Below are 54621 nucleotides of genomic sequence, written 5' to 3'. Positions count from 1 at the left end.
CTCATCGACACCGACGCGGATATTTACCCCGAACATGCCATCACGAATCGCCTGCGCGATTGCCAGCGTGTCAATACCCATTAGGGCTGTTCCGCCTTGCTGAAAGCGGGGCACGGCTTCACTGACCGCCAGATTACGACCAACACCGGGAAAGGCCCGGCCACCCCCGGCCACGTTGATAGCCGATAAAGTTGCGTAGTAACGCCGGGTTGATTCCGCGTTGATAATACTTTCCCCGTTGGATATGCGGGCGTTGATGGAATCTGACTTACCCGTTCCCGGCCCCTGTACATACGCTCCTTTTTTATCCGACACATACCCGCCACTGGCAAACTTTTGGTTGTCGATGACCACCTGAGAAGCGATACCCTTAGCGACCGCCAGCGCGGCTAATATAGCCCCCAGGATTGGCCCGGCCGTAGCAAAGGCCTTCGTTACCGATGCCGCCGTGTTGATGATGTTTTCCAGACTGGCAATCTTCCGGCGTTTCTCAGCCGCTTCCTTTTCAATCTTTTCCCGCTTCTTGGCAAAGTCGGCTTCAATCTTTGCCCGCTGGTCAGCCGTCAGGGCCGCGCTCGATAAGATAGATTCCTGCTGAGCATCCAAAGCCGCCGTTTGCCGGGCAACGCTGGCATCAACTAAGCTTGTTAATGCTCCCGTCAAATCCTGCGCTGCACCGATTGCTTTATTGGCTACTTCTTGTACATGGTTTTTTGATAAGTCACTCAGCGCCCGGAACCCCTCCTCCTGTATTTTCTGGAACTCCTCGGCCCCTACCCGTTCGTCTTTGAGCGCATCGGCAATCCGCTTTCGGATTTGCTCCATCTGCACCCGGTACTCTTCCTTACTCCCTGCTCTGGTGCGGGCCAGCCGGGCGGCCAGTAAGTCGTCAAGCGCTTTAATCTCAATATCCTTGATCTGTTGCAGGATGGCTTTTCTATCCCGCACCTTGTTGGCTTCGATTACTTTCAGGGCCGCAGCCAGCTCCTCCTCGTTCTTAATCAGGATCCGGGCCGTGGCCTCCTCCTGGAACGCCCGCTGTTTGATGGCTTCGTCTTGAATTTTCAGCCGTGCCACACTCCCTTCCTGTTCCTGTTCGATCCGCGCCTGAATATATTCGTTCTCCAGTCTGTTCTGTCGTTCGTTCTGGGCAATCACGTCGTTCAGAATGGCCGTGGCTAAATCCGCTTTCGCTTTCAGGCGCAGGGCTTTTTCAGTTTCAGACCCTTTGATGACACCGACTAAATCAAATTCGAGTTGCTTGGCGATTATCTGTTTTTCAATCTCTAAGGTCTGAAAGCCCCGTTCTTTGGTAATTCGAAGCCCCTCGTTAAGTACCGCCAATTGACCGCGTATCTGGTCCTGTTGGGCCTGTTTGCGCAGGTCATTGATCTTGTTATTGATTTCAGTCTGCTTGGCTACTGATTCCGCTTTAAGGTCACTCAGCTTCGCTTCTTCTTCGGCCAATTTATCATAGTCTTTGCCGACGTTTTCACTCAGCCCCTGCTCTTTTATCGTGTTGGCGATCCGGCGTTCCTGTAGCTTTAGCTGCCGCTGGAGCAAACTGTTTTCAATGGCGAACGCCGACCGGGCTGCTTTCTCGCGTTCGGCCAGCGACTTACTGACGTCTTCGGCAATGAACTTTTGCTTTTCAAATTCAGCCCGGCTTGCTGATCGTATCTTACCCAACTCGCGTTCGGCATCGGCAATAAGCTGAAACTCCCGCGCTACGGCTTCGCCATTGGCAGCAGCTTTCCTCATTTCCTCGGTCAAATTACCCACCTTGCCCACAACATCCTTTACACCGGTGCCTAACTGTAACAAGGCATTGAAAAAATCACTAACCGAACCTTTCCTAACTGCTTGCAAAATCAAGCCGAACGCAGCAAAGCGATTGCTCAGATTCTCCTGAATGGCTGTACCTAAATCTTTTACTGCCTGAACCGGGTCGGTAAACGCTTCGACGATGCCACGCCCAAAGTCGATTATCTTACCCACGAACAAATCCAGCACCGCTTTAACAGCCGCCGTTTTTCGCCCGAACAGTTCCATACCGTCCTTTGATTTGGTCAGAAAGCCGACAATAGCCGAAAGGACGAGCAGGATGGGCACGGCGGTCAGGGCCGTTAATGCCCCTTTGACCGAAAAGATACTTTTAACGAACGAGGCCGTTGATCCGGCCCCGCCCTTTAGTTTCTCCGAGAACTCCCCGACGCTAACGCCCCCGACTTTAACCTGTTTGACGAAATCCCCGACCGACTTGCTGCCCTTACCCAGCTCAGCCGTATTCTTTTGCTCAGCAGCAATCAACGTAGTCAGCTTATCCTCCGTGCCCGCCAACGCTTCGCCGTAGTTGCCCACGTTGCGCTGATTCGAGCCGTATGCTTTTTCCTGTTCCTTTAGCTTGTCGGTCAGCTCACCGGCAAGTGCCACCAGGTTCTGACCGGCTTCGGTACTTTCCCGCTCGGCCTTTGATAGTTTGGCGATCTGGGGAACGACTAAGGCTAGTTGCGCCCGCATCATTTCCAGGGAACCTTCGGCCGCGTCCTGACTTTTGCGGTAGTCCACCAGGGTCTTTTCGCCGGTCTTTATCTCCGCGCTGGTTTTGCTGATTTGGGTTTTAATTGCCTGTTGGGATAAGGCGTATTCTTTCGCGGTAATAACCCCCTCCTTATACTCTTTATTGGTAACGGCTATTTCCTTGTTGAGCCTTGCAAGAGCTTCCCGGTCAGCGAGTAGCTTCTTTTCAACATCTTCTTCGCTGATTCTCACCGAAATCAGGATTTCATCATTTGTTGTTGCCATAATTTTAGAAATAAGCGATGAGCGAAACCCGGCAAACGGTGCCGTAGCTGTAGTTGGGTATCTGGTTTAGGTAGTAAAAGCCGTCATTGAGCAGGAGCGAACCAGCCCGGACGTTACGCAGCCGGATAGGGCGGGTTAAATCCAATGTAGCAATATCTTCGGCACTAAGCAGCATCGAAACCGACAGCATCCGGGGACGGCGCAGGATTCGGAATAACCCTTTGAACCGGGCTTGTATCAACGTCGTTTCCCGTTGGGCCGCTGTGACCTTACCAAAGCCCAGGGTAAAATTATTACCGGGAAGTTTCAGGAGTTCCGGCCGTTCACCCCACCAGCACCCGGTCAGGTTTACGGCTTGCTTGCTGGTTACCCCCTCGGGACTGGTTATATTCGCCTGGGCGGGAACAATCGCGGTCGGCTCAATCAGAATCAACCGGGCATCGGTAGTCGCTTTGGTCAGCGTTGAGGTGCCCCCGCTTACGGATAACGTCCGGGTTTGAATCAGCACCGGGTTACCGTAGCCGGTCAGGGTCTTGTCCGACGGTCGGCAAGCGGCAAACGGCAACTCAAACAAATCGGTCACCACCGGCAAATTCTGCGCGTTGATGGTAATGATGCCATCCCCCCAGGGTTTAGTCTTATCGTTCTGTTTCCACTTCAGATGATTGGTCTGTCCGTAGGGTTCAAGCAAAGGAAACCATTCCGGATCTTCGCTTTCCTCCACGCGGGTACTCCAATCCACGGCCTCGTTTGTTTTGGCAATCACACTATCCAATGGAATCAGGGTCAGCGTTCGGCGGAATGAATCAACCTGATAGGTAGCCGACAGCATAAGGGCAATAGATTTGAGCAAATCAGCGCAACTCATATCGGGCAAATTCCGGGCTACCGGCCACAAATCGTTGACCTGAACCGATGGGTCAGGGGTAAAGCTGGCCCATGTCGTTTCCGGCTCAATCACTAAGAGCGTTGCCCATGTAGCTATCAGGGTCCGTTTTTTGAATACGAACCGAATCCGTATCTGGTCAGATGCCCGGCAGTTGATTGTTTCATCCAATTTTATGGTATCTACCTTTGTGCCCGTCGGGTTGTACGGCCCGGAAACCGAAAAGTAGGATTCAGCGACACCGACCCCGTTTTTCTCGACTATCAACCGGGCTTCAATGGCTCCCTGCCCGACGTAAACGGAAAACGTTTGCGCGGCCTGTACCCGTAGCCGCATCCCTACATCGCACTGATAGGCGTTCAGGGTGGGCTTGAAATTATTTACCTTACCGTCGAACCATTGCCCGTCGTTATCGACTGAGAAGGGAATTATAGCGTTGATGGCTTGGGGCACAACCACCGGGGCGGATACCGTTACCCTGGCGGTTCTATCATCCACCCATTGCTGATCCCGGCTTTGGGGTTCGTCATTAACAAAGGGCAGGGCCAGCCTTGACACCAGTTCGTCAGCCAGCCAGTCAACGCCCGGCGTGGATTCGCCCGCGCGGTAGCCGACCCGTTGCAGCATGGCCCGGATTAGGGTATGCACGTAGACGGCCGGGAACAGGGCATCACCCGCGAAGGTATCCGAATCAAAACTACCGTAGTCGATAACCGGATAGATTACGCCCGCGGTAGCCCCGGCGTAGACGTTCATGCTCTCCGGTTTCCAGAGGTGGTCGTACCGGCTTAAATCCAAGTCCCGGATGGATAGGGCCGCTAACTGGTCAAACAACCCCTTTGTCGTTTCAATCAGTGATACTTTCCAGCCCGCCGAAAAGCTAACCAGCCGGGCCAGCCCCTGAAAGACCACCGAACCATCCTGCACCAAAAGGCAGGAAAGGGCAGTATAGGGATAGACCCCGCCCGCGTCTAGCTGTTCCGCGCTTTGCAAAAGGGAGCGCAATAAGAGCGAGTCCGGCAGGGTAAAGGATAAGGAGTAGGACGCGTTCAGTACGTCCGGTTTGGTCAAATCATTGGCCTGGTAGGTCAGCACTGCGCTAACCTCGGCCACCCACGTTTTTTCCAGGTAGAGTCCGTCAGTCATGCGTAGTCTAGTTTAATGACCTTTCCAGCCAGCGTCCCGTAATTGTCGGGTTTATCATCCCCGCCGAATCCTTCAACTATCCATTTTGTATAGTCAATCTCTTGTCCGGTTTCATCGGTAAAGACTGTTTCTACCCGTTGCATCACCACTATCCACCCACCCCATGATGCCCAAATAACCGGACAGAGTAAGGCAGATTTTGTATTCCGCCACGTATCGCGCTCGGCCATGTTTGCCAATAGCCCTTGCAGGAAATTACGAAAGCTGTATCGGGGGTTGGGCAGCTTGATTGCCACGTTTCCGACTAAGAATACTACCCTTGTTAAGCCTGTTGTTATCAACCGCGGGCCGACCTCCGGGCGGGTAAACTTATCGTCAGTGTTAGGTCATGGACGTTCTCCCGACTACTATACAAGTCGAACGTACCCGGCTCAACGCTGACCGGTACGCGGTGAAAGACTCCCGCCGTATCGACCGCAAGCAGGAACACGCCAATGGAATCATACACCGTTGCCACGGCATCTACCTCGGCTTTTGACAGGCCGATTGTTCGCACGGTCAGTAATAGATTGCTTTCTTTCTGGGTGTAGCGCGTCGTGCCCGCCTGTTGGTAAGCCCCCGCCGTGCGTACCGCTTTCTGGGTGTTCATCGGCCCCTCGTAGAGCCAGTACATCCAGCCGACGGGTGATAACCAGGTCAGGTAAGCACCGGCCGACCGGCATTCGTAGGCGACCGACGGGCTACCGGTGCCGATAAGTACCCCGCCGAAGGTATCATCGAAGGTCAGGTCGAACGGCCCCGTTGTTGTTATCTCGATTGGCATAAGGCAAAGTTGACACCCGCAAGGCCCGAACTATCCAACCCCCGAAAAAGCTACTGTTTTCTTATCAGTCAGCCGGTTACTACGCGTAATAGCGGTTCTTACCTTTCGGCATCAATCAAAAAACGATGCCCAAGACGCTAACGCTTACCCTTCGCGGAATAATCATGCCCGAAGCCTGGAACTGGTTCGATGAGCCGTGTATTTCCCTGGCTGGCGTTCAGGCGCAGGTAGCCAACGGCGGCACCTACGAAGATATTCTACTCGATATTGATTCGGACGGGGGCATTATCGAAGAGGGCTGGCGGGTCTATGATTACCTGAAAGGCCTGGGCGTACCCATCAACGCCCGCTCCGGTGGCGTAGTCTGCTCAATGGCTACAATCCTGTTTGGATTAGGTTCTACCCGGCTACTTTCCCCCCATGCCAAGTTTATGGCCCATCAACCGGGCGGGGGCATGGAAGGCAACATCAATGATTTCCGTACTTACCTGGCCGAACTCGAAACCGAACAGGCCCGGATGCTTTCGGTCTACGCTACCATGACCGGCAAGAGTGAGGAAGATATTGCTTCTCTCTTGATTGATGGGCAGGACCACTACTTCACGGCCCAGGAAAGCATTACCTACGGATGGGCGACGGGGCTGTATGAGAATACGGCTGAACCGGCAACGGCCAACCGGACGCGTAAGCCCATCATGGCGCACCTATCCGACGGACGCAAGGGGCTAGGCCTGCCAACCGAAAAACCAACAACGCAAACAAACAATAAGCTAGATATGGCAACAATAATGGACCGGGCTAAAGACGGTTTTAAATACCTGCAAGCCTTTATGGAAGGTAAAAAAATGGTCGCGCTGATGGTCGATACGGCCGACGGCAAAAAGCTGGACATTACCACGGCCGACGGTGAGACTTACGCGATTAACAACCCGGTAAAGTTTGAAGACGGTTCGGATGTTCCCGATGGCGAATACACGCTATCGGACGGTATAATCCTAACAATAACAGGTGGAGTAATCACCGACATTCAGGACCCGGCGCAGGCAGTGGTAGAAGCACCCGCCGAGGAAGAGCCAACAGCGAGCGCAGTTGACGCGGACACGGTGACTATCAGCAAAACGGAGTTCGACCGACTGACGGCGTTGGAAACAGCGCACACAGCCATGTCGGCAACGGTAGAACAGCACACGGCCATGCTGGCCCGGATGCAACCGGTACTAACGGCGGCACAGGCGGCTTTGTCGCAGAAAGAAAGCGCGGACCCGAAAGTGGCCCGCTTGCCCGAAACGCCGATTGATAAGCGGACAGCCGCCCCGGAGGATGACGCAGTGACACGCAAAAAAGAGCGGTTAGCCGCCCGTAGCAAATAAATCAACAAACCATCGTTTAAACGACTAATCAAAAAATGGCAATAACTGCGAACCCCAGCTACACCTACCAGGGCAACGAAGCTGCTGACCTTACACTCCGTCCGGCGGTTGACCGTCCGGCCCTCGCCAAATACTTCGCCATCGAAGAAGGGTTAAAGGGTCAACTTTGGGTTAACTTCCTGGAGCGCGTCGGCCTGATTTCCAAAACCGATGCCGGTTGCGGAACGGGTGCCCAGACGATTAACACCAAAAAGTCGGGTAAGAAATTCACCCCCGTTGACATCAAAGCCTGGGAACAGGATTGTTGGGCCAACGTCCGGGGCACGGCCGAAGAATGGTTTCTAAAGGCCGGTAACGACAAGAAAGATTTGACCGATACGGTATACGGTGACTACATGGTTGATTTGATTGAGCAGGCGATTTACGAAGATTTGCTGCGGATGGCGCACTTTTCCTCGTCCGCCCGCGTATCGGCTGACCTCACGCCCTCGATTACGTTTGCCAACGGCGACACCAAAACCAGCACCCAGCTATTGCCGTACTTCAAAACGTTCGACGGGCTGTGGCGTAACGTGGAACTAGGCGTTGCCGCTACACTGACCCCTCTGGTCGCTATTTCGCAGAACGGGACGGGTGCCGTACAGACGTTCCCGAAGGAAGCCGCGTATCCGTTGTTTGCCGCTATGTTCGCGGCCGCTTCGCCCCGCCTGATGGGTCAGCCCCAGGCCAGCAAAATGCTGATGGTCACGCAGTCGATTTTCACCGCCTACACCGAATACCGGGAAAGCCAGAATCTGGACCTTGCCTATCAGATACAGGCCAACGGCGAATCAATGCCAACTTTCCGGGGCGTTCCCATTATGGTCGTGCCAGAGTGGGATGAGTTCATTGGTCAGTATTTCAAGCCCTCGGCTCAGTCATCTTTGGCGGGCAAGTTCGACCGTCCAAACCGCGCCCTCTTGACCGTGAAAGGAAACGTACAACTACGCTTTGACGCGACACCGGTCAATGATTCGCGCTCTACGGGCCTTGAGGTCTGGACCGACCCGATGTCCGAGACTTGGAACGCCCGTCAGACCTACGCGGCCGACATGAAGATTGCCGATGACACGCTGGTAGTAGCCGCTTACTAATTCATTCACTCCCTGCCGGGTCCGGGCCAATGCTCACCCGGCGGGGTAAACCATCTAATAATATGGCCTGCGGAACATCAGTAAGCGAACTAACGATCAATCTCCTGGATGACTGCCTACCCAACGGGCAGGGCTTGTACGAGAAACTATTTGCCATTCGGCTCGGTGAAATCGAATCGGTCACCAAAGACGGGACCGGCAAGATTGCCACGGCTATTATCCTGAAAGCGGGTAAGACGTTCAAGCGTTGGGAGGGCCGCAAGCTATCCCACAAACGCACCACCGGCTTTACCTCGTCGGATTCGGGAAACCTGTTACCCCAGGGTTTTGACTTCACGGTCAACACCAACTCGGCCGCTGCCGATAAGGAGGTGGACAGCATGTCGAAACTAACCGACCTGGTTATCATCAGCAAACAGACCGGGGCTAACGGCCGCTGGAAAATGTCGGGTTATCCTACGGGCATGGCCTGCACGAACGTAACGGAAGATTCCAACGACGCGGAAAACCCCGGACAGTACAAGCTTAGTTTCCTGGCCGCGTTGGCCCGCGAAACGGCCCTGACGTTCCGGCACGTAACCAGCTCGGTAGAAGATACCGAAGCGTATCTGGAGAACTTATCATTGGCGATTAGCTAATGAATGAACCAATGAGCGGGGGGGAGCTATACCGGATCGTTAGCCTTTGGGTTAACACCGGTATACTTTCATCGGAGGACGAAACGACCCTGAAAGCCGAATACCTCCGCCAGCTCGGTACAACAACCTGCACCAGTTGCCCGAACTGGAAACAGGATATGTTCATGCACTTTCGGGCCTATCTCAGAACTATAAATCACGGTATCATGTCCGCTAACCAATACACATTAGCCCCCGGCACCGGCTCCATTTACGTCGCCGGAATCGGTAACGTCGTCGCCCCGCACAACGCGGCCCCCGGCAACATCCCATTGACCGACGAAATAGCCGCTGATTTGCTCAAACGCGATAAAGGCTACGCTGAACACATCGTCAAAGACCCGGACTACAAAAAAAAAGAAGAGCCAGCCGCCAAGCCGGTCGCCGCTAAACCGGCAACGGTAGAAGCCGCCCCCGTAGTGACCCCGGTGTCAGAAGCTAAGTAAACCCCGTTCCCACATGGCCCGCGTTGCCAAACCAAAAGTTGCCCGGAAAGTGTCCGTCACCAAATCAAAGGTGGCGGGCTTTCTTAGTTTTGGCCCCAACAACGATTTCCCCCAGACGCTGTTAGATGTTATCGACGATTCCGACACGGCATCGGCCGCTATGTCGGTCCGGGCGGAGTTCATCGAGGGCAATGGCTTTTACGACCTCTCGCTTTCGGAAATGATTGTCAACCGGAAAGGGGAAACGCTGGACGACATACTGAACCAGACAGCGCGTAATCTGGCCGAGGGGGAGGTTATCGTTTTGCACTGGTCATATAACGGGCTGGGGCAAAAAGTCGGCTTACAGGTCATTCCCTGGGAACAAATCCGGTTTAAAATGCCGGATGATCTGGGCAACATTACCAAAGCGGGCATCTTTCCGTATATCGGCTCGACGCTCTACAACAAGCGCCAGAACGAAAACAAGGAAGTGTTTCTGTATAATCCTGACCCTGCCGTAGTACTCGCGCAAATCGAAGCCAGTGGCGGCATTGAGCAGTACTACGGGCAATTACAGTACGTACCCATCGGCGGTAAGAAAGGACAGATATACCATATTCCATCCTACGCGGGGGGTAGCTCAGAATTTGAAACCGAGGCCGAACTTAGCAAGTACCGGTATCGGCTGGTCACATCGGATTTAGTCACCCCCGGCTTCATCAAAGGGCTGGCACCGGGCAAGACAAAAATCGAAAACGAGCGCGATACCGATTCGCTGGCTAATCGGGTACAACAGCACCAGGGGGCCGAAAACGCGGGCAGCGTCTTTGTGATTGAAGCCGCCACGCAGGCTGAACTAGACTCTATCAAATTCGAGCCGATGGTTATGGGTGACCTTGCCACCCGCTACTCGGCCATGTCCGAAGAAGTAGAAGCGCACATTTCCCGGCGTACCCGCGTACCGAACGAATTGATGGGTATTCGTAAATCAAGTTCCGGTATCAGTTTTACGCAAATTCAAATCAAGTTGTTTTCGCAGCTCATGCAACAGACCGTCAACCGCTACCAACGCAGCGTCGAACGGGTCTTTTCGGCGGGCTTTGCCGATTGGCACGTACCGGTTCTAAACCGGGATTTCGGTATCGAAAACCTTAACTATTTCCCCAACGACGCAACCAATGGCGACTCTACCAGTGTGGCTCAGCCGGGCTAGTCTGATCGAATTTATCGGCACCCAGGAAATACCGGCCACCTTTAAGGAGGAGAAGCTAAACGCAACAGTGAATGAGGTAGTCGAAGGCTGGCTAACCGATTTATTGACCCCCGACACGTTCACCGCTTACGGTGGGTATTTATACGCCAACCAGGCACTATATGCGACGGTGTACGACCCAACGGATGACCAGTTGACGGAGATAGCCCAAAGCCGGATTATCTACAACAATTCGCGGCTAATCCGTCAGTTCGTCGCTTATGCCGTTTGGGCTATCTACATTAATAAGGCGAACGCAATTAATACCGATACCGGAATTGTCAGTAAGACCAACAACGATTCAATCCCAATTTCGCAAAGTCAACGCACGGAACTATCGAACTATTACCGGGGCCTGGCCGAACGGAAAGCCCGCGAGATTGCCGTTGCGTTGCGGCCGGAAAACGCCTGCGCCCCCTACGGCGGTTCGGGTCGTCCCCGAATCCAGAAAGCGCAGCCCCCCAGCCCGTCGCGGTTGGGTAATTAACCCCCTTTGCTTATGGGCTACACCCACGCCTGCTACGCGCCAGTCCTGAACATGCCCGACCAGGTGCGCTACATTGACATCTGGGGCGGCCGCGCCCGTGGCGGCTCTCACTTCGTTACTGATTACTTTCTTGACTCTTTGCTGATGCCCCAATACTTCCGGGGCTATTTCATGCGGGCGGTTTATTCCGATGTCAGGGATAGTTTATGGCGCGATTTTAAAGACCGCATCAAAGAACGGGTCGAGCGCGGGGAGCTGGACGAGTCACTGATTGCCCTACAGGATTCAACCATGACCGCTACCTGTATCAGTACCGGCAATGTGATCCTATCCAAAGGATTCAGAAAGTCATCGGGCGGGCAAACGGCTAAACTAAAGTCTTTGGCCGGTGCCACGGCGGTAGCCATTGAGGAATGTGAAGAAACCGAGGAGGACGAGTTCGACCAACTCGACGGCTCATTTCGTACCACAAAGGCAAAGATTCAAATATTCAGAATATTTAACCCGCCGAAGAAAAACCACTGGCTGATTAAGAACCACTACACGCTGATAGAATCCCAGAACCAGCCGGGTTACTACCTCGCACGGCCCAAGCCGCAGCCGGAACTACTCTCCATTTTTTCCCGCTATTACGACAACATTGCCAACGTTGACCAAACGACAATAGCGAAGTACGAATCGTACCGGCTCACAAAACCGGAATATTACTGGACGGTTATCCGGGGTTTGGTCAGTGAGGGGGCGAAGGGTAGGATTTATTCCGACTGGATACCGATTACGCCCGAAGATTTCAACACCTTACCCTATCCAAGTTCGTACGGTCTTGACTTTGGGTTTGGCGGTGACCCGTTGGCGCTTATTGAAGTCAAAACGCATAATGAGAGCCGTTGGAAACGGGGTCTTATCTACGAGCGAGGACTAACCGACCCGATGCTGGCGGCCCGGCTCACCGCCTTAAACGTTGGGTACGCCCCGATTTACGCTGATAGTGCCGAACCTAAATCCATTCAGGCACTAAAGGATTTAGGGTTCAATGTTGTCGGGGTTGCGAAAGGGGCGGACAGTATCCGGGCGGGTATTCAGGCGGTGAAATCGTATCAGAACTACTATGTAGATGACAATGAAAACCTTACCTTTGAGTATCAGGAATACAGATGGCAGTTAGATGCTGATAAGGAGCCAACAGATAGGCCACTAGGAAAGCACGACCATTTTCATGATGCGGACCGCTACGAATGCGTAGGCAATAAAGGGCACGTAACCGGTTCGGCACGGGTAATGAGTACACAGGTAAAACAGCGTCGGTTATGACCCGCACCGTAGCACGTTGGCAGATGGCTCAGATTGGCAAAACCAATGAGTACTTTTACCAGCATTCGATTATACGCGCCCGGCAGTACGGCACCATTTCCACCGTTACCCGGCAAATCATGTGTTTACTTAGTTTGAATTGATTATGATTACAGAAGGCGAATATTTAAAGGCACTTGAGATTGTACAGGCGTACAATAAACAGATAGCCGACGCGATATTGAACGCTAATTCACTTGTTACAGATAGTACGTTAACGCTAAGTGATTTAAAGTTATCAACGCGAGCCTATAATATTTTAGCTGTAGCCGTATCAACAAAAACGAATGGTGAGGTTTCAAGCCAACGCCAAGCCAAAACGCCAGTTCGTCGGCTTCTTGAGCTAAATCTAACCATTAAGGACATAATCAAGGTACGCAATTGCGGTAAGTCAATCCTAAATGAAATTGAGTTAGCATTGGCAAAACACAATATACAGCTTCCTTAATCATTGCCCACTAAATGCTAACCGTTCGCGCTGATAGACTGTCGTTTACCCTGCCCTCGTCACTCGATGAGCTAACGTTCGGGCAGTCACAGGCGCTCTCAACGGCGGAACCGGCCGACCTGCGCCAAATCCTGCTTATCTTATCCGCCCTGCCGGAAAGCGAGTTCCGAACCCAGACGGCTACCCTGCGCCGGATTGAGATTGCCGATTTAATCAACACCCATCTATCCTTTATATTCGATTTAGCCGACGCGGCTGACTATCCGCTACCGGAACGCGTAACGATTGGGGGCAAAGTTATTGCCATACCCCAAAAGCTCGGCACCTCGGCAACCGTCGCGCAGTGGTGGGACCTGGAAACGAAACTGGACGAACTGAAGCTACCCGAAACCGGCGCACCGCTTCACCAGATTGCGCCGTTGCTACTCAGTATCTTTCTTTGCCCCGCTATACAGAGCGAACCCTATGCCGATATTGAACAGGCTTACGCGGTGTTACCCCTCATTGATTCAATCCCCTGCACTCAGGCACTACCGATTGCCGCTTTTTTTTTGAGCAGTTACGAGCGTCCCGTCAGCTATGGGATAAGCTATTCAAAAGTGACGGCCAAGCCCCGGATGATGAATTGGCTCAATCGGCGGCTCAGTACGTTCGCGGCCTGGACTCGTTCGCCCATCATTACGCGCTCGTAAGCCTATCCAAAACGTTCGGCATCCCCTACCAGCAGGCCAAACAACTCCCTTACGATCAGGCTAGGTACGCGCTATTGGCGGACCAGAAAAAACAACTGTTTTCTTATCACGTTCAACGGCTGTCCAGCCCCCAAAACGGCAACCCATAGGCGTAATTTGCCGGTGTGCTGGACCTTATCGAACAACTGACCACCCGTATTAGCAACGAGAACGAAGAAGCCGGGCTATCGCCGGTCAGTTTTCGGTACGGCACCATGCCCGAACTTAACGTTTTGGCCGACCACCTGCCCGACGGGCTACACGTTTTCCACGAAGGGTACTTTAACACCACCCCCCGGATTGCCGGGAACGGTGCGTTACTGGAAACCCATCAGCTAGTCCTTTTTTTGTTCGCCCCGGCTTCCCTATCGGATTTGCCCGAACAAAAACGCGAGTGCCTGACCCTGCTCACGCCATTATACCGTCGCCTTTTTGTGCTACTCGATAAGGCGGGCACCGTTGCCGGGGCATCGGCCAACATGAATTTCAGTATCAATATAACCGACCGGAACCTGAGCGGCATCCGGCTCGCTCTCTCATTGACACCGGAGGGGTCCGTTGTATGCTGATACCGGTGGAACCCATCGAACAGATAGGAACAAGCCTGGTTGCCGGGGTCATTCAATCCCAGCGCCAAAAAGGACTGCGGGCTTCGGGCTATTCGGCCGACAACACCCGGTTTGAGGTCATGTTGCAGGGCCGCTCGGTCACACTTCAACTCTTAGGCCCGGCTTACTGGCGGCAGCAAGCCTACGGTATCCGGGGGCGGGGCGGTAATCGTCGGCCGTCCACGGCGTTTGTGGGTATTATTCGCAACTGGATACGCGTCAAAGGGTTATCCATCCCCCTATCGGCGGCTGGGGCTATCGCGTATAACATCGTAAACAACGGTATTCAGGTGCCTAACCCGCATAATCCGGGCGGGGTCTTGTCCGACGCGTTGCGTCCGGCTGATATAGTGGCCCGGATGAAGGCGACGTACATTCCCCTGATACGTCAGGAAATAAAAACCCAGCTACTCGCCTGACGCTATGCCACAAAGAGGATCGTTTCGCATCACTGTTACCCGCCAAAGCAACGACAGCCCGATTGCCGGGGCGTTCGTTCGCGTCCTGGAAGGGGCGGTCGATAGAACGGCTGAAATCCTGGGCAATAGCACGGTGCAGACCGACGCGCAGGGCGTTTTCACCTGGAACAACGTACCCTTTGAGTATGTGTTGGTGCAAAACCGGACGTTCACGGTGCAGGTGCAGGCCGTCGGCTTCGATACCTGGAGTGTAAACACCAACCGGGTTAACAGCACATTCGCAGCGAGTCTTACCCGGCTCCTGTCGGCCGGTTCGGCGTATACCCTGACCTTACCCGAATCGGGGTATGTGTCAAGCCTTTACCCGATTGATACCGCCATGCAAACCGGGGCCGCTGATCTGGATTGGGAGTTGATTGGATTTCACGTTACACCATCGACCGGCCCGTCTTCTATCCTGGAAGCTCCTGTCATTGACGGCACGGCTTCGGCTGACCTACGCACACGGCTTAAATTCCGTCCCGTCCCGCACCTGGTACCCGATGGCGAAACGGCTTTGGCTGACCCTGATTTTTCGGATCGACTCAGTGTCACTACCCACAGCGTTTCACTGGAAGGGGACCAAACCATCGACGGCGGTTTTCTGTTCAGTGCAGCCAACATGGTACCGTCCGGCCCGGAAAATGATTTATCCGTTTACGCTACCGGCGACAATACAAGCCGCATCCGATGGATTACCCTACTACCCGAACCGGTCGTTTTCCGGGGTTTTTATTCCGATGTGATGGTATGGCTCACTGATACCGAAGCTGACTATAATTTGACAACTACCTACTACAACGGGGAAAACGAGGTAGTAGGTAGTCCGGTTGTTGAATCCCTCACCCATAACGTGCGGGTGCAGCGTATCCGGCTGGGCAGCACCCCGCCCGACGGAGCCACCTACGCAACGCTATTAATCAGCGACGACACTGCGCCGGTCAGTCACCCTTTAACCGTTCGCTACCGTGGCTAAAAAAACACTTACGCAATTACAGGCTGCGGCCGAGTTAATAAAAAATGAAGTAACGACCGCGGCCAATACGGCCCTTCGCGTTGGCAGTTCAGATCGGGACATAATAGATTCAGCCCTGTTTGAGTTCGATCCCCTGGCGGTATATAAGCCGGGCCAGATCGTATATTACCAGAGTTACCTTACCCAGTGCAATGAGCAGACGATAGCAGGAGAAACGCCCGAAAACACGCCTGGCAAGTGGACTAGCAAGATTATTAGCGACCCATCAGGTATTGTATTGGGTAATACAAATCCCGTATCTGGCGATGCGCTGGCCCGGTTTGTTGTTGATTCGGGTTTTGGGGATAGTACCCCGATACCCGCGTCGGATACAGAAACGGCAGGCAAGGCCCGGCGGGCAAGCGTGGAAGAACAATTATCGGGCGTTATCCAGGATGCCTACAGTACGCCGGAGGGGGTGCATCTTGTCGTTAATAACGCAATAGCGCAATTAGACTTGGTGGGATCGGGTTCCCGCTTTGACCTGGACCTTGATTACGACGTTATCACCCACGCCCTAATTGTTTCGGTTACGACCGTTACCCAGCCCGAACTAAAGATAACCGGCACGGGAAGCAGTACCGTTGATTTTGTGTTGGCAGGCATCGTATCGGGCACATCCAATCGCTACAGCTATACATTTCCCGGCGTTCTCTCATCCGGCAGGCTCTACATACGGGCCGCGGGGGATAGTATGGCCGTGGGTACGTCTGTGCCCGTGGTGATACCCGAACTGGATTATTCGTCCCTATTGGAAACAACCAATTTCTAACCAATGGGAGCCGAGCGACAGCAGATACAGCAACTAGCCCTCAACTACGCAGCGTATGCGATAGGGGAAACGGTGCATCGTATTCTGTCGGATAGAGAAGCCGTATCGGCTTACGACCGCAATCGAACCGAGGTGCTATTGCAGGATGGCACGCCCTTTCAGTACCGCGCTACCTACCCAACACCCGCCAATGGGTACTGGATACTGGAAGCGGTTGGCAAAGGAGCGGGTGTATGGGTCGATACCAACTATGAGCAGTATGCCACGGCGGTTGATGGGGACGTACTGATAGTGAAAACGAACCCGCAAACGGGGTTTGTAGAAATTAAAAATCAGCCGCTCAAACAGGCCATTCTGGACGTGCTCCCATCTCTGGCCTACACCGACTTTATCGGGGCGCTGACCAATGAAGGCGGGGAGTTTACGTATGAGTTTGGGAGCGAGTTCCCTTAACAAAAGAAACGATGGATCAGTCTGAGATACTGGATTTATACGAAAACGGGACCAAAATCCTGTACACCAAAGACTCGTCCGGCGAACAGTTGGGTTATCCCTGGCCGCGCCTGAAGGCGACGGGTAAACACGTAACCCTGAAAGAAGCGCAGTCTATCTTTGAGCGAACGCCAAAGGATGTTCGTGACGGTAAGATTCTTCGGGAAGCGACCCTTCGGGAGCGTGGTCTGTTGCCTGCCGTATTGCAGTCGGACACCCTGCAAACGCTACTGGAGCAACCCTACGGCGATGTGCTGAAAGACATTGCCCTACGTGCCAATGGCGGTATTGGCATGGACATAGTGCCGGACTCCAGCCCCAGGACCTACAAAGGCGTTGCCGTATTGGACCGGGTTACAGTCGATCCGTTCGGTTTTGGTGAGGTAGCGATTGATTTAATCCGTTTCCTCTCGGATGAAGTCTACGTAAAAGAGCACGTTATTCCGCACCTGCCACCGCCACCGCCACCACCGGCAGGACCGCCGACGTTTAAAGATTCGTTCAATCTGCCTGCTCCCATTGCCGGGGCCAATTATGATTTTGTGTTCAGCCTGTACGATGTGGGTACGCCGGGAACGGGGGAAACGCTCACCAAACTAACCGCCGGGGCGGGTATGCCGCTTTGGGCCAGTGTGGTCCTGTTGAGTCTGGGGCAGTACGCCATCCGGGGGAACGTACCGGCTGGGCTCACAACGGTTAGTTTTCCCCTGAAACTCGAGCAATCGGATACCAAGACTGCGGAGAAAACCTACACCCTACCCGTCACCAGTAAGAACGCCTACCTGCTGGCAACGTTCATCCCGTCGGATAATCGAAGGCTGGTGTTTCGGTTTGGCGAGGAAGGCTCATTGCCTACGCACCTGACGCTATCGGGGCCGGAAGAATGGACCGATACGACGGAGAAAACGGCAATAATCTACAACACCGACCCGATTCTGGGTAAGGCGTACTACTACGTATATTTTGATTACATGGCCGTACCGTCGGGCACTTACGCGCTGACCTATCAGCAGTTCGGGCGTACCTACTACGCGTCGGTTATTGTCGGCGACGCTGAATTTACCCAGGAAATACCCGTATCGGCAACGCCCCCCACGAATGAGGCTAGTTTTGATGTGGCTGGCGTTGATTCAGTCTACGAAGGCACTTCAGAGCAGTACCAGCTAACGCAAACCGTTTCGGGCGTTACGACGGTGGTGGCCGGTGCCGTTGCCAGAGCCGAGGGACTATTGACCGGGGAAACGCTCACTACAGCGGGCCTTTTGACTTCTCAGGCGGATAATAACGTCGGGGATGGGTATTCGGCGACGGTTATTTTTTCCCTGTCGGGTGTGGATAAAGCCAGCCGCCGGGTAACGATCATCGACCGCTCCATCGGCCCGCAAAACCCGGCTATCGTGTCGGTGCTGCGCAAATACGACCCGGCTAAAAAGACGCTGTATTACCTTATCAAAAGCACCTTCACCGGCAACGATACGACCAAAGAGCCGGGCTACCGCTGGCGCATCAACGGGGGGGCGTGGCTCTCCCAGGGGGGTGATTTCCCGACAGCCCCGCCGAATACGGAGTTTCAGGCTGATTTTAATAACGGCTACCAATCACTGGTTTTTATTCAGAACTACCCGGTGGGGACGCTGATAACACTCCAGCTAAAGCCCTACGCAGCGGCTGGGGAGTCGGACTATATCCAGATTGATTATACCATTGGCACGGCCCAGGATTACGGAACGCAGGTTTACCCCAACGGGCCGCAAACGGATTTGACTGTTGTACCCACTTACTCCGGCCAGAAATCAGGCGGCTACGAATCAACCAATCCGGGCCTCTTGAACATGCAGTATCAGTTTATTAACAATCGACTACGCAACCTGATTAATTCGTCGGGGCCGACATTGGGGGCGAATGAGATTCACGCCTTCAAGCTCAACTCGCAGCTCTGGAAATACCAGAACGGGCAGTGGTACGGCATCAACCCGGCAACAGGCGCGATTGATGCAAGCCCCACTGACCTAAGTTTAAGCCCCGAAATTCCGCACCTGTGCCAGTACTTCAGGGTCAACACCACCCGTCCGTTCATGGGTAATTCCGGCCCCGATGGCGGGCCGTCCGTACCGGGCTGGTTCGATCAGCACGTTGACACAGCCGCTCAATATCTAAAAGTCCAGTAATCATGCCCGCAACCGTCAAACGAGTATATCCGCCAAAATTAGCAATGGGATACGTGCCTACGTATTTCGACCAGCGTTCGTTTTCCCTATCGGGCCTGAACCGGGGCTTTCATTTGACCCCGCGACTGGCTAAACCGCCAAAATCGTACTACATCGACAAGGGCGTAACGACCGTGAATATCAACGCGGGCTATGCCGCAGGGCCGGGCAGCACACCGGGCCGCTATACGCCTGTACCACCCCAGAACACCAGTGCGTTTTCGGGGCCGGAGTTCATTCAGGATTCAGGCGGGGGCGTATACTTTGTCGATATGAATCAGGACCAGATGGACGCGGCAGCGGCTTACGTCTACGACCGTACCGGGGGCTACGGTGTGCTGACCAGTGGCTCGCAGGAGGGCCGCTATGATAACGACCCGTTTGCGACGTATGCCGGGGGTGGGGGCCGTGATGCGGCATTCAAACGATTGGCTATTGCCAGGGGTAAGGTAATGACCGCCCATCCCGGTTTTCTGGATTTCGGTCACTACGACGGTATTCTGTATTTGGATATTGGCGACAGCACCGCCAACAAGCGGGCGGCCCTATCGAGCAACGCGGCTGCACTGGCTTATGTAAAAGCCCATGCCTACGGGCCTAATCCGTATTTCCGGGATGACATGGAAATCTGGCGGTACCACCCGCCTTTGTTGAATCTGTACTTTCGGGCGTTTACCAGTTTGGCTGATAAGTACCACGAGGTCAGAATGGCAATAAGGCTGGTGAAAATGGCCCTGGCTGCGGTCGGTGCCTCCTGGCCGGTGATGGTGTTCGTGTTCGAGAAAACCGAGTTTGTTTCCTACCGGGGGCAGGGATACTCCGAACGCTACAAGCGCACCCTGCGCGACGGGGGCAGCTACGAAGAATCGTATTTCCCCGATTTCGCGCCGGTCTTTCTCTGGCAGCAAGCGTTCTCCGCTTTAGCCCACGCTGAACACTATTACGGCTGGCAGGACACATTAATCTACGGCACGGACCCTGAAATTGTGGCGGTCGATTATACCCGGGATGACGGTTTCCCCATGCGTAAACGCTACGGCGGCAATGTGAATCAGGTCGTTCCGGTCGGCCCGACCCCCTACAATCCGGCCAGTACCTACCCCTATCCCGGAACGCCGGAAGGTCATGCCGATCTGGCCCCGATTGCCGCCGAGATGTACGCCTACGTTGCCCGGTTCGGAGGGCAGAACGTGCAAAACGCCCGCCACCGCAAACCGGGGCCTGCTAACTGGTGCAGCCTGGATTACGGCTATTTGGCAGACCGACACGCCAATCAGGAACCCGTCGTGAACCTTTCCCGTACCGGCAATCAGGGCTGGATTGAGGTAGCCGATTACGTTTCTCCCCTAACCGGCGTATATGATCTGGAGGTCGATGTGGGGTCTGCTACCGTCACTGTGCCGGTCGATCCGCACCAGATTAATTTGTTCACTTTTTCGCTCTAATCCAATGGCAACCTATAGACGATTTCACAAACCACTAGTTGACGAGGCCGGATTTTCAACCGTATCGCTGGTCAATCTGGCCCGTATTCAACTGGATGGCTCAACCCGCCCCCAGACCATAGAGGCTACGCAGTGGCACGCGGGGGATGAAGTACCGGAAAAACTAAACGAGCGGTTTCGGGCTATGCTCGAAGATGGGGACTATATCATCTGGGATTTCCCCGAACACCCGTCCGTCTGGAAAAAAGATGACTTTGAGGCCAATACCGAATTTATTGCTGACTAATTACAACCACCGATGAAAAAGAGTCTGATTCTCCCGCTGTTATTGTTTGCGCTGGCTGGCTTTTGCCAAACCCCGCCTAGCTCCACCACGTCACTGAAAACCCTGATCTATTCCCAGATCGTGCCGGGGCTAACGGGTTCGGTATCGGCCCTCAAACTCCGCACGGTGCTGAATGCCGTGTCGGAAGCCATTCCCGCCACGCCGACGCTATCGGGCATACTGTACGAAAAATACAACTGGGTTTCCCTGGCTGATTTTGTTGATTCGTCCTCATCGGCTACCGTCGTGGGCGGAGCTATACGGTTTAGCAATGGCAACGGCGGCTGGAAAAAAGCCCTCGGCATTGCCCAGCCCCGGATGCAGGACCATTGGATCATGGAAGCCGACGTAATACCGGGTCCAGTATCGGATACGTTGCAGGCTGTTGGCTTCGGCCCTAATTCCAGCTCGGATGTGTACGCTCGCAGCCTGGCCGTGTGGATTAATTTGTCCACTATCTATACGCCCGGCGGGCTATACCTGGCTTCCATCAGCAACGGCATTCCGACCGAGCTGGCGCAGTCCGCTTCGGGCCTTCCGGCTTTTGCTGAAGGGGACAGTTTGCACGTTACATTGCAACGCGACGGGGTTTCGCTCTTTGCGACGGTCGTCAACCGCTCGAATCCATCGCCCCCGGTAAGTGTTAGTTACACCTACTCACTCCAGTACGGCGCGGCTGAAATTGCCCCCAATACGGGTAGGTTTTCGGTGTTTAACGTGGCGGGAAGTCCCAAACTAATTGGACTCAAAATCACCTCTCAGGAGCCAAAGAACGCGGCCCTGATGGTGATTGGTGACTCTAAGACCGTTGTTTACGCCGGAACGCAGGAAAATAGGTACGGGGTATTGTTGGGTCAGAAGTTCCGACCGACTATCATTCACGGCGGGGCTTCGGATGACACCGGGCAGATTCTGCGCTCGATTCAGGATATTATTAGTCTGGCCCCCAAAGAGGCCACTATCAGCATTGGCACGAATGATTTCTACAAAGGCCGCTCAGTCAGTGCCACCTTTGCCAACTATGCCAATATTGTAGCCCAGCTTACGGCGGCTAATATCCGGGTGGTGCATCTCTTGCCGTTTTACGAAGAAAGCGCGTACACCGCGAACCTGCTGGCATTAAAAGCCCTGATACAATCTACCTACGCCGGGGCCGATATTATTGATTGCTGGACCCCGATGAGCCGCAACCCGCCTGTATATCTCTCCGGTGATGGGTTACACCCATCCCCCGCCGGGCACACCCTGATTTACGAAACGATTCTGAACTCCGGCAAAATCCGGGCTACCTACAATCCCGATCCAACACCAACGCCCGCACCCACATCGGGTAGCGGCAGTATGACCCAATACGCTTACCTGTTTGTGGCACCCGGAGCCTCCAACATGGGCGGCTTTACCCCGATTGAGCAGGCATCGGTCACCGAACTATCCGAACGAACGGGGGTGCAGATCATCAACGGTTCGTCGTCCTTATTCGCCCCTTCTCACGTTGGGGTAAACAACTACCCCGGTTTGCGCTATATGGACGCGACGCACTTCGGTATCGAGTTGCAACTAGCCAACCGGGTAGCGGCTGGCAGTTTCCGGGATGCGCCGGTCTTTCTGGTCAAGTGCGGGCAGGGCGGGGCTACGTTCCCCGAGTGGCAAAAAGGCGGCACGTTCTGGAACAACATGGTGGCGAAGGTAGACACCGCCAAAAAGCAGATCAGGGCGCAGGGCAAAGTGCCGGTGGTGGTGTTCGTGACCGATCTCGGTTTCAACGACGGTATTGCCGGGTATACCTCCACCCAATTAAAAGACAGCCTGACGAGCTTTAAGACCCGTTTGCGGGAACAATTCGGGTTTGTTCCGATTCTGTTCACCGAGTACGCGCGGGGCGGCACGGTCGATACGTTTAACCCGCCAATGCGTGAGGTGGTGGCAGGGGACAGCTATATGTTTCTGGTTTCCTCCCTGGGGCTGTCTGTTGATGCGGGCGGGGTGCATTTTACCTACGGCAGCATGAAAACACTCACCGACCGGATTATTGATACGACGCTACAAAAAGTGGGTGAACGTGAAGCCTACTTAATCAACGCGCTCCAGTCACTGGGAGCCAAACCTTAACTAACGCTATGCACTACACGCGATTACTCGTTACCTTCCTGCTCCTGCCTGCCCTTGCCAGTGGGCAGGTCGTACCCTACAACCTGGACATCAACGGCTACCGGGGCAACGCGGTCGAATCCGCCCCGATTGGGGTATCAATCACGGATACCCTGCAGGCTATCACCGTCACCGGCACGGCAACGGCTTCGGAATCCTCCCAGCTTGTTACCCCCCAGCCTACGGTGGTACGGTCTGGCACACTGGTAACGGTGAGGTACGCCACATCCGCAACCCTGCCGACGGTCAGCTATTACCGGCTAAAAATCGGCGGAGTCATCCGGTACGCGGGCCGGGTTAATGTGGGGCTGAACGCGGTTGTATTGCCGCCCATTACGGCGAGTATCTATTCGCAAATCTCCAGCCAGCTATCGACATTGCAAACGCTATACCAGAACCTGAGTGCGGACGTAGCGGGGGCCGGGTATCTGACCACAACCACCGGCCTGACCTCGACCAGCTTCACGGCCTACAAGGCATCAACGGCGGGCCTTATCCAGACCCAGACGGGCAGGATTGACCAGAACGTAATTGATATTAACAACCGGGTCACGACCGCCACGTATAACACGTTTCTGACCAACAACGCCCTGACAATAGCCGACATAAACACGCGGGTAAGCAGCAATAGCGCAGCGATAGGCACGAACGCCACGAGTTTATCCAGTCTATCGCTGGCGGTGGGGAACAACACCACCTCAATAACAAATAATACTACCTCAATTGCCAGCGTATCGGCAACGGGCACGACCAATAGCGCGGCCATTGCCAGCCTATCCAGCGCAACGGCTACGCTTACCAGTAGGGTAAACAGCAACAGCACGGCAATAGGAATAAACACAGCAGGAATAGTTTCGGTGTCTGCAACGGCAAACACGGCCCTGACAACGGCGAACAGTGCAACGGCTACGGGGGCCACGAATGCGAGTGCGATAGCGGCCCTATCCGTAACGGTAGGCAATAACGCCACCGCCATAACCGCCAAGACTTTCCCCACTGTACTATCCAACCTGACCACCACACCGCGATTGATGGCTGGCCTGATTGATTCGCACACCGATGGCGCGGGGGGGCTTTCCTACGTGGACTACATACGGCCAAAACTGCGGGGAGCGTATGGTGATGGTGGGCTGGGGTTCATGCCGATTGAGAACGGCCCGGCAGGTTCGGAGGATGTTTCATTCGGCAAGTCCAGCAATATGCAATACCTGTCCTCGTATGCCTTCAATACCGTACCAACGACCTACGCCCTGACCGGGCAGGGACTTTCCTGTTCTGCCTGTTCGGGCACAGACTCCTGGTCATGGGGGCCACGCGGCAGCCGGACCAGCCAGAAAATACGCCTGTACTACCTCAAACAACCGGGGGGCGGCTCATTCAAATTCGGCTTTGGCGCAACCTCGTCCTCAACCTATCCAACCTACCAGACCGATTCAACCAGCGCGGGTATTGCCTGGATTGAGCTAACACCGACAGTGGATTGGTCGGTAGCAGCCGCCAGTATTACAGGTAAGGTTACGTTTTTTGCCCTGCATTACTACAACAGTACGGGCGTAAGTTTCGGCAGGTGGGCAACGGGCGGGCGCAAAATGCAGGACATCAACAAGCTCAGTTCCACGTTCCGGCAAGCGTGGTATAATTTCCTGAAACCTGATGCTCTTCTCATCGACGCGCTTACCAATGACCGAATGACCGTTACTGCCGATACGGCAAAAACCTGGCTGACGACCTACACCAACGACGTAAAAGCGGGTAGTCCTAACACAAAAGTAGTGATGGTGCATGGGGTGGAACCATCCGATCATGCCACGACGTATTTTGATTCGTATGCGGCTATGAAGCAGACAATCCCGAAAACCGAATACCTGAATTTGGTCGATAGGATGGGCGGGTACACGGCACTTACGGCGGGGGGGTATATGCTGGATGGTGTACACCTGTCAGCAACGGCAGTATCAGGCGTTTCACAATCGGGCGACGAACTACGGGCACAGGCAACACTACGCTATCTGGGCGTGTCTACCGCTACGCCCTCGCTTGCGGCCAGTATTGCCGGGGGCGGGGCGGCAACAACGCTCAGAACCGGGACGCTAACCGACGTTGCCAGTACGACAACCGCCAGTTCAGGCGTGGGCATTCCGGTTCTGGAGTTAGGGATTCTGAACGGTTCCCACTCACCAATCTTCGACCTCAACGTGTATCTGAAAACCCAGAGTTCAAGCAATTCAACCCGCTACCGGGTTCAGTTCGTAGTCAACGCGCAGTCATCGCCAGCCGGTACAGCCGGGTCAGTCAATTCGATTACCGTAACCCCGGCATATTCGACCACCGGGGGCGCAGCACCGACCGCGACGTTTTCGCTTTCCATCAACGGTAGTGCTCACGCCGTACTGACCATGACCCCCGGCGCAACACTCTCGAACTGGTATCTGTCTGGCTCGTATGTTGACCCGGTGGGCTGGCTATCGACCCAGACAGAGGTGTATCAGTATTCATTTTCTGAATGGCTGATGCTCGTGCTTCTTAATCTGATGGCGGGTGGTATAGCTACCCGAAACCGCAGGCTATTGCGTTACTTTCTTTAATAGCCCCTCCCCACTTTTTCACCCTCACGAGCCGAACCAAATGGAAACAATACCGAAACTGCTAATCGTGCCCCGTAGCTGGCTGGCTCATTTGGGCGGGCTAAAAACGGCGGTCGTTACGGCCACTACGATTACCATTTTCACCGAACGGCCCTATATAGCCGCCTTGCTGGTGCTGACTCGTGAGCTATTGAGCTACTACGAACGCATCAGCGTAGCCCGTAACCCGATCAATATTAAGGCGAGCCAGACAATTTCACAGCCGACACCAATCGAGGATAAATCCAGTGTGCCACTACCAGAAGAATCTTGATTGTGGCACACTGTTTACACTAAATCCAATGATAACTGATTCGCTTTGCAATTTTCCTGACCGCCGTTGGCGCAATTTTTACTTGTCTGCTTATTTGAGCGACTGTCTCTCCCATCAGGTAGGAATTTCTGATATGAAGAATCGTCTCGCGTGGTGTATGGTTGCGCTGAACTTTAACCCTTTTAGGATCCTTAAGTCCAGTCACAATAGCATGTCTGTTGTTTTCAAGTACTGTGCAGTACTCCAAGTTTTCAATGTGGTTGTTGGTCTTCTGTCCATCAATGTGATTAATGACATAGCCAGTCGGGCGCTCCCCAACAAAGGCAAGCATTACCAAACTATGAACAGACCAGGTTTTAGCTTTTTTATGCTTATAAAGTCCAACATACCGATAGAGTCCACCCCTTATGTGTGGGGAAAGGATGCGGTCACCTTTGACTTTACGCCTGCTGGCATATTTATCGTGACAAGAGGTTATTCGACCAAAATTAGAAACGGTATAAAGTCCTTCATAACCTGGAATGTCTCTCCATACTTCACCCGTTTGTTCTACATTTGTAGTACCCATTTCAATATCTGGTTATTGTTTTGGCTAGGCCCGACTATTGCGCTTCTAACGCATGGTCGGGCTGTCTATTTTAGACTATACAAGATACTAAAAATCAGTGAGTTAACCAAAATAAAATACATGAAATCATGATTTACGAAGATGACAATCAGCCGCAGCCAACTCCACTAACGGACCCGGTAAAGCCCGCCGAACCGTTGCCACACGACGCAGAACAGCCCTAAAGCTATGAAAGCTCTACTGACCAGAATAGCCGGTTTTATTGCCCCAAATATGCTTTGGCTTATCTGGGTATTCCGGGTTGTGGCAGTAGGTGCATTAATCTACGGCCTGTACTGGCTGTGGGTTAATCCTGATAGTTGGAACGGAACGGCATCTAGCTACCTCAACCGGGCCGAAAGAAGCGAACAGCACGAACGGCTGTTACTGATTGATTCGACGACAACAGCCCACCGCTACCACGCGGACACTACCCGTTTGCGGGAAATAGCGCAGGGGTTCCGGCAGCAGCAGCAGGACGCGGTAACGGCGGGGTTGCAGTGGAAGGGTTTGTATCAGCAGCAGGTAATGGAGAAAGACGAAACCGCCGACCGATTGACCGACTCACAAGCGCGGGTGCAATTCCTGAATCAGTTGGTGAAAAATGGCACACTGGCAAAGGGTGTAACCGATACGGCCAGCGTCAACCGGGCGGGGCTTAAAACAGCCGTCAGAGAAGCGTTGGGGGTACGAGTGATTGATACCCTCAGTCTTGCCCTTTCGCTCGCTGTCGTGGCAAATAAGCGGCTTAGTGCGGGGCTTAAAACAGCCGGGGCGGGTATGCGTACCCTGTCGGCTCAAACCAGGGCAATGAAAAGGGGCGGGATATGGCCGTTGAACGTGAAACGGAGAAACCAGCTCGAACGGTCAGCCGTAGGCATGGATTCCGTTGTGGAAAAAGTGGAGGTGTTGAGTGAACTGGAACAGGCGTTAAACCCGGTACGACAATGAAAACAAAGGCGCAGATAAACCTACGGATTGCCCAGCTACGGCACCAAGCCGAAGACTTGCGGTTGCAATGGCAGGAGTTACTACTGGAGAATAAGCCAAAGAACAAAGCCCGGCGTGAGGCATTATTAGACAGCTGGAATATTACGTTGTTTCAGGTTGAATCCCTGATGTGGGTGGTAGAGCAGGAACCGAAAAAGAAGGGAAAATAAAAAAGCCCCCTTGCCATCCATAGCAAAGGGGCGGCAAAAGACCCGCACTGGTACGCCGTAGCGTTGCGGGTACATGTTTGTCCCATGTTAGATACCCAAATATACCAGACCCAACCGGCAAAAGCAAGGTGCGGGGCGGGGAAAGGAGCCGGATACGCCGGTTCAAAAGTTCATTGATCTGCTAATTGTATAGAACCAAAAACAAGCTGTTCAAGAAATTGAGCCTGATTAGGTTGCGCTCTGATGATTGCCACCGCAGCCGGGTCCATTGACCAGCTTACTTTGATTTTCTTTACGCCGGGGGGCTTCTTTTTGCGTCCGGCATTGACGGGCCGTTTTTTAGGCGACCCGTCTGAGTTGATTCCTTTAGGCATGGGAACTTTGGTTATGGGAGTTTATAACCTCAACCATTGACAAGGCAATAGAAAAGTCAGTTTTCAGGTCGTAAGTGATTTTGGGATAGTAAACATCACTTGAAAGCAACTGTAATTTTATGTTTCCGGCCTTTGCTGGATTGTAGGCATAAGCAGGAATTAAACAATGCTCGTAATCATCCCGAAAGTAATCGTTTGCCTTTGAAACATCCAGCCCTAAACGCTTACACTCATGCTCAAAGCGTTGCAAATCTGCGTTCGTGCCGTTGATTTTGAACGGCGGTAAGTTGTCGGCTCCTTTGTATGTTTCCATAGTTTTTGAATTTATAGGCTGGACTCTCTCCCATTTATCCCCAATCCTGATACGCCCGAAATCCGGGCGTGAGGGGCACCAGGTTACTAAAATGCGTTTGGCCATTTGATGCTTACGTACTGCTCGAAACTATCCCAATCGTGCGACTGTAAATGTTGGGGTACTGTCATGCCTACCTGATTGGCATTATTAATCATACCAGCTAAATCTTCTCGCATTTTTGGTGCGAAGATACGCTGCCAGTTAGCGGATTTGGCTGCAATCAGTTTGCTGATGTATTCCATTTCTACGATGTTGGCGGCTGCTAGTGGATTCATCTGGGTAGTCATTTCCTTGTCCGTTTAAGTATGTACAAATATACAAACCTTTCTTATTAATGCAAGCAATTTTAAGAAACAATCACCATGAATTGATTAAACGCGGGGCCGCCCGTGCGGTACTATTCTATACAATCAGCACCCACAACCTGAAAACTATGTCACTAGACACCAACCAGGAACACGCCCAACTAACCCGCATCCAGCGCATTGCCCGCGTGGTAGCCGCCCTACACGCCTTGCCGGAAGCGGAACGCCAGATAGCGATTGAACAGGCCCGACGTTGCGGCTCGTGCGTCGGCTGTGACAAACTATCCACTGAACAAGAGGAACGATCAACGCTAGAAAACAATGAGTAATGAAAGGATTCGACGTTACCGCCCTTACCCGGTGCCTTGCCAAGAATATTCTCTATATAGCCGTGTTTCTGTTCGTGCTATTCGGCCTGATATTCTCGGCTGCTATGAGTATGGCGCAGGAATTACGCAAACCGTCTGGCCGGGTGAAACTACCGCTATTTCTGAGCCTGACCATACACGCCAGTTCCTACGTGCTGATGTGCAGTCTGGCCGCTTTTTTCGTGGACATTCTAAAAATCAATCCCTTGCTGATGTGCTTTATAGCGGGCTTCATGGGTATCGGTTCGCTGTTCCTCTCGCAATGGCTGTTCAATCTGTGGAGCGAAGCCGAAGGGTTACAGGAGTTCATTGATAAAGTGTCGCTCATTGGCAGAACACTCATAACGACGTTTAACACGCTAAAGAATAGAAAAGACGATGACACAAGCGCAGATTAATCTAACAACATTCGGGGCCGTTATCTGGTGTATCGCCATGTTAGCGGGCATCCTGTTTGCCACCCTCAAAAACGGCAATACCTACCGGCTGGGTATCGGGGGCGGCATGATTGGCGTGGGTATCGGGGGGATAATGATTTTCCGGCCTGAACTACTGCCCTATGCTGGTATGACCCGCATGATAGCCGTGTCGCTGATGCTGACGTTTGTTCTGCTTTCCTATCTACTGGGTAAAGAGCTACGGGAGGACCGACAGGCGCGAAAAGTGATAATCTGGTCGGTTGTCGGTGTGGTCCTGATTGGGGTTATAGCCGCGCCGTTCGTTCGGTTAATCGAAGCGATTGATATGGGACAAGCGCGGGCGCAGGTGACAAGCCGGGCGGCACGAAGGGCAGAAACGGAGGTAGGTAGATTGCAACAGCAATACGCGGCCCAACACCGGGCTGATAGTGTGCAGCACGTTTCGGACTCGTTACAGATTCAGCGGCTACAGGTAAAGCTAACCGAGCAGACGGCTATTCTGAAAACGACGCAGAACCTGATCGAGAAATTGGAAGTGCTGTATAAGCAACTACTATTGGAGGTGCAAAGGAACCGCTATGAGATGCGCCGGTTTGGGGAGAACAGCCGGGAAACAATGGAGCCGTTAGCCGGGAAAAGCTACCTCACTAGCGAGACTATCGACCGCATCTTTTCCGGCCCCGTCGGTAGGTTTGAGCCGGATTCCATGCCGGTCAGCTACAAGCGGGGGCGGAGGTGAGGGTTAAATGCTGAAAATCCTGAAACTGTCGTCCGTACCTTCTGCGTAGGCTTGGGCGGCAATTTCCATGATTTGAGCGGCTATCTTATCTATTTCGCGTTGGTCGTCGTACTTATCCCAATTAGCCCCGCCAGAGCCGGGAAAGTGCATGCTACGGTAAATGGATTCCGCCAATTTCTGACACTTTTCATGTATTGGTATTTTAACATTCTCCATACCACTAATATACACATAACCCCCTAAAAAACAATACTTTAACTTGTTTTGCTCAGAAAAAAAGCGTAAAATAGTAGCGTCATTTAACCCTGAAATTAGATGGTAAGACCGTTCCAGCCTAATTGGGCGTCGAAGCCCGGTAACACTATTGTTGACTGGATGAAGGAGAACAATAGGACTGTTGAATCAATGGCTTTTGAGATGGGTATAACTACCGAGAAACTCAACGAAGTAATTGATGGACGCGCTCCGATTAATTGGGCAATCGCTTCGGGCTTATCCTACGTAACAGGGGCATCGCCTGGATTTTGGTTGTTACGCCAAAAACAGTACAGTGAGTCAGTAATAAGGCTAGGTATATGACCAACACCCCCACACCCCTACACGCCCACCTGAGCAAGCTACTGGCACAAACGCCGGGGCTGCTTTGGCTATCCGATGGGGAATGCCCGGTTGAGGTGGTACGGGTTGACCCTTGCGAGCTTGGCATATTTACCCGCTCGTTCAACGCTGATCTGTTGCTGGGGGCGCAGGTCCAGATGAACCGCGATTTTTTGCCCCTTGTCTGTGGTTTTGACGGGCACGATTTACAGGCGTTCACCCTGCCCAACGGTAAACCCTCAGAATCGGAATTACTGATTCTATGCCGGGATGGGGATGGGTTTACAGGTTTAAAAATGGGGTCTGTGGCGCAAACGTAGAAAACAGGAAAGGAAAGATGGACGCTGATAAAATGACCGACTTGCTACTGACAAATGGCTGGCAACAGGATAGCCAATACCCGACCTGTTTTTACAACAAAGGGGCGGCACTCTACACGTATCCCGGAATAGGCAAGGTAAAGTATTGGCCCGATGTGCGGGTTCATTCCGTATTCTATGAGCAACAATTACCTATAACGGATAGTGACCTTTTGGACTTGATTGCAAAACGATGACCCGCACCACCCCCACCGACACGCTAATCAACGCCCTCCTGCTGGGTACGGTGTCGGTGTGGTTGCTGGTAAAGAAACGTGTCTGATAGCTTGGCGAGAAGCTAGGCAGACAGTGATTGGAGCATTCGCCATGTTCACGAATCGCGGGTTGGGTTATCCGGTTTTCGGCTATGTCCCTCACAGCCCCTACCCAAACCGGAGTCCGGGATAAAGGGGGCTATTTTAAAACCTTTCTGAACTGACATGAACAAAGGGGAACGCGCTCAGATAGCAGACCGCAAATGGAAACGGCGGCTATCGCTCTACAACGTGAAGCCCGAACAGGGCATTAGCCTGAAAACCACGAGTAGGCCGTGTAATTGCTGGGCGTGTAAGAAAGAGCGTTACCGGCGCGAATTAATCAAACGCGAACCAATCGACTAACACCATGACCCCAACCGTAAAAACCCTCCCAACGCTGCAACAGGTAGCCGGCCGCCTTACAGCTTTAGGCTGGGCCGTCAATCCCGCCGTTCCAAACTACGCCCTACGTGACACGCTGAAACGCTTTCAATCGGCTTGCGGCATCGTACCGGACGGAGAGTTCGGGCCGGTAACAAACGGGTATCTGTTCCTCAATCAACGGCCCAACGGAACGGCTACGGAGATACTGTTACGGGTTGCGGCTAGTCAAATCGGAATATCTGAGGTTCCACCCGGCTCGAACAGAGGGCCGCAAATTGACTTGGTGCTGAAAGGGGTAGGATTAACGCCCGGTTATGCGTGGTGTTCAGCTTTTTCGTACTGGGTTTTTGCCCAAATGAGCCGGATGACACAGACGCATAACCCGCACCCTAAAACGGCGGGCGTACTGAACCTTTGGGATTTGGCCGGATTTGATGAGGTGGATTTGAAACGAATAACGGCGGCTGAGGTAGCCAAAAAACCCGAACTGGTAAAGCCGGGTATGCAGTTTCTAATGAAGTTCAGTTCAACGGCGGGGCATACGGGTATAGTGGAAAAGGTAGAGGTGAGGGGCGGCAGGCGTATGCTGGTAACGGTGGAGGGCAACTCTAACCGGGCAGGCGAAAGGGAGGGGGTTGCGGTCCTAAAACAGACCAAACGGCCACTATCCAGCATCAACTTAGGCTTTATCGACTACTTTGGATAAGTGTAGTCATAGGCAAGGGGTTAGGTTAAATTAGGAATAGCAATACGAATAGCAATCAGCCGGACGCTTTTGGTGCCCGGCTGATTTTTGTTGGTGAAGTGTTAGTATTAATTAGGCGGGGTATCCTTTTAATTCGTCCAATTCTTCCTTTAGTTGACTGATATAATTGTAGTCCTCCTGACATTCAGGGTCGGCTAAATCATGCTCTATTTCGGCAATAAGTGTTAAGAGTTGATTTCCTGAAACCAATTCAGGAACCCACCTTCCTTTATTGCTCACTGCCATTGCTACGCTCCAACGGGATACAGTTTCAAAGCGGTCAGGGACCACTACAAACTTACCGTACAAATCCTCATACATTGGGAAGTTATTCGCCTTTTCCATCTCTCTCTCTTTTCTAGTCCACCCGGCACCGTTACCGGGGGTTATCCAAACAACGCCAGCATAGTCAGGAAATCCCGGAACAGCCGGGTTAGTCGTCGTTTCATGGGCTTAACCTTCGCAAAGTATTTCCCCGCACTTTAAGCACCGTTCAAAGTCCATTTTACGGTGAACAGCCCAATATGGATGTACGCACTCTGTAGCCCGTTCAACCATTACCAGGGCCGTGCACTGTTCGACAATCTTTTCCACGTTTTTGTCGTGAACCTCCTCACCCATCAGGGCGTGAGTAACGATACTTAGTACCTCAATTTCTATTTCCCTCTGCGTTTTCATCGCTTCTTATCTCGTTTTACCTCCCTATTCCTCTCCCTGCTTCACGTTCTCCCCAAAACCGGGGCTGTACACCTTTCGACCCTACAACCCCGTAGCGGGGCTTAAAATGGCTTGTACTGCTTTTGTGCGTCGGATGCTGACCATAAACAATGTATCATCGTTCATTTCTACCATTGCCGGAAGTCCGTATTTAAGCAGGGCATGGTAGACAGCCTTTACAAACACCGGGTTAACCAACACACCTTTACGAATACGGACGAAGCCGGGGAACAGGGGCAGCAAATGGCCGATGTTGTGACTACTCAGATACGGCGGCTCATGCTCGGAAATAACCCACGTACAACCGTCATCCGTTTTCAGATACATTGTTTTGGCCGGGTCGTATTCTTTCAGGGCTGGCATAACACTTGACTTACCGTCCTGACAATCTTCCTCGATACCACCAGCTCCGTCCCATCCTGCATCACGACAACGCCGTGCCGGTTCGTGCCCTTCCTGCCCACCCGGTACGCCTGCACGTAGGCGGGGTTGACCAGATGCCGACGGTGGACCCGCACAAAGCCGGGAAACCGGGTTGATAGCTTACCAATCTTGTAGGTGCTCAGGTAGGCCGGGCCACTCGCTGAATGCACCCACGTATAGTTACCGAACGGGGTAGCCGTCAGGTACGGCGTACTAGCCGGATCGAATGTTTTGGCGGGTTTGGTTATCATGCTGTTGCCAGTTTAGCCCACTCATGCCAAAGTTGCTCTGTGCTTTTACCGTTATTGGGGTTCGTCTGGCTTTCGTATCTGCCTACCCAGCACCCGCGTAAGCGAATGTAATTTGCGTTACACCACTCAGAGAAAGTGAAGGCATTTGCTTCTGTCTGTGGCGCGGCTTCCGAAATAGCAATCTGCCGTACTAAGGACGTTTTGAAATTGCCCATTTGCTCACGGCTAGGCCACCTATTAAATGACAACCATGCTTCGGCCTGCTTTAAAAACTCTAAATTTGTCATCGCTCTAATCAATTAAGGTCCTGTTTATCGCTCGTTTCTCTTTATTCTCTTGCGCCGTTGCCCTGTTGAACACCTGACCGCCAATCGTGGGTCTGTCCCCTGCCAGATGCCGGACCATATTGGGGCTTAGTACGCCCAATTCCTCACACGCATCTTTTTGATGCCGGGTAGTATTTGCCCGTTGTAAGTGATACAATCCCCTTCGATTGGCGGGGTATTGGCTTGGGTTTGTCGGGGTCCGGTTCAACCTGTATTGCCAGTTTCGGTATCTCCTTTCTGCCCTGCTTTTTTACCGGCTTCTCTTTCCGGGCGGTATCGGCAAACGTGGGCACGGTAGCCAGTGAGGGGGCGGCTGGTTGCAGGGGTTTGGCTTCTCCCTGTAGTTTGAAACTGTACCCTTCGCCCTCCCATTTACGCTGACAGGCTCCCAACCGGGAATCTTTGACCGAGGGCAGCATAAAACCCCGTTCGGTGGGATGGCTTACTATAACCGCGTAGAATTTGGGCGACTTGGGTTTTGGTTGTACGGTGTTCATGCTGCTGGAGTGGTTTGCTGTTTTTTGGTTGAGTGCAACGGTATTGTAGCAACTGGGGTGTTCTCCTCATTGGTCATTGTCGGCATTAACAACACCTCAGCATCGCCAACAGCGAAAAGACTAAGGGTAAACTTGCCCACTTGACTGACAAGGGTAATGGTAGAGCAATTCAGCAACTCAGCGCAGCGCAGCAGTTTGCTCATATTGCCAACGGCCATTGTGCTGAGTCCAATTTTAATGACAGCTAACGGACTAACCTCCTTTTTGCCATTGGGAATAATACTGGTTTTTGTTGTCTGCCCTTCACCCTCACAGGCAGGGCAGCAGCCCATTATTGTGCGGTCGAACTCCCATTCCGAAAAACTATACTCAACCTCTCCTTCCCCATCGCAAACATCACATTTGCGGGTTATTTCATCGAAACAATCAATCAGGGGAGCTTTTGAAATTGCTTCCCGTAGTTGCTCTATTGAGAATTGTTTTTGGCAGGTATGGGCGATTGGGTAAACCATTGCCGCCTGCTCTTCTTTGGGTACAAACTGATTCGGGAAGTCTGGCAACACCACAAGGCTGTGCCCATTGGTTGCCATAACCTTACCCGCGCCACGAAAAGGCAAAGTCATCCAGCCACTATAGTCTGGTTCTTGCGCGATAAATACTGTCAGTACGGATTCAAATAATTTGTTCATAGTAGTAAGTAGATTATATACCCCACCGCGCCAACGGCCAGTATCCAGCGAAGGACGCGACGGTTCATATCGGCGGGCGTGGGGTGGTTCATTGAAAGAGTTGTAGTTGCTGTTTGTGGGTGTTGAATCGCTTGACGCTTTGGGCGTGGTAATCGGGGTCCAGTTCCGATACGACTGCAGCCCTACCCTCATCATAAGCTGATATTGCCGTAGTGCCTGACCCGCCGTACCCATCAAAAACCAGTTCGCCGGGATTGGAATAAGTACGAATTAAATACCTCCAGAGTGATAGGGGTTTTTGCGTCGGATGGTCACTTTCGTTTTGCCGGTCGCCGTTTGTGAAGTCAATTACGCTTTGGGGGTGTCTCTTACCTTCATTATCGAAATATTCCGCGACACTCTGTGTAGCAAAAGAACCGTAGTTAGTCCCGGTTCTATCATGTTTACGTACCCCCTTTTTTCTATTGCCATTCCCCATTTGCGGGTTGTAGGTTGGCAGGGAGCGGTAAAAAACTAGGATATGCTCATGGTTTCGCATCGGCATACGATTAGCGTTCAAAAAACCGGAGCCTAACGCCTTGTACCAAATCAGGTCGTATCTGAATAGCTTCCGGTTGCTCATTATCAAATCAGTGGCAAAGGGTTGTTGAGCGGTGAACACAAAGGCGGCATTCGGTTTGGCAATCCGCAACCATTCCGGCCAAAGCGTCTGCAGGTCTATCGGCTTATCCCATTCATTCTGAGTGACAAAATAGGGCGGGTCTTGCAGGAGTAGGTCAACCGAACCACTAGGAATTGACTTCATTATATCCATGCAATCCCCCTGTATCAACCGTATCTCCCTCATACCATCCACCAGATTACGCACAACCCTACCACCAGCCACCACTTATACTCACTCAGGCAATCCATCGCAAAATCCCGAAACCGGGGGCGGGGGATGTGAACAGCCCAACCCGGCGCGGTGATGCTAACCCGGCTGTACTCGTTAATCGTTTCGGGGTCATCCAAAGGCTCCCCTTCCTTGTCGCATTCAACCAGCGTAAACGTGCCCATGTAGTTGTTTACCTGCTCGACTGACCAGTAGGAGCCTAAGCCTGAAAGAACGTCGTACAATCGAAAGGAAACGGGCTGGGGCAACGGATTTGCGGCCCGGTGTTGCAAGTGCTTTGCGGCTATCTCGTTGGCGCGGGCAATAATGGCCGGGCGCGGGTCTTGTGGGTAGCTCATGGTATTGCGCGGATAAGTAGGTAGATTTCAAAAGCAACAATTCCAGCAATCCCGGCCCAGGTCAGGACGCATACGGGGTCAAGGCGGAGGGGTTGTTTTGTTTTCATGGCTTAGTAGTGAATTATATATGGATTGACAACAACAGCCCAGGCGATAAGCCCGGCAACACAGGCGCACAGTATGCCGATAATGAGCGTGATGGGGTCGGACAGCAAAGTTTTCTTTACCCGGCCCACCTTGTAGGCAAGGGCGGGCAGTTTGGCGTAGCGCAGGTAGGATAAGGCGTTTTTCATACTGATTCGATGGTTATTGTCCGTTTGGCCGACATGAACACTTTGCACAAATGCACCTCTGTAGCCCCATCCTTACCGCTCATTAGTGCGTTGATTATCGCCGTTAGTTCACTCTCCGTGTAGGTGTCAGCATCGTGTAGACTAGCCTTAGTAATGGCATCCCCATACTTACAAAAGGCAACCATCCGGTACGTTTTTTCGGCAGGCGGTTCAGGCGTTGGCTCCATAAAGTCGGAAGGTTCTACGGGCTGAACCTTTGCTTTCTGACCGGCCTTGTTTGAGATTTGGTAGTCGTTATTAAAGGCCAGTAGTTCGGCGGCAGTAACTAAGGGCAGTTTGTCGGTTGCCTGATACAGATAGCGGGTTCCCGGCACGTTCTTTTGTTTGATACGCTTTAGGGCACCCATTCCCACCAGATGAATGACAAGGGAACGGGAAACGTTATGAATGGCCGTTAACTCCGAACCAAGCAGGGGAACAAACCGATTATAGGGAACGGTCTGTTTTAGTTCGGCTAGAAACGCCTTATAGCGGTCTAGTGCTGATTTGCGCTTGATTGTCGGCCTGCGCGTTGCTGACTCAGTAGGGATGTGAATTGCTGTTTGCATGGCTGGGAGAGAGTTAGCAGAATACGCCTATGTTTTTGAGCAGGTCAACGCGGGTCAACTTGCCCGAATCCATTTGTTGCTGTTCACGTAGGCTCACCGACAATCGGTAGTAACCGCCCTTCACTGTTTCGTACTCGCGCCGGTCCCTTTTGAGTGCCTTTCTAGCCCTTGCCGTTTTGGCTACCAGTAGGAAATGTGGCCCTTGTGTGGTTCTTGTTTTCATGCGGCTAAATGGGATTACTGACTCTGTCATTGTAGATAGTGCCCGTTCAGGGCGGTTAAGAGTGTTATTGAATAGTTGCCTGAATAGATTCGCGGCCCTGTTTAACAGGAGGAAAAGCCAGATACATGATGCCCGTATCGGGGTGAGCAATGACCATCCCGCCGTGTGGCAAAGCCTTTAGCAAGTTCTCGTGCTGGGCTAGTTTCTCCTGAGCGGCATCGGCAACGGCTAACAGCTCATTCCATACCTCATCTTTCGTGTAGTCGTTGGTTACGCCCACTTCCCGAATCAGTAGTTTCACGCCTTCTTTTGCCACGCCATCTTTGCCGTATAGGGCCAAATCAGCAATGCCCCGACTTTTGGCGGCTTCCTTTACCTCCTTTGCGAAGTGTTCCAGTTTGGCAGCAAGGGCCAATAGAGAGAGCGTGTCACCCCCGTTATCGGCTACGTCCCCGACGTTCTTACGGGCGATATTGGACAGGTCCTTTTTGGACCATTTCCCAATGTTTTCCAGCGTTACCAGGCTGGTTAGTGCTGTTTCTTGTGTTTCGGTGCTCATGGCTGGTGCTAGTGATTAGGGTGCTTCTCTCTACGGGCTATTGGTTTCGCTTCGTCAGCGTCCTGGCGGGGGTAAGGAACTGCCGGGAGCCTTGTATTACCCCCGGCGTTCGCTGTACTATCCACACCATTTTTAATCAACCTTACTATCTATATCAATTCCAGTTATACTCAGGAACTTGCCTTTGTCGAAGTTGGGGAGGGCGGGGTATAACTCCCGTTGGCGGTTGTCCAAATTGGCCCACCATGTAGCGTGTGCCTGTTTGTATTCGTAGCGTTTCAGGTATCCTTCCGACGTTTCGGCGCGGGGATACTGTAGCTTTTCCTCATCACTCATGGAGGCCCACGAAACCCATTCAGTCAACCGAACCTCACGCATCAGACAATATGCTTCCGTGTCTCTCCATGCTGAAAGGGTCATTTTTGACGGTTTATCGAAAAAACTAACCGTAACCTGTTGGGTACATAAGACTCCCGTAAGGGAGTCGCCGCTGTTCCAGTCGCCGCTGTTCCGGTTGCCGCTGTTCAGGTCGCCGCTGTTCCGGTTGCCGCTGTTCAGGTCGCCGCTGTTCCAGTCGCCGCTGTTCCGGTTGCCGCTGTTCAGGTCGCCGCTGTTCCGGTTGCCGCTGTTCCGGTTGCCGCTGTTCAGGTCGCCGCTGTTAGCCCTGCCTGAATTAGCCTGTCCGGTATTAATAAGTGTCAATACTTCGTGCCATGAAAGGCGTTTTCCAATTCGGATGTGATTGGTGCAACATTTGTCGCCATCCTCTTTTGTGTCGATTTCGCCCAACGATTCGACTTCACAGACGATATTTTCCGGCTTAAAATCATAATAGTTGAAGCAGTCGTTAGGCTTTAGGCAGAAATGAAATCCGTTTTCGCACAGTACAGGTTTGCCCGAAACCTGGTGATCACTATTCTCTGAAAATTGGTGTTCCCGGCAGGTGAAATCAGGGCGGAATACTTTATATCCACGCATGGTAAGGGGTTTATTTTAGTTGTGTATTACTCTTATCTTTTCTAAAGGGCTAGGCAATGGCCGGGACACGTCGCCCCGGCTGTGCGCTGTCAACCTAACCCCTATGAGTGCTTAAAATGGGAGGTCGTTTGATTCGTCCTGAGTCGGCTGAAATACAGGCTCCTGCTTCTGTGCTGACTGTTGACGCGGTGCTGACCCGCCCGAACTGGCTCCTGTAGTGGCTGAACTAATCTTGTAGGCTTTCACGGCGGTATAGTACCGGCCATTATATTCCCTGCTTTCGAGGTCATACGAAACGCTGATTTCTTCGCCCTCCACGAAACCGTCTACCAAATCGCCTTTATCGTTGAAGGCCTCAATACAAACCTCTTTCGGGTATTGACCGCCTGTATTAATGACGAACTCGCGCTTTATCCAGGGTCCATTTTTGCCCTGTCCTGTCTTTTGCTCTAACTGTTTGACAAATGCTCCTTTGATGTCCATAATTTATGCAGGGGTTGGTTCGGCGTGATAAAAAACTTTGTCTGTCTCGTTGTAGTCTATGCCCTTATTCCAAGCCATGCCCCGGAACTTATCGAACAACTCCTTTATTTCGGCGGGCTTAATGCCGGTAAGCCTTGCTAGTGCAGCACGGTGTTCAGTATAGGCCTGTGGGTCATTCGGTAGTGTATCAATGTCGGTCTGCCATTTAGCCATTTTAGCCAATTCTTCTTTTGTGGCTGGCTTCGGAGTTGGTGGAGCGGGTGCTGGTTGGGGAGAAGGTGCCGGTTTTGCCTGAGACTGCGCCGGTTGACCATTAGCCCCGTTTGCATCGTCGTCGTCCGTTACAATGCAAAGGATAGACGCGAGTGAGTAACGACGGGCGTAAGTGATAGCGGAACCCATTGCCTGAGCATCATTCTGAACTTTGCAGAATACCGGGCAATGGCAGGATTCTATGATAGTACCGTCTTTGTAACGGATGATCGTTTCTACCTGAATGCCGGACTCCGTTACCCGTATGGGTTGGGTGACCATTAGCCCGTTTTCTGACAGACCCGCTTTTACAGCCTCCCAAATGGAGGAAAGGTCTGCGTACTTGGATTTGAAAAACGGGTTAGCGGCATCCTTTATGGCAGATCGGAATTGGCTCTGCGCTTTTGAAAAGGCTTCAAACCCTGCGTTTACGTCGCTCATATCAGTATGCGTTGTTAAGTTGGTGAATATTAAAATTGTCGGTGAGGAGTCCGCAGAAGAACTCAACGCGCCCGCCAATGCAGGTGCCGACGTTGGTTTGCGTTGGGTCGATAAGGGCCGAAAAGTTGCCGCCCGGCTCCACTTGGAAGCGGATAATGGCCGCGTCAGAAATGCCGGACTTGGCAACATACTCGGCCCGGTAGGGTAGCAACTCCGGCGCTGTTGCCCGGCGTAGCTGCGTAGCGGGTGAATCGGCTAGGGTGTACCGGACAGGCTCAACTACCGTAATGGTAGGCTCCGTTTGGAAAACCAGGCAGCGGAACGGCTCGGCTCCTGTTTTGTGAAATGCTAGGAAGTTGGTCATGGGGTAAAAGGGGGTTGATTGGTGCCCTGTTGGTAGGGTGGTATAAAAGTATAAAATAATATAATACGATGCAAGAGAAAGATAGAATTAAATATAAAATAATAGAAAGTCAGGGCAAATTTTTTTGGTACTGCTGAATCAGTGCTTGAAATTCTATCAGGGATCGAATAACAACATACCGGAAACCTTCGGATTCGACCATGGCTTGCCACCTTCGCTGTTCTGGTGATTGTTGGCCGGTACTGGTTTTTAGCTCAATAAAAACGGTCGTCCCGGCTTTGTTGTATTCCATGTCGGCAACTCCCTTTACGACCCCTACCGCTTTATTGAGATTGCCGGTAATCATGTTACTACTGTTGTTATTGTTGGCGTGAAGCAACCCCCGTTCATGGGGGTGCTTGTTCCAGTGCCATTGAAACATTTCGGCTTGCATTGCCAGCTCTGATTTATCCATGGTTGTTTTTAGATTACGGGTAAGCGATCTTCTAAAAGAATAGCAATTTTCTCCAGAGCCGGTATGGTGGGTTCCGCTTCAGTAATCACATAGGCCCGCCTGAAATCCTGATACAGATTATGTAACGTTTCGTTCCTGGCTTCTTCCTGAATGAGCCGTATAGCCTCATACTCACTTAGCGTCTTAAACTCCTTCATGAGTTTTGAGGCAGCACTTTTGTAATACTCAATGTCGGTCTTTTTCATCTGTCACCACTTGTTTTAAGGTTTGTCACTACTGATTTTTTGGCTTTGGTGACAGCTAAAAGGTTGTCCTTTAGGCTTTTAAGTCCTGTCACCAGTGTCACCACTATTTTTGTCTAATCTTTCTTATACGTAAGTGTAATATACACACATACCCGTACTTCTATATCTATACCCTCTCTCACTCTCCCGTACTTTATATATATTTCTACTGGTGACAATGGTTACAGTAAGAGTAAAAGGGTGAGGTTCAGGTTTTTAGCTGTCACCAGTGCCCCTATTTTCTACTGGTGACAGACTGGTGACAGCTATAATCTACTGGTGACAATTACGTCATACCCCCATAGCTGCTTACCAAATTCGCCCCTTTTTTGTCTGCGCTTAAAACCCGCTGATTGTAATTCATGACCAATTTTACGGTTGTCGAGTTTGCGGTTGTTGGCCCAAACTTCCATTTTAGTCTGAATTTCGTGTGAGCTGATCCACTGAACAGGTTCGCCCCCAACACCAGAAGGGAGGGCAAAGTATTCATCAATAATTTGCCGTTCAATCGACGCATCATCAAAACTACTGGTACTCTCATTAAAGCGTTTGATTTCATCTTTAGTCAGGTGGTGTCGCTCTCCACCCATGTAAGCGTGATAAGCCTCCATAAACAAGTCTATCTTGTCAATGGCGTTATAGGCTTCGTAATTAATGGAAAGTACATTGATGGGGATAACCTTTCTATTGTTGTTAGAGTCGGCAATAATTCGGGTAGGGTTTGAAGTGCCGCACATTACAGCAAGCCTACGCCGTTTGACAAAAGACTTACCGTATGGTTCCCTGAGCGTGAAGCGGTCCACGCTGGCGTAACCTTTCAGCGTTTCGGGGTCTTTTACGGTTTTTCCTTTCCATTCATCATTGAACGTTATCAGGTTTTCACACATCAGCATGTCCGTATCTTTTGTAATAGGCCAAGTTGTTTCGGCAAAATAAACACCTAATTCGGGGGGCAATAAACGCCTAAACCATTCCGTCTTTCCTGTGCCGGGTTCGCCTGTCAGGGTTAATATTAATTCACAGTGTTCACCAAATACCGCCGAAACAATTCCGATCAACCACTTACGAACAAACACCTCCGCATAGTTTGGGAAAAATTCACCCGGCCCCACCCCCGTATCTGTCTCGATTGTTTCAGCCAAAGACATAATCAAACCAGTAGGTTTTCTATACGTATAATCCCGAAAAAAATCTTTGATTGGGTTATAGGTTGGCGTAAAGCTGGAGTGAATTAGTTTGTTCACCATTTTATCCGAAACGCGATCCCCTAAAACTTTGACTGAATGAACCCAAATAGTATTAAAATCATCATCAATCAAACTACGTCCTTTTTCATCTTCAATGTAGCGTGATATTTCGTTTCGGCGCATCGGGTAATTTTGCCGCAGAAATAATTCCAGTTGGTCAAAAAGTGTATCATCGGTCTGTATTTCTTCAGCACTTTCGTAGACCTGCTTAACAATTTGTTCCGCATCATCCCGGCCCACCCCCCCCACCTTTACCAGTGAATCAATGACATCCTCAGCCTTTATTTTTTGCCGCTTCTGCATGGTAGCCGTTCTGGCTATGTCGCGGGTCTTAGGTGTCATTATATCACACCCGTTCTCTTTTGCTATCCAGTAAAAAGTAGAGATGGTTACCTTTCCCAGCTTGTTACGGCAAAGGTATCGGTACATTTTTTCGGTCTCAACCGGATCATAGTCATGCCGAAACTGGCTAACTCGCTGGAAATAATCCAGCCCTCCAGTGTCATACTCACTGGCGAAGGCTAGTCCAGCACGAACCCAATCTCTTGTTGAATCGTGCAACTCGATACCGCGCTGTTCAAATTGCTGAATGACGTATTCAATATCCCCTTTGGTATGTATGACAGTACCAGCCGGTTTAGGGGCTTTTCGCTCTTTTTTGAGGTAGAGTTTAAATAAATTCGCCCGTTCATTTACGTAGGTTTCTTTATCAAAACTAATGAACCGTCGCCGGGAAATATTGCCTGTTGACTTGTCAACTACCCGGCAATATTTCTGCATGTAATAGGCTTTAATACCCTCCCAAGATTCATCCCACCGTTCAGGATGAATCTTGATAATTACGCACAAACCTTTGCCACGTATAGACGCAAAACTAGCGTAGGTGTAAGGGTCGTTATTTACCTGTAGTCGAACTGTTTCTAATTCACCATCTAATTCATCAATATCAACGGCCATGTAACCCGAAGGGTCCTGTAAATTAGCGTTGTTATTGGTGCTAAATGTCCCGCCAATGGTAACGTTTAATTGCTGAATTTTCAGAGCCTTTTGCTTGGCTTCATCATTCCACAACGCACGAACGGCATTTACTTCATTCTCCCATTTTCCGGTAACAATTCCATCAAGAAACTCCTGTAATGAAATCTCTGTTCCGGTCGTGTCTCTAACCCCATTATACAGGGAGAGCATTGGGTTTTTTGTTTCCGTGGTCATCATGCTAATTCAGGTTGAGGCTTTGCAAAATCGACGTACTTTTCCCATCCACGCTTGTAGCCGCGTAGGTGAGCTAATTCTTTTAGCTGTTCCCGGAAATCGGTCTCTGATATTGCCCGGTCCCTGATTACATGGATGGGCCACCCCTTTGAACGGTTCTTAGCCTCTCTTACCCGTTCCAAATCACTGACACTCATAATAGGCCAGTTCGTTGCCTTATCCATGGCAAGCAATTCACGGGTATCAGCGACAACCGTAAACTCGACCTCCTTGGATGGCCCCTTTTCTTTGATTGGGAAAACATGCCCACATTCGGAACATTCGCGGGCCGACATTGGCACAATTGCCCCGCATTGGGCGCAATCTTTAACCGGCGAAACACCGGCCTTTTCTGACTTCTTTCGCTTTTTATTCCACAGTTCCTCCCATGGCCGGGCTTGCTCCCATAGCCCCAACTCCTGCCAGTTATCACCCATATCCAGAATGGTAAACCGACCTTTACCCGGCGAAGGACGGGACCCCCGCCCGCAGCACTGAAGCCATAAACTGACGCTGGTAGTTGCCCGGTTCATTACAATCACCTCAACCCCTGGCTCATCAAAACCAGCATTCAGAATACCGACGTTACAAATAACCGGAAAGGCTCCAGACTTAAACCCGGCAATAATGGAAGCCCTTACCCATGGGTCCGTTTCTCCGTCCAAATGCCGAGCAGGAATGCCAGCCGCTTCAAATTCAGCACAAACCGCCTTGGAATGGGCAATGTTGACGTTAAAAATGATGGTCTTTTTTGCCCGGCCTTCATCGGTGCAAAACTGGAGGTACTTGCTGATTAATCCGGCGTAGACTTCTCGCTTGGCAAACGTGTCCATTTGGGAGGAATCGGAATATTCCCCCATGGAATCCAGTTTTAAACTACTCCTATCTATTCTGGCGGCATACGTAACAGCCGGAACCAAATAGCCGTTATCAATCAAGTCGGCAATTTGAACCGGGTTGACAATGGCATTGTAATAGTTGCTTAAGGGGTCGTCTTTACTGGCACTTAATGGTGTGGCAGTTGCACCTATTACATATACATCACTACCCCACTGAGCAAACAATTTTTTGAAATTTCCGTAATGAGCCTCGTCAATAATAACCAAGTTCATTTTTAGCAGTTCGGGGTGTTTTTTGGCTCGTTTGTAGTAGGTTTCAACCATCCCGACAAAGCAGCGAGCGCGTAGGTTAATTTGCTTATTCGTTGCGGTAATGGCTTCGTAGCGAATACCCATCCGCTCTAAAGTCCCGCCCGCTTGCGTCAACAATTCGGCCCGGTTCGTGAGTATCAGGGCTTTTGCAAATAAATCCTTACTCAATGTCCTGGTTACCAAATCAGCAAACGTTACGGTTTTGCCTGATCCGGTAGGCATACAAAGCAGTACTTTTCGATTATTTAGGACAAAATGTCCACGGATGCCATTTCTAGCATCCTCCTGGTAAGGACGAAGATGGATCATGGCGTTAGGCTTCTGCGAGGGATTCTAGTTCTTTAGCAAACTTTTTTGAAACTGCCTTCACTGCCTTTGCAATGTGGATATTGCCGGGAGTGATCCGTATATTATTGTTTACCAGCGAGTAAACATGACCGCGTTTAACCTGATGCCCGCCGTTCTCTGGTTTAGCCAAATACTCGACAACCATGTTGCCGTAATCTATCCGGCATTTTTTGGAACTAGGATCAACAAAAGGCTCTATGAACCGTTTAAGCCCATTATCTACCTTTGTTGCATCTTTTTTTGTGTTTTCCATATCTTTCTATATGTTTGTTACAACTTTGTTAAATAGGTTCTTAGCAAAGATATAAAAAAATATAAAGTAACACCACGAAAGTATAAAACTTTTCTATTATTATGGAAACAACTGTAGAGTCGTTTGCGCAGAGGTATGAAGCAATACTAATCGCATACGGGCTATCCCCATCGGACTTAGCAAAAAGGCTGAATGAGACAGTAGCCAAATTTTACCAGTATCGGGATGGCGTGAAGCCCCGCAGCGCTGTACTGGAAAAGATGCTGGCAAATTTGCCAGACCTATCGCCTGAATACCTTTACCGGGGCATTGGGCCGATCAAGCTAACAGACCGAAAGCTGACCCCGATTAGTGGAGGCTCAGAACTGGACCGGCTACGAAAAGAAAACGAAGCCTTAAGAATGCAAAATGGGAAATTAGAAAACCGGGTTGAAAAACAGGAAGGACAGATTGAAAAGCTAAATGAACAGGTTGTTAGACTCTCAGAGTTAAATTTCGAGGTGTCTGATAGCCGTACCACCACTTTAAACCAACCGCAGTACGATCATAACCAGGAGCGTTTAGTTATTGCTGGTTTCGTGCAGGAATTACCACAACCCGAACCGATAAAAATATCTTCGCCGGTTCAGGTGTATAGTTCATTGAATATCCTCAAAACGCTGGGATGCGTGGAGGATCACAACGGAACGTGGGTAGTGCCTGCCAGTCAACTCGTACTCGTTCGGTCCTAAAGCGGGCTATCTGTCAGGCCGGGTCACGAACCGGGCCGCGTGGAATGAAAGAATAGAAGCTGGTTGTCATGTTGGATGCAGAGAGAAAAAAGAACCTGTAACTACCTGGCACACAACAAAAAAGCCGTCCCGAGTATCGGGGCGGCTTCTTTTTGTAAGAAACTAAAGGATTAGATGGTGGCTGGCTCCATAGCGGCCTGTAGTTTTTGCTCCAGTACGTTTTTGGGGACGGCTCCTATTACTTTATCGACTAACTGTCCGTTTTTGAAGACCATTAAGGTCGGAATGCTGCGGATACCGAATTGGGCTGGAATCTGGGCGTTTTGATCAACGTCCATTTTAGCCACAACGGCACGTCCTTCGTATTCACCGGCGAGTTGTTCAACAACTGGCCCGATCATCTTACAGGGACCGCACCACTCAGCCCAGAAATCTACTAAAACGGGTTTATCGGAATTTATGAGTTCGTTGAAGTTCGCGTCGGTCGCTTCTACGGCATGTGATCCTGCTGCCATGAGTGAAATGTGTTTATTTGTTTAACTTGTTTTCAGCTACATAAACCCTTTTGGGGCTGATTAGTTCAAAATACTCCCTATCAGGCGCGCTGCCTGTACATAGCTGAAATAGCTAAAAAAATAGCCTTAATGTACAATTTGGTGGTCCATTTTCCAGTCTGGGCTCACCATTTTCTCCGAAGAACTTACGCCTGTCAATTCCACTCACACAGAAAACACGCTTGCCTCTTCTATACGACAAAAAAGTTAACACTTCTACATCACAGCTAAAAATGACTGATTTTTAGAATTTTATTCGCACAATGAAGGGATATATAAAATAAAATGCTTATTTGAGTTCCTCTCACAATTGGCTCAATTAAGCTCATTTTTACTTCATCGTAACGCATGAAAACAGTTACATTCCTGTGCCTGATCACGGGCTTTATATTCAGTAAAATCAGCTTATTGCTAGCGCAGCCAGTCACACTGGAAGCCATCAAAAGCTACCCCTTCCCGAATGAATTAACAAGTGCCGCCACGGGCTCCCGGATTGCCTGGGCACTCAACGAACAGGGAAAACGGAACGTGTACGTAGCCGAAGGGCCAGACTTTAGCCCCCGAAAACTCACTCAATACAATGTTGACGACGGCCAGGAAATTACCAGCCTATCCATTTCTGACGATGGTAAATGGGTAGTATACGTCCGCGGGGGCGATCATGGGTCCAACTGGGATGACGACGTTTCGGTCAATACACTTTCCGAACCAGTGCCCCCAAAAGTGCAGCTATGGAGCGTGCCGTTTGCCGGTGGCGAACCGAAAGCTATAGCCGAAGGTGACGCACCCGTTATCTCACCCGAAAGTAATCGGGTAGCGTTCATTAAAGGCGGCCAGGTTTGGATTGCGCCGACGGATGCCTCGACAGCCGCAAAAATGATGTTTACCGCACGGGGTACCAATGGAGAACTGAACTGGTCGCCGGATGGGTCGAAACTAGCCTTTGTCTGCGACCGAAAAGACCATGCGTTCATTGGCATTTTCACCAATGAAACCACACCCATTACCTGGATTGCCCCCTCCTTCTCGAAAGACGAATCGCCCCGCTGGTCGCCGGACGGCAAACAGATGGTATTCGTTCGCACGGCTGGAAGCGGTGGGGTCCCCGATTCAATTCTCGTCCGTAAGCACCGGCCCTGGTCTATCTGGACCGCCGATGTAGCCTCGGGAACCGCAACGCAACGCTGGCAGGCCCCCAAAACGCTGGCCGGTTCAGTACCCGGCACACACGGCGGAGTCAACCTTCACTGGGCTGCCAATAACCGCATTGTTTTCCTGTCGTATCAGGATGGGTGGCCGCACCTCTATTCGATGGCTTCTTCCGGCGGGTCACCCCTGCTACTTACGGACGGTGCATTCATGGCCGAACATATTACGTTGAGTCACGATAAAAAGTGGCTGGTATTTAGCGGCAACACCGGTCCCGACAAACTGGACATCGACCGTCGTCATGTAGTCAGGGTATCCGTTGACAAAGCAGATATGGAGGTATTGACACCCGGTGACGGTCTTGAATGGACGCCGGTTATTACGGGTGATGGGGCCACCGTTGCCATGATTAGCGCAACAGCCCAGCGCCCTCCATTGCCGACCGTGATGGCGTTTACGAAGGGAACACAGAAGGTGCTGGGCCAAGACCTGATTCCTGGCACTTTCCCACTCAATCAGTTAATTACGCCCAAACAGGTTGTTATCAAAGCACCGGATGGAATGCTCGTACACTGCCAGCTTTTTGAAACACCCGGTACTAAAAAACCAACCGAACGCAGCTCGGCTGAACGCAGCCCGGCAATTATTTACGTGCATGGTGGGCCACCGCGCCAGATGCTGCTGGGCTGGAATTATTCTGACTACTATGCGAATGCCTACGCCATGAATCAATATCTGGCCAGCCAGGGCTTTGTGGTAATATCCGTCAATTACCGGTTGGGTATTGGGTACGGCTACGATTTCCATCAACCGGCCAGCGGGGGCGCCACGGGTGCTTCCGAGTACCAGGACGTACGGGCGGCAGCCGTGTGGCTTTCCGGCCAGCCACAGATAGACCCGGCCCGCATTGGTATTTACGGCGGCTCATACGGTGGCTACATCACCGCACTGGCTCTCGCCAGAGATTCAAAACTGTTCGCGGCTGGTGTGGATATTCACGGTGTTCACGACTGGAGCCAGCAACGATCCGCGCTCACCCCGACTGGCCGTTTCGAAAAAGTACCCGATCTGGAAGCTGCCGCAAAAGTCAATTGGGAATCATCTCCCATATCCTCGGTCAGTGGCTGGACATCGCCGGTTCTGCTTATTCATGGTGACGACGACCGGAACGTAGCCTTTAGTCAAAGTACGGATTTGGTCCGGCGGCTCGACAAACAGGGCGTACCAGTGGAAATGCTGGTTATTGTAAACGACACCCACCACTGGATGAAGCACACCAACGCGCTGAAAATGGGGAACGCCACAGGCGACTTCTTCCGACGGAAGCTAATGAAACCAAAGCAGTAACGCACCGGCATCAATATTTGGGCAGGCCGGGCTTTGTTTACCGAATGCCGGGTTGTTTGCCTGGTTATCGGTAGCGATTATACTCCTATCCACTCACCAGGCAAACGCTTCAGCATTTAGTGATGAACTTCCCAGTTTCGCCAGACTACACGGAGGCCCATTCTGTATCATTGGCCAACCAACGCTAGTTTTTTACCTCCCGGGTCAATGGCCAGCCGGGTTAGCTGCTTGATACCCGCCGAACTAAAGTCGGCCAGTTGCGTCCAGCGAAGGTCAATTTTTGGGTTGAATACGTACAAACTACTTCCCTGCGCCATTAGTAACAGGCCATCAGGCGTCCAGACGAAATCTTCACTACCTGATAGCGTGGGCGCAATGACGGTGATCCGATTTGTTTGCAGATCAAGCTGTTTAATCTCCCAATCGATGGGGGTGCGTTTATGCACGAAACTAAGTGCCTGTTTGCCCGGAATCTTATGCAGCGAACGGCCAACACTCCCCTGCATCCGGGCGGTGTCGCCCGTACTGACACGGGCCAGTTGCAGTGAATTTGGGCTCCCTAGGATGAACAGCGCCAGTGAGTCGGGGGTGAGCCAGCAGTGATACCCTACCGGTTTTACGTTTTCCAGTACCAGCGCAGGCGCACCAACCCCCGACATCGGGAATTTCCACAGACGCTGCGTTTTGTCGCTCTCTACCCGGATTACCGAGAAATAAGCTGTATCGGGTGTAACCGTGGGCGAATATTCACCTTCGGGCGTTTGAGTAAGCTGCGTCGTTACTGTGGATTGAAGGTCGAAGCGGTAAATGTCAGTTTGTCCGTCCTCACGCATGGACGTGTACAGGATGCTTTTACCATCGGGGGTGAAGGAGGGTTGATTGTCGTAGCCCTTTCGCTGAGTAATGTTGACTGGTTTGCCGGCTTGAATAATTTGGTTTTTGAAAATCAGGTCAACGAGAAAAATATCGGAATCGGGTGGTGTCTGACCAAATGTTTTGCCAGTACCCGACAGTAGAAGTGACAGAGCAAACCAGGAGAAAGTAACCAGTAGGCTTACTGCCCTGTTATGAACGTGCGTAAGACGTGACATGATTCTATTTCGACTTGATGGAGCAACGACCGTTTCCAGCTAGAAACGGTCGTTGTTGCGGTAAGCTCGTCAATTACTGGCACAGGACGAAATACGGGCAGAACAAGTTCAGTAACAGCATCACCCATTGGGACTTATGCGTGACCGGGCGACTCATCCTGTTCGCGCCATTCGCGCACTTTCCGCTCGGCTTCGCGGGTTTTTTCTTCCGACATCGTCTTATCTTTCCCCATGTAAAGCGTTTGAGAAGGAAAGGCAAAACCGGTTCCACTGCCGTCTACTATATCAATCATTTGCAGCATCAGGTCTTCCTGTATGCCTAAGAATTCGTTGAAATCGCTCGTGTTGATGTACGCAAAAACGGCCAGATCCAGAGAGTTTTCGCCCAACGCTACGAATCGAACCCGCGCCGGGTCTGGATTTACCTTCGGGTGATTACGCAGCAGCGACCGGAGTTCAGCCAGCAAATACCGAATCTGGTCGGGTGTCGTTTCGTACCGTAGCTGAAGCGTGGGGTTGAACAGCAGGCGGTCACGGAAGGCGAAGTTTTCGATTTTCTGAGCCGCCAACTGCCCGTTGGGTACAACCACAATTGTTCGGTTGGCGGTGCGGAGACGGGTCGATCGCATCCCAATCTGCTCCACCGTGCCAATAATATCGTCCACCTTACACAGGTCACCCACCCGCAGGGGCTGGTCGGCAATGATAGTGATGCTACCCACAAAGTTTTCTATCGTTTTTTGCGCACCCAGTGCCAGCGCGATACCACCAATTCCCATAGCGGCCAGCCCGGTTGTTACGTCCCAGCCCAGCACATTAAGCACCGAAATGATACCAAACGCAATAAGAACGAGTTTAATACCCCGCCTGACAAAAAGCACGGCCGAGAGTCGGCCCGGCTGCCCCGTTTCGAGCAGCCACCGTCTGGCATACTGCGAAACCACATCGATAAGTTGCCATAATAGTAACAGAAAAGCCACTAAGCCTACTACCACTATAGCATCGCTGAATTTCTGACGGATGATGATGGATACACCAATATTCTGGCTGGCAAACACAAAGAGCCACACGGCCAGATAAATTCGGATGGGTAGCACAAAGGCCTGAACAACCTCCGCTACCTGTGGCTCCTTCGCTTTTTTCCAGGAAACCCGTAACAGGCCGACCAACAGCGTAGCAATGACCCCTGCCAATAGATAAGCAAATACAACCAGCACAAACATGGCCAGCCAATGGCCTATGGGTACACCGCTCCACTTATTGTCGATCAGAAAGTCAGGGAGCATCTTTTCAATAGTGAAGCCGTCAAGTTTTTCACTCAGGGCAGGCATCCGCTGCACAGTTTCCGAAGAAAACAGCCAGATAGGGCCATCGGTAGGGTCTTCTATTTTCTCGAGCAGGATAGCGACTTTTTCGTCATTGACTTCGGCCGTCCCTATCAAATCCAGATTAGGTCCTGATTTATCCCTGGCATTACCAGTAGAGTCATTGCTGATAAGCGTTCGGGGAATGATATTGCTCCGCTGGTCGAGCACTCTTTGCAACGCTCGTGCCAGGCTGGCACCTGATTGAGCAGGCATCTTTTTGGTAATTCCAACCAGGTTTAGGTACTGGGCAGCCAGAACATAATCTTCCTGCTCCACCGCCTTGATGAACCCGAGCACAGTGCCGCGTGGTGTTCGGCGACCCAGTGAGTCAACCGGCCGCTGCGGTACCAACGTTACTTTTGCCGTATCGTTGGCACCAGTCCTGAATAGCTGCGCCGGTGCGGAAATGGCACTCATTACAACCAATAATGCAATAAACGGAAGGGATAAGTAGCGGGTAAGGCTAATGCGTTTTCTAATAAATACCATGAAGAACAAAGAGAGTTAGTAAAGCTACCCTCGGGTTAAGAAGCAAAAAATCAGGCATATAACCTGTTACCAACGAAAGGCCAACACCCAATGTGGAAGGGTAAAAAAACAACAAACCAAAAGGCGGGGTCGATTTAACTAACCGATATGCGAAATGCTAAGTTCAGTCCGTGTTTACGACGTATTCCATCTGCTTATCCCTCATTCAGATTTATGATAGCCTTCAACGGTAGGCAGGCCGTTATCTTTACAGCGTAGTAAAACGAGAAAACCTGATTCGATTATCGACTAAAGCAGGGCTCTCCTTCAATCCAATGATAACGACTGATATTTGTATAATTGGCGCGGGCCCGGTGGGCTTATTCGCCGTTTTTGAAGCGGGTTTATTGAAAATGCGGTGCCACCTGATTGATGCGCTGCCCCAGGTGGGCGGGCAACTGTCGGAGATTTACCCCCAGAAACCCATCTATGATATTCCCGGTTATCCGGCCATCAATGCGCAGGCACTGGTGGATAACCTGATGGAACAGATTGCCCCGTTCAATCCCGGATTCACGCTTGGCGAACGGGTAGAAGGACTCGACAAACAGCCGGACGGCTCATATATGGTTACGACCAGCGACGGAACGGTTGTACACTGTCAGGTAGTGGTCATTGCCGGTGGGTTGGGATGTTTTGAACCCCGCAAGCCTGACATTATCAACCTCGAACGCTTTGAAGGGAAAGGCGTTGCCTACATGGTCAAGAATCCAGAGCAGTTGCGGAACCGCCGGGTGGTGCTGGCGGGTGGTGGCGACTCGGCCCTCGACTGGACCGTTTTTCTAGCCGATATTGCCAGCGAGGTAACCCTGATTCACCGCAGTGACACGTTCCGGGGTGCTCCCGATTCAGCGGAAAAAGTGTTCAACCTGGCCGAGCAGGGCCGTATTAACCTGCTGCTTCAATCAACCATTACCAGCATCAACGGCAACGGCCATTTGCAGGAAGTCAGCATTACGGCCAAAGATAAAACCGTAACTACGCTGGCGACCGATAACCTGATCCCCCTTTTCGGCCTAACGCCCAAACTCGGCCCTATCGCCGATTGGGGCCTCACCATCGACAAATCGGCCATTCATGTCGACACAACCGATTACGCCACGAATATTGAACGTATCTATGCTATTGGTGATATTAACACGTACCCGGGCAAACTGAAGCTAATTCTGTGCGGCTTCCACGAGGCCGCGCTCATGTGCCAAAGTGCTTTTCGCTACGTTCACCCCGACCAAAAACTTAGTTTCAAGTACACGACCGTAAACGGTGTACCTACTTTTTAGACCGAATGACCATGATTCACTTCACCGTTGAAGACCGCCATGGCGAGCGCCAATCGATAGATATTCCCGAAGGTATAAACCTGAACCTGATGGAAGTCCTGAAAGCGTCGGACTATACCATACTGGCCACGTGCGGGGGCATGGCTCTCTGCGCAACGTGCCACGTGCAGGTTTTGACTGGACTCGATGCATTGCCATCACCACAGGATGCCGAGCTGGATATGCTGGATACATTACCCGATGCGGAATACGACAGTCGGCTGGCCTGCCAGATTCAAATAGATGATTTGGTAGAAGGGGCACTATTCAGAATCAAGAGCGACGAGCCGCTTTGACTTACCTCACGGGTGAACCGTCGCGAATTTCTTCAGTAGCGGTGGTTACCAGTGAATCGCCTTCGGATAAGGAGCCAAAAATCTCGACTTTGTCATCCGCTTCCAGGCCTTTTTTGACGGGCACCCATTCTGCTTTGTGGTCACGGACGCGAATAACGAAAACGCCGGTCGATGCGTTAACAATGGCTGATGCTGGTACAATCAGCGTACTGCTCTTTGTGGGCAGTGGTACGGTCACTTCGGCAATCATGCCGGGCAGCAGTTTTTTATCCTCGTTCGATACATCCACCTCTACCCGCTCCGACCGCAGCCGTTTATCCAGCGTACCCGACTGCCGTTTCACC

The 54621-nt window shown here is 51.7% G+C and carries 67 protein-coding genes (2 of these 67 cut by a window edge); 34 read left to right on the top strand and 33 right to left on the bottom strand.

Annotated features, from left to right (window positions below; all coding sequences use genetic code 11):
* The 4 genes in view from B156_RS0122750 to B156_RS0122735 are tightly spaced (at most 41 nt apart) and all read right to left on the bottom strand, a layout consistent with a single transcriptional unit that may run on beyond the window.
* On the bottom strand, positions 1 to 2805 hold the 5' portion of the coding sequence (locus B156_RS0122750; protein WP_018622103.1) for a hypothetical protein. 54 nt of this gene lie to the left of the window's left edge; only the first 2805 of its 2859 coding nucleotides appear in the window; it begins with the start codon at positions 2803 to 2805; its stop codon lies beyond the left edge, outside the window.
* A 4-nt stretch (positions 2806 to 2809) separates the two neighbouring features.
* On the bottom strand, positions 2810 to 4837 hold the full coding sequence (locus tag B156_RS0122745; protein ID WP_018622102.1) for a hypothetical protein: 2028 nt from the start codon (positions 4835 to 4837) through the stop codon (positions 2810 to 2812).
* Entirely contained in the window at positions 4834 to 5133 is a 300-nt protein-coding gene (locus B156_RS0122740) for a hypothetical protein (protein ID WP_018622101.1), read from the bottom strand. Before B156_RS0122740 ends, B156_RS0122745 begins: the two co-directional genes overlap by 4 nt.
* A 41-nt stretch (positions 5134 to 5174) precedes the next feature.
* A complete protein-coding gene (locus tag B156_RS0122735) occupies positions 5175 to 5660 on the bottom strand; it encodes a hypothetical protein (RefSeq protein ID WP_018622100.1) in 486 nt (161 codons plus the stop codon).
* Positions 5661 to 5785: 125 nt separating this feature from the next.
* Here B156_RS0122735 and B156_RS0122730 point away from each other — a divergent pair, with 125 nt between their 5' ends.
* The 21 genes from B156_RS0122730 (at position 5786) to B156_RS0122630 (ending at position 25904) form a co-directional block, all read left to right on the top strand.
* Entirely contained in the window at positions 5786 to 7030 is a 1245-nt protein-coding gene (locus B156_RS0122730) for an ATP-dependent Clp protease proteolytic subunit (RefSeq protein ID WP_018622099.1), read from the top strand.
* A 35-nt stretch (positions 7031 to 7065) separates the two neighbouring features.
* On the top strand, positions 7066 to 8163 hold the full coding sequence (locus B156_RS0122725; RefSeq protein WP_018622098.1) for a hypothetical protein: 1098 nt from the start codon (positions 7066 to 7068) through the stop codon (positions 8161 to 8163).
* Between the two features lie 62 nt (positions 8164 to 8225).
* Complete coding sequence (locus tag B156_RS0122720; RefSeq protein ID WP_018622097.1) at positions 8226 to 8801, top strand: hypothetical protein; 576 nt, start codon at positions 8226 to 8228, stop codon at positions 8799 to 8801.
* Positions 8801 to 9286 (top strand): hypothetical protein, encoded by a 486-nt coding sequence (locus tag B156_RS0122715; RefSeq protein WP_018622096.1) that lies wholly within the window; start codon positions 8801 to 8803, stop codon positions 9284 to 9286. Before B156_RS0122720 ends, B156_RS0122715 begins: the two co-directional genes overlap by 1 nt.
* 13 nt (positions 9287 to 9299) lie before the next feature.
* Complete coding sequence (locus B156_RS0122710; RefSeq protein ID WP_018622095.1) at positions 9300 to 10481, top strand: hypothetical protein; 1182 nt, start codon at positions 9300 to 9302, stop codon at positions 10479 to 10481.
* Positions 10447 to 11007, top strand: coding sequence for a DUF6712 family protein (locus B156_RS0122705; protein WP_157627140.1), 561 nt, complete (start codon positions 10447 to 10449; stop codon positions 11005 to 11007). Before B156_RS0122710 ends, B156_RS0122705 begins: the two co-directional genes overlap by 35 nt.
* Positions 11008 to 11019: 12 nt before the next feature.
* Positions 11020 to 12318, top strand: coding sequence for a PBSX family phage terminase large subunit (locus B156_RS30485; RefSeq protein ID WP_018622093.1), 1299 nt, complete (start codon positions 11020 to 11022; stop codon positions 12316 to 12318).
* Positions 12315 to 12461 (top strand): hypothetical protein, encoded by a 147-nt coding sequence (locus B156_RS31545; protein WP_018622092.1) that lies wholly within the window; start codon positions 12315 to 12317, stop codon positions 12459 to 12461. The genes B156_RS30485 and B156_RS31545 overlap by 4 nt, the downstream gene beginning before the upstream one ends.
* Positions 12462 to 12463: 2 nt before the next feature.
* Entirely contained in the window at positions 12464 to 12805 is a 342-nt protein-coding gene (locus tag B156_RS0122690; protein ID WP_018622091.1) for a hypothetical protein, read from the top strand.
* 14 nt (positions 12806 to 12819) lie between these two features.
* Positions 12820 to 13497 carry a hypothetical protein gene (locus B156_RS0122685; RefSeq protein ID WP_018622090.1) on the top strand — a complete coding sequence of 226 codons (678 nt, stop codon included), beginning with the start codon at positions 12820 to 12822 and terminating at the stop codon, positions 13495 to 13497.
* Between the two features lie 164 nt (positions 13498 to 13661).
* Entirely contained in the window at positions 13662 to 14105 is a 444-nt protein-coding gene (locus B156_RS0122680) for a hypothetical protein (RefSeq protein ID WP_018622089.1), read from the top strand.
* Positions 14106 to 14110: 5 nt separating this feature from the next.
* Positions 14111 to 14563, top strand: a complete 453-nt coding sequence (locus B156_RS0122675) for a hypothetical protein (RefSeq protein WP_157627139.1) — start codon at positions 14111 to 14113, stop codon at positions 14561 to 14563.
* 4 nt (positions 14564 to 14567) lie between these two features.
* A complete protein-coding gene (locus B156_RS0122670) occupies positions 14568 to 15578 on the top strand; it encodes a carboxypeptidase-like regulatory domain-containing protein (protein WP_018622087.1) in 1011 nt (336 codons plus the stop codon).
* Positions 15571 to 16389 (top strand): hypothetical protein, encoded by an 819-nt coding sequence (locus B156_RS0122665; protein WP_018622086.1) that lies wholly within the window; start codon positions 15571 to 15573, stop codon positions 16387 to 16389. The genes B156_RS0122670 and B156_RS0122665 overlap by 8 nt, the downstream gene beginning before the upstream one ends.
* Before the next feature lie 3 nt (positions 16390 to 16392).
* On the top strand, positions 16393 to 16842 hold the full coding sequence (locus B156_RS0122660; protein WP_018622085.1) for a hypothetical protein: 450 nt from the start codon (positions 16393 to 16395) through the stop codon (positions 16840 to 16842).
* An 11-nt stretch (positions 16843 to 16853) separates the two neighbouring features.
* Positions 16854 to 19049, top strand: coding sequence for a hypothetical protein (locus B156_RS0122655; RefSeq protein ID WP_018622084.1), 2196 nt, complete (start codon positions 16854 to 16856; stop codon positions 19047 to 19049).
* A 2-nt stretch (positions 19050 to 19051) separates the two neighbouring features.
* A complete protein-coding gene (locus B156_RS0122650; RefSeq protein WP_157627138.1) occupies positions 19052 to 20533 on the top strand; it encodes a hypothetical protein in 1482 nt (493 codons plus the stop codon).
* A 4-nt stretch (positions 20534 to 20537) separates the two neighbouring features.
* The gene (locus B156_RS0122645; RefSeq protein WP_018622082.1) at positions 20538 to 20819 is read left to right on the top strand and encodes a hypothetical protein; all 282 of its coding nucleotides are present in this window, start codon (positions 20538 to 20540) and stop codon (positions 20817 to 20819) included.
* Positions 20820 to 20831: 12 nt separating this feature from the next.
* Positions 20832 to 22967: a GDSL-type esterase/lipase family protein gene (locus B156_RS0122640; protein ID WP_018622081.1), complete on the top strand. Its 2136-nt coding sequence runs from the start codon at positions 20832 to 20834 to the stop codon at positions 22965 to 22967.
* An 8-nt stretch (positions 22968 to 22975) separates the two neighbouring features.
* The gene (locus B156_RS0122635; protein ID WP_020601313.1) at positions 22976 to 25591 is read left to right on the top strand and encodes an SGNH/GDSL hydrolase family protein; all 2616 of its coding nucleotides are present in this window, start codon (positions 22976 to 22978) and stop codon (positions 25589 to 25591) included.
* Between the two features lie 40 nt (positions 25592 to 25631).
* The gene (locus tag B156_RS0122630; protein WP_018622080.1) at positions 25632 to 25904 is read left to right on the top strand and encodes a hypothetical protein; all 273 of its coding nucleotides are present in this window, start codon (positions 25632 to 25634) and stop codon (positions 25902 to 25904) included.
* A 19-nt stretch (positions 25905 to 25923) separates the two neighbouring features.
* Here B156_RS0122630 and B156_RS31035 read toward each other — a convergent pair whose 3' ends face one another.
* Positions 25924 to 26472: an NUMOD4 motif-containing HNH endonuclease gene (locus B156_RS31035; protein WP_084757843.1), complete on the bottom strand. Its 549-nt coding sequence runs from the start codon at positions 26470 to 26472 to the stop codon at positions 25924 to 25926.
* Positions 26473 to 26700: 228 nt separating this feature from the next.
* On the opposite strand from B156_RS31035, the gene B156_RS0122615 reads away from it, so the two are divergent.
* On the top strand, positions 26701 to 27462 hold the full coding sequence (locus B156_RS0122615; protein WP_018622077.1) for a hypothetical protein: 762 nt from the start codon (positions 26701 to 26703) through the stop codon (positions 27460 to 27462).
* Complete coding sequence (locus tag B156_RS0122610; RefSeq protein WP_018622076.1) at positions 27459 to 27671, top strand: hypothetical protein; 213 nt, start codon at positions 27459 to 27461, stop codon at positions 27669 to 27671. The genes B156_RS0122615 and B156_RS0122610 overlap by 4 nt, the downstream gene beginning before the upstream one ends.
* Positions 27672 to 27841: 170 nt before the next feature.
* Here the strand turns inward: B156_RS0122610 and B156_RS0122605 are convergent, their stop codons facing one another.
* The 3 genes from B156_RS0122605 to B156_RS0122595 all read right to left on the bottom strand — a co-directional run bounded on the left by B156_RS0122605 (position 27842) and on the right by B156_RS0122595 (position 28687).
* A complete protein-coding gene (locus B156_RS0122605) occupies positions 27842 to 28045 on the bottom strand; it encodes a hypothetical protein (RefSeq protein WP_018622075.1) in 204 nt (67 codons plus the stop codon).
* A complete protein-coding gene (locus B156_RS0122600) occupies positions 28038 to 28358 on the bottom strand; it encodes a hypothetical protein (protein WP_018622074.1) in 321 nt (106 codons plus the stop codon). The genes B156_RS0122605 and B156_RS0122600 overlap by 8 nt, the downstream gene beginning before the upstream one ends.
* An 86-nt stretch (positions 28359 to 28444) precedes the next feature.
* On the bottom strand, positions 28445 to 28687 hold the full coding sequence (locus B156_RS0122595) for a hypothetical protein (RefSeq protein ID WP_018622073.1): 243 nt from the start codon (positions 28685 to 28687) through the stop codon (positions 28445 to 28447).
* 47 nt (positions 28688 to 28734) lie between these two features.
* Here B156_RS0122595 and B156_RS0122590 point away from each other — a divergent pair, with 47 nt between their 5' ends.
* From B156_RS0122590 to B156_RS0122580, 3 genes are read left to right on the top strand one after another with little or no spacing between them, the layout of a single operon-like run.
* Positions 28735 to 29034, top strand: coding sequence for a hypothetical protein (locus B156_RS0122590; protein WP_018622072.1), 300 nt, complete (start codon positions 28735 to 28737; stop codon positions 29032 to 29034).
* Positions 29034 to 29471: a hypothetical protein gene (locus B156_RS0122585; protein WP_018622071.1), complete on the top strand. Its 438-nt coding sequence runs from the start codon at positions 29034 to 29036 to the stop codon at positions 29469 to 29471. The genes B156_RS0122590 and B156_RS0122585 overlap by 1 nt, the downstream gene beginning before the upstream one ends.
* Positions 29452 to 30231 (top strand): hypothetical protein, encoded by a 780-nt coding sequence (locus tag B156_RS0122580; RefSeq protein WP_157627137.1) that lies wholly within the window; start codon positions 29452 to 29454, stop codon positions 30229 to 30231. The genes B156_RS0122585 and B156_RS0122580 overlap by 20 nt, the downstream gene beginning before the upstream one ends.
* A gap of 3 nt (positions 30232 to 30234) precedes the next feature.
* Here B156_RS0122580 and B156_RS31540 read toward each other — a convergent pair whose 3' ends face one another.
* Positions 30235 to 30381, bottom strand: coding sequence for a hypothetical protein (locus tag B156_RS31540; protein WP_157627136.1), 147 nt, complete (start codon positions 30379 to 30381; stop codon positions 30235 to 30237).
* 425 nt (positions 30382 to 30806) lie between these two features.
* Between B156_RS31540 and B156_RS0122565 the strand changes: the two genes are divergently transcribed.
* The 4 genes from B156_RS0122565 (at position 30807) to B156_RS0122545 (ending at position 32534) form a co-directional block, all read left to right on the top strand.
* Entirely contained in the window at positions 30807 to 31148 is a 342-nt protein-coding gene (locus tag B156_RS0122565) for a hypothetical protein (RefSeq protein ID WP_018622067.1), read from the top strand.
* Positions 31149 to 31165: 17 nt separating this feature from the next.
* Complete coding sequence (locus B156_RS0122560) at positions 31166 to 31384, top strand: hypothetical protein (RefSeq protein WP_018622066.1); 219 nt, start codon at positions 31166 to 31168, stop codon at positions 31382 to 31384.
* Between the two features lie 243 nt (positions 31385 to 31627).
* Positions 31628 to 31807: a hypothetical protein gene (locus B156_RS31535; protein ID WP_026260992.1), complete on the top strand. Its 180-nt coding sequence runs from the start codon at positions 31628 to 31630 to the stop codon at positions 31805 to 31807.
* 4 nt (positions 31808 to 31811) lie between these two features.
* Positions 31812 to 32534: a CHAP domain-containing protein gene (locus B156_RS0122545; protein WP_018622064.1), complete on the top strand. Its 723-nt coding sequence runs from the start codon at positions 31812 to 31814 to the stop codon at positions 32532 to 32534.
* Positions 32535 to 32645: 111 nt separating this feature from the next.
* On the opposite strand, the gene B156_RS0122540 is transcribed toward B156_RS0122545, so the two are convergent.
* The 20 genes from B156_RS0122540 to B156_RS0122435 all read right to left on the bottom strand — a co-directional run bounded on the left by B156_RS0122540 (position 32646) and on the right by B156_RS0122435 (position 45895).
* On the bottom strand, positions 32646 to 32918 hold the full coding sequence (locus B156_RS0122540; RefSeq protein WP_018622063.1) for a hypothetical protein: 273 nt from the start codon (positions 32916 to 32918) through the stop codon (positions 32646 to 32648).
* A gap of 414 nt (positions 32919 to 33332) precedes the next feature.
* Positions 33333 to 33653, bottom strand: coding sequence for a hypothetical protein (locus B156_RS0122530; RefSeq protein WP_018622061.1), 321 nt, complete (start codon positions 33651 to 33653; stop codon positions 33333 to 33335).
* Entirely contained in the window at positions 33641 to 33964 is a 324-nt protein-coding gene (locus B156_RS0122525) for a LytTR family DNA-binding domain-containing protein (protein ID WP_018622060.1), read from the bottom strand. Before B156_RS0122525 ends, B156_RS0122530 begins: the two co-directional genes overlap by 13 nt.
* A gap of 430 nt (positions 33965 to 34394) precedes the next feature.
* A complete protein-coding gene (locus B156_RS0122515) occupies positions 34395 to 34787 on the bottom strand; it encodes a hypothetical protein (RefSeq protein ID WP_018622058.1) in 393 nt (130 codons plus the stop codon).
* Positions 34784 to 35476 (bottom strand): DnaJ-like cysteine-rich domain-containing protein, encoded by a 693-nt coding sequence (locus tag B156_RS0122510; protein ID WP_018622057.1) that lies wholly within the window; start codon positions 35474 to 35476, stop codon positions 34784 to 34786. The genes B156_RS0122515 and B156_RS0122510 overlap by 4 nt, the downstream gene beginning before the upstream one ends.
* Before the next feature lie 88 nt (positions 35477 to 35564).
* A complete protein-coding gene (locus B156_RS29675; RefSeq protein ID WP_157627135.1) occupies positions 35565 to 36281 on the bottom strand; it encodes a DNA-methyltransferase in 717 nt (238 codons plus the stop codon).
* A gap of 38 nt (positions 36282 to 36319) precedes the next feature.
* Positions 36320 to 36706 carry a hypothetical protein gene (locus B156_RS0122500; RefSeq protein ID WP_018622055.1) on the bottom strand — a complete coding sequence of 129 codons (387 nt, stop codon included), beginning with the start codon at positions 36704 to 36706 and terminating at the stop codon, positions 36320 to 36322.
* A 110-nt stretch (positions 36707 to 36816) separates the two neighbouring features.
* Positions 36817 to 36999, bottom strand: coding sequence for a hypothetical protein (locus B156_RS0122495; protein ID WP_018622054.1), 183 nt, complete (start codon positions 36997 to 36999; stop codon positions 36817 to 36819).
* On the bottom strand, positions 36996 to 37607 hold the full coding sequence (locus B156_RS0122490) for a hypothetical protein (RefSeq protein ID WP_018622053.1): 612 nt from the start codon (positions 37605 to 37607) through the stop codon (positions 36996 to 36998). The genes B156_RS0122495 and B156_RS0122490 overlap by 4 nt, the downstream gene beginning before the upstream one ends.
* 13 nt (positions 37608 to 37620) lie before the next feature.
* The gene (locus B156_RS0122485; RefSeq protein WP_157627134.1) at positions 37621 to 37830 is read right to left on the bottom strand and encodes a hypothetical protein; all 210 of its coding nucleotides are present in this window, start codon (positions 37828 to 37830) and stop codon (positions 37621 to 37623) included.
* Positions 37831 to 37894: 64 nt separating this feature from the next.
* Positions 37895 to 38389, bottom strand: a complete 495-nt coding sequence (locus B156_RS0122480; protein WP_018622051.1) for a hypothetical protein — start codon at positions 38387 to 38389, stop codon at positions 37895 to 37897.
* A 132-nt stretch (positions 38390 to 38521) separates the two neighbouring features.
* Positions 38522 to 39367 (bottom strand): pentapeptide repeat-containing protein, encoded by an 846-nt coding sequence (locus B156_RS0122475; RefSeq protein WP_018622050.1) that lies wholly within the window; start codon positions 39365 to 39367, stop codon positions 38522 to 38524.
* Between the two features lie 111 nt (positions 39368 to 39478).
* A complete protein-coding gene (locus B156_RS0122470; protein WP_018622049.1) occupies positions 39479 to 39850 on the bottom strand; it encodes a DUF3127 domain-containing protein in 372 nt (123 codons plus the stop codon).
* A gap of 3 nt (positions 39851 to 39853) precedes the next feature.
* Positions 39854 to 40543 carry an ERF family protein gene (locus tag B156_RS30475; RefSeq protein WP_018622048.1) on the bottom strand — a complete coding sequence of 230 codons (690 nt, stop codon included), beginning with the start codon at positions 40541 to 40543 and terminating at the stop codon, positions 39854 to 39856.
* A 1-nt stretch (position 40544) separates the two neighbouring features.
* A complete protein-coding gene (locus B156_RS31530) occupies positions 40545 to 40907 on the bottom strand; it encodes a hypothetical protein (protein ID WP_018622047.1) in 363 nt (120 codons plus the stop codon).
* A gap of 109 nt (positions 40908 to 41016) precedes the next feature.
* Entirely contained in the window at positions 41017 to 41361 is a 345-nt protein-coding gene (locus B156_RS0122455) for a VRR-NUC domain-containing protein (protein WP_018622046.1), read from the bottom strand.
* Between the two features lie 8 nt (positions 41362 to 41369).
* Positions 41370 to 41606 carry a hypothetical protein gene (locus B156_RS0122450; protein ID WP_018622045.1) on the bottom strand — a complete coding sequence of 79 codons (237 nt, stop codon included), beginning with the start codon at positions 41604 to 41606 and terminating at the stop codon, positions 41370 to 41372.
* A 305-nt stretch (positions 41607 to 41911) separates the two neighbouring features.
* A complete protein-coding gene (locus B156_RS0122445) occupies positions 41912 to 44107 on the bottom strand; it encodes a VapE domain-containing protein (RefSeq protein WP_018622044.1) in 2196 nt (731 codons plus the stop codon).
* On the bottom strand, positions 44104 to 45603 hold the full coding sequence (locus B156_RS0122440; RefSeq protein WP_084757839.1) for a DEAD/DEAH box helicase: 1500 nt from the start codon (positions 45601 to 45603) through the stop codon (positions 44104 to 44106). Before B156_RS0122440 ends, B156_RS0122445 begins: the two co-directional genes overlap by 4 nt.
* A gap of 4 nt (positions 45604 to 45607) precedes the next feature.
* A complete protein-coding gene (locus B156_RS0122435) occupies positions 45608 to 45895 on the bottom strand; it encodes a hypothetical protein (protein WP_018622042.1) in 288 nt (95 codons plus the stop codon).
* A gap of 101 nt (positions 45896 to 45996) precedes the next feature.
* On the opposite strand from B156_RS0122435, the gene B156_RS0122430 reads away from it, so the two are divergent.
* Positions 45997 to 46626, top strand: coding sequence for a hypothetical protein (locus B156_RS0122430; protein WP_018622041.1), 630 nt, complete (start codon positions 45997 to 45999; stop codon positions 46624 to 46626).
* 170 nt (positions 46627 to 46796) lie between these two features.
* On the opposite strand, the gene trxA is transcribed toward B156_RS0122430, so the two are convergent.
* The gene (trxA, locus tag B156_RS0122425) at positions 46797 to 47141 is read right to left on the bottom strand and encodes a thioredoxin (protein ID WP_018622040.1); all 345 of its coding nucleotides are present in this window, start codon (positions 47139 to 47141) and stop codon (positions 46797 to 46799) included.
* Positions 47142 to 47528: 387 nt separating this feature from the next.
* On the opposite strand from trxA, the gene B156_RS0122420 reads away from it, so the two are divergent.
* Positions 47529 to 49676, top strand: coding sequence for a S9 family peptidase (locus B156_RS0122420; RefSeq protein WP_018622039.1), 2148 nt, complete (start codon positions 47529 to 47531; stop codon positions 49674 to 49676).
* Between the two features lie 167 nt (positions 49677 to 49843).
* On the opposite strand, the gene B156_RS0122415 is transcribed toward B156_RS0122420, so the two are convergent.
* Together B156_RS0122415 and B156_RS0122410 are read right to left on the bottom strand one after the other, a co-directional pair.
* Positions 49844 to 50767, bottom strand: a complete 924-nt coding sequence (locus B156_RS0122415) for a TolB family protein (RefSeq protein ID WP_018622038.1) — start codon at positions 50765 to 50767, stop codon at positions 49844 to 49846.
* Between the two features lie 134 nt (positions 50768 to 50901).
* Positions 50902 to 52623, bottom strand: coding sequence for a mechanosensitive ion channel family protein (locus B156_RS0122410; RefSeq protein WP_018622037.1), 1722 nt, complete (start codon positions 52621 to 52623; stop codon positions 50902 to 50904).
* 314 nt (positions 52624 to 52937) lie between these two features.
* Between B156_RS0122410 and B156_RS0122405 the strand changes: the two genes are divergently transcribed.
* Together B156_RS0122405 and B156_RS0122400 are read left to right on the top strand one after the other, a co-directional pair.
* Positions 52938 to 53942 (top strand): NAD(P)/FAD-dependent oxidoreductase, encoded by a 1005-nt coding sequence (locus tag B156_RS0122405; RefSeq protein ID WP_018622036.1) that lies wholly within the window; start codon positions 52938 to 52940, stop codon positions 53940 to 53942.
* An 11-nt stretch (positions 53943 to 53953) separates the two neighbouring features.
* Complete coding sequence (locus B156_RS0122400; RefSeq protein ID WP_026260990.1) at positions 53954 to 54277, top strand: 2Fe-2S iron-sulfur cluster-binding protein; 324 nt, start codon at positions 53954 to 53956, stop codon at positions 54275 to 54277.
* A 1-nt stretch (position 54278) separates the two neighbouring features.
* Here the strand turns inward: B156_RS0122400 and B156_RS0122395 are convergent, their stop codons facing one another.
* On the bottom strand, positions 54279 to 54621 hold the final stretch of the coding sequence (locus B156_RS0122395) for an efflux RND transporter periplasmic adaptor subunit (RefSeq protein WP_018622034.1). Its footprint extends 797 nt past the window's final position; the window shows 343 of its 1140 coding nt (coding positions 798-1140); the start codon falls outside the window, past its right edge; its stop codon occupies positions 54279 to 54281.

Source organism: Spirosoma luteum DSM 19990 (assembly GCF_000374065.1).
GTDB classification, from domain to species: domain Bacteria; phylum Bacteroidota; class Bacteroidia; order Cytophagales; family Spirosomataceae; genus Spirosoma; species Spirosoma luteum.
This window is presented reverse-complemented; position numbering and strand designations above follow the sequence as displayed.

Bases quoted from the DNA above. Each gene is read 5' to 3' on its own strand.
- B156_RS0122430 (WP_018622041.1), top strand. From the start codon at position 45,997: ATGGAAACAACTGTAGAGTCGTTTGCGCAGAGGTATGAAGCAATACTA.
- B156_RS0122585 (WP_018622071.1), top strand. From the start codon at position 29,034: ATGAAAGGATTCGACGTTACCGCCCTTACCCGGTGCCTTGCCAAGAAT.
- B156_RS0122450 (WP_018622045.1), bottom strand. From the start codon at position 41,606: ATGAAAAAGACCGACATTGAGTATTACAAAAGTGCTGCCTCAAAACTC.
- B156_RS0122670 (WP_018622087.1), top strand. From the start codon at position 14,568: ATGCCACAAAGAGGATCGTTTCGCATCACTGTTACCCGCCAAAGCAAC.
- B156_RS0122745 (WP_018622102.1), bottom strand. From the start codon at position 4,837: ATGACTGACGGACTCTACCTGGAAAAAACGTGGGTGGCCGAGGTTAGC.
- B156_RS30485 (WP_018622093.1), top strand. From the start codon at position 11,020: ATGGGCTACACCCACGCCTGCTACGCGCCAGTCCTGAACATGCCCGAC.
- B156_RS0122610 (WP_018622076.1), top strand. From the start codon at position 27,459: ATGAAAACAAAGGCGCAGATAAACCTACGGATTGCCCAGCTACGGCAC.
- B156_RS0122400 (WP_026260990.1), top strand. From the start codon at position 53,954: ATGATTCACTTCACCGTTGAAGACCGCCATGGCGAGCGCCAATCGATA.
- B156_RS0122405 (WP_018622036.1), top strand. From the start codon at position 52,938: ATGATAACGACTGATATTTGTATAATTGGCGCGGGCCCGGTGGGCTTA.
- B156_RS0122475 (WP_018622050.1), bottom strand. From the start codon at position 39,367: ATGCGTGGATATAAAGTATTCCGCCCTGATTTCACCTGCCGGGAACAC.
- B156_RS0122735 (WP_018622100.1), bottom strand. From the start codon at position 5,660: ATGCCAATCGAGATAACAACAACGGGGCCGTTCGACCTGACCTTCGAT.
- B156_RS0122580 (WP_157627137.1), top strand. From the start codon at position 29,452: ATGACACAAGCGCAGATTAATCTAACAACATTCGGGGCCGTTATCTGG.
- B156_RS0122525 (WP_018622060.1), bottom strand. From the start codon at position 33,964: ATGATAACCAAACCCGCCAAAACATTCGATCCGGCTAGTACGCCGTAC.
- B156_RS0122485 (WP_157627134.1), bottom strand. From the start codon at position 37,830: ATGAAAACAAGAACCACACAAGGGCCACATTTCCTACTGGTAGCCAAA.
- B156_RS0122495 (WP_018622054.1), bottom strand. From the start codon at position 36,999: ATGAAAAACGCCTTATCCTACCTGCGCTACGCCAAACTGCCCGCCCTT.
- B156_RS0122480 (WP_018622051.1), bottom strand. From the start codon at position 38,389: ATGAGCACCGAAACACAAGAAACAGCACTAACCAGCCTGGTAACGCTG.
- B156_RS0122730 (WP_018622099.1), top strand. From the start codon at position 5,786: ATGCCCAAGACGCTAACGCTTACCCTTCGCGGAATAATCATGCCCGAA.
- B156_RS0122415 (WP_018622038.1), bottom strand. From the start codon at position 50,767: ATGTCACGTCTTACGCACGTTCATAACAGGGCAGTAAGCCTACTGGTT.
- B156_RS0122720 (WP_018622097.1), top strand. From the start codon at position 8,226: ATGGCCTGCGGAACATCAGTAAGCGAACTAACGATCAATCTCCTGGAT.
- B156_RS0122690 (WP_018622091.1), top strand. From the start codon at position 12,464: ATGATTACAGAAGGCGAATATTTAAAGGCACTTGAGATTGTACAGGCG.
- B156_RS29675 (WP_157627135.1), bottom strand. From the start codon at position 36,281: ATGAAGTCAATTCCTAGTGGTTCGGTTGACCTACTCCTGCAAGACCCG.
- B156_RS0122600 (WP_018622074.1), bottom strand. From the start codon at position 28,358: ATGGAAACATACAAAGGAGCCGACAACTTACCGCCGTTCAAAATCAAC.
- B156_RS0122420 (WP_018622039.1), top strand. From the start codon at position 47,529: ATGAAAACAGTTACATTCCTGTGCCTGATCACGGGCTTTATATTCAGT.
- B156_RS0122565 (WP_018622067.1), top strand. From the start codon at position 30,807: ATGACCAACACCCCCACACCCCTACACGCCCACCTGAGCAAGCTACTG.
- B156_RS0122510 (WP_018622057.1), bottom strand. From the start codon at position 35,476: ATGAACAAATTATTTGAATCCGTACTGACAGTATTTATCGCGCAAGAA.
- B156_RS0122595 (WP_018622073.1), bottom strand. From the start codon at position 28,687: ATGACTACCCAGATGAATCCACTAGCAGCCGCCAACATCGTAGAAATG.
- B156_RS0122470 (WP_018622049.1), bottom strand. From the start codon at position 39,850: ATGGACATCAAAGGAGCATTTGTCAAACAGTTAGAGCAAAAGACAGGA.
- B156_RS0122540 (WP_018622063.1), bottom strand. From the start codon at position 32,918: ATGGAAAAGGCGAATAACTTCCCAATGTATGAGGATTTGTACGGTAAG.
- B156_RS31535 (WP_026260992.1), top strand. From the start codon at position 31,628: ATGAACAAAGGGGAACGCGCTCAGATAGCAGACCGCAAATGGAAACGG.
- B156_RS0122440 (WP_084757839.1), bottom strand. From the start codon at position 45,603: ATGATCCATCTTCGTCCTTACCAGGAGGATGCTAGAAATGGCATCCGT.
- B156_RS0122710 (WP_018622095.1), top strand. From the start codon at position 9,300: ATGGCCCGCGTTGCCAAACCAAAAGTTGCCCGGAAAGTGTCCGTCACC.
- B156_RS0122410 (WP_018622037.1), bottom strand. From the start codon at position 52,623: ATGGTATTTATTAGAAAACGCATTAGCCTTACCCGCTACTTATCCCTT.
- B156_RS31035 (WP_084757843.1), bottom strand. From the start codon at position 26,472: ATGGGTACTACAAATGTAGAACAAACGGGTGAAGTATGGAGAGACATT.
- B156_RS0122605 (WP_018622075.1), bottom strand. From the start codon at position 28,045: ATGCCTAAAGGAATCAACTCAGACGGGTCGCCTAAAAAACGGCCCGTC.
- B156_RS31540 (WP_157627136.1), bottom strand. From the start codon at position 30,381: ATGCACTTTCCCGGCTCTGGCGGGGCTAATTGGGATAAGTACGACGAC.
- B156_RS0122515 (WP_018622058.1), bottom strand. From the start codon at position 34,787: ATGAACACCGTACAACCAAAACCCAAGTCGCCCAAATTCTACGCGGTT.
- trxA (WP_018622040.1), bottom strand. From the start codon at position 47,141: ATGGCAGCAGGATCACATGCCGTAGAAGCGACCGACGCGAACTTCAAC.
- B156_RS0122445 (WP_018622044.1), bottom strand. From the start codon at position 44,107: ATGATGACCACGGAAACAAAAAACCCAATGCTCTCCCTGTATAATGGG.
- B156_RS31545 (WP_018622092.1), top strand. From the start codon at position 12,315: ATGACCCGCACCGTAGCACGTTGGCAGATGGCTCAGATTGGCAAAACC.
- B156_RS0122705 (WP_157627140.1), top strand. From the start codon at position 10,447: ATGGCGACTCTACCAGTGTGGCTCAGCCGGGCTAGTCTGATCGAATTT.
- B156_RS0122560 (WP_018622066.1), top strand. From the start codon at position 31,166: ATGGACGCTGATAAAATGACCGACTTGCTACTGACAAATGGCTGGCAA.
- B156_RS0122640 (WP_018622081.1), top strand. From the start codon at position 20,832: ATGAAAAAGAGTCTGATTCTCCCGCTGTTATTGTTTGCGCTGGCTGGC.
- B156_RS0122500 (WP_018622055.1), bottom strand. From the start codon at position 36,706: ATGAGCTACCCACAAGACCCGCGCCCGGCCATTATTGCCCGCGCCAAC.
- B156_RS0122545 (WP_018622064.1), top strand. From the start codon at position 31,812: ATGACCCCAACCGTAAAAACCCTCCCAACGCTGCAACAGGTAGCCGGC.
- B156_RS0122615 (WP_018622077.1), top strand. From the start codon at position 26,701: ATGAAAGCTCTACTGACCAGAATAGCCGGTTTTATTGCCCCAAATATG.
- B156_RS0122455 (WP_018622046.1), bottom strand. From the start codon at position 41,361: ATGGATAAATCAGAGCTGGCAATGCAAGCCGAAATGTTTCAATGGCAC.
- B156_RS0122645 (WP_018622082.1), top strand. From the start codon at position 20,538: ATGGCAACCTATAGACGATTTCACAAACCACTAGTTGACGAGGCCGGA.
- B156_RS0122435 (WP_018622042.1), bottom strand. From the start codon at position 45,895: ATGGAAAACACAAAAAAAGATGCAACAAAGGTAGATAATGGGCTTAAA.
- B156_RS0122660 (WP_018622085.1), top strand. From the start codon at position 16,393: ATGGGAGCCGAGCGACAGCAGATACAGCAACTAGCCCTCAACTACGCA.
- B156_RS0122530 (WP_018622061.1), bottom strand. From the start codon at position 33,653: ATGCCAGCCCTGAAAGAATACGACCCGGCCAAAACAATGTATCTGAAA.
- B156_RS31530 (WP_018622047.1), bottom strand. From the start codon at position 40,907: ATGACCAACTTCCTAGCATTTCACAAAACAGGAGCCGAGCCGTTCCGC.
- B156_RS0122630 (WP_018622080.1), top strand. From the start codon at position 25,632: ATGGAAACAATACCGAAACTGCTAATCGTGCCCCGTAGCTGGCTGGCT.
- B156_RS0122650 (WP_157627138.1), top strand. From the start codon at position 19,052: ATGCCCGCAACCGTCAAACGAGTATATCCGCCAAAATTAGCAATGGGA.
- B156_RS0122655 (WP_018622084.1), top strand. From the start codon at position 16,854: ATGGATCAGTCTGAGATACTGGATTTATACGAAAACGGGACCAAAATC.
- B156_RS30475 (WP_018622048.1), bottom strand. From the start codon at position 40,543: ATGAGCGACGTAAACGCAGGGTTTGAAGCCTTTTCAAAAGCGCAGAGC.
- B156_RS0122685 (WP_018622090.1), top strand. From the start codon at position 12,820: ATGCTAACCGTTCGCGCTGATAGACTGTCGTTTACCCTGCCCTCGTCA.
- B156_RS0122635 (WP_020601313.1), top strand. From the start codon at position 22,976: ATGCACTACACGCGATTACTCGTTACCTTCCTGCTCCTGCCTGCCCTT.
- B156_RS0122715 (WP_018622096.1), top strand. From the start codon at position 8,801: ATGAATGAACCAATGAGCGGGGGGGAGCTATACCGGATCGTTAGCCTT.
- B156_RS0122590 (WP_018622072.1), top strand. From the start codon at position 28,735: ATGCAAGCAATTTTAAGAAACAATCACCATGAATTGATTAAACGCGGG.
- B156_RS0122725 (WP_018622098.1), top strand. From the start codon at position 7,066: ATGGCAATAACTGCGAACCCCAGCTACACCTACCAGGGCAACGAAGCT.
- B156_RS0122490 (WP_018622053.1), bottom strand. From the start codon at position 37,607: ATGCAAACAGCAATTCACATCCCTACTGAGTCAGCAACGCGCAGGCCG.